The 42,387-nt window shown below is 45.8% G+C and carries 39 protein-coding genes, 1 pseudogene and 1 riboswitch; of the genes and pseudogenes, 11 read left to right on the top strand and 29 right to left on the bottom strand.

From position 1 onward, the window contains the following. Both EIZ39_RS24155 and EIZ39_RS24145 read right to left on the bottom strand, forming a co-directional pair. A partial coding sequence (locus tag EIZ39_RS24155) for a GLUG motif-containing protein (RefSeq protein WP_205668636.1) occupies positions 1-1,469 on the bottom strand: 1,469 nt, incomplete at its 3' end. Positions 1,470-2,625: 1,156 nt separating this feature from the next. Then, positions 2,626-2,835 (bottom strand): annotated as a pseudogene (locus EIZ39_RS24145) (IS5/IS1182 family transposase); the annotation flags it as partial. Positions 2,836-2,982: 147 nt separating this feature from the next. Continuing rightward, a riboswitch (cyclic di-GMP riboswitch) is annotated at positions 2,983-3,067 on the top strand. 88 nt (positions 3,068-3,155) lie between these two features. Between EIZ39_RS24145 and EIZ39_RS27150 the strand changes: the two are divergent. The 3 genes from EIZ39_RS27150 to EIZ39_RS24130 all read left to right on the top strand — a co-directional run bounded on the left by EIZ39_RS27150 (position 3,156) and on the right by EIZ39_RS24130 (position 7,034). Then, positions 3,156-4,487 (top strand): globin-coupled sensor protein, encoded by a 1,332-nt coding sequence (locus EIZ39_RS27150; protein ID WP_129203756.1) that lies wholly within the window; start codon positions 3,156-3,158, stop codon positions 4,485-4,487. A 96-nt stretch (positions 4,488-4,583) separates the two neighbouring features. Then, entirely contained in the window at positions 4,584-4,886 is a 303-nt protein-coding gene (locus EIZ39_RS24135; RefSeq protein WP_129203754.1) for an STAS domain-containing protein, read from the top strand. Between the two features lie 39 nt (positions 4,887-4,925). Beyond that, positions 4,926-7,034 carry a sensor domain-containing protein gene (locus tag EIZ39_RS24130; protein ID WP_129203752.1) on the top strand — a complete coding sequence of 703 codons (2,109 nt, stop codon included), beginning with the start codon at positions 4,926-4,928 and terminating at the stop codon, positions 7,032-7,034. Positions 7,035-7,480: 446 nt separating this feature from the next. On the opposite strand, the gene EIZ39_RS24125 is transcribed toward EIZ39_RS24130, so the two are convergent. The 3 genes from EIZ39_RS24125 to EIZ39_RS24120 all read right to left on the bottom strand — a co-directional run bounded on the left by EIZ39_RS24125 (position 7,481) and on the right by EIZ39_RS24120 (position 9,679). Further along, a complete protein-coding gene (locus EIZ39_RS24125; protein ID WP_129203750.1) occupies positions 7,481-8,785 on the bottom strand; it encodes an ATP-binding protein in 1,305 nt (434 codons plus the stop codon). A 12-nt stretch (positions 8,786-8,797) separates the two neighbouring features. Then, the gene (locus EIZ39_RS26915) at positions 8,798-8,953 is read right to left on the bottom strand and encodes a hypothetical protein (protein ID WP_164985294.1); all 156 of its coding nucleotides are present in this window, start codon (positions 8,951-8,953) and stop codon (positions 8,798-8,800) included. Positions 8,954-9,037: 84 nt separating this feature from the next. Then, on the bottom strand, positions 9,038-9,679 hold the full coding sequence (locus EIZ39_RS24120; RefSeq protein ID WP_129203748.1) for a glycoside hydrolase domain-containing protein: 642 nt from the start codon (positions 9,677-9,679) through the stop codon (positions 9,038-9,040). A gap of 134 nt (positions 9,680-9,813) precedes the next feature. Here EIZ39_RS24120 and brnQ point away from each other — a divergent pair, with 134 nt between their 5' ends. Beyond that, positions 9,814-11,145, top strand: a complete 1,332-nt coding sequence (brnQ, locus tag EIZ39_RS24115) for a branched-chain amino acid transport system II carrier protein (RefSeq protein WP_129203746.1) — start codon at positions 9,814-9,816, stop codon at positions 11,143-11,145. Between the two features lie 222 nt (positions 11,146-11,367). On the opposite strand, the gene EIZ39_RS24110 is transcribed toward brnQ, so the two are convergent. Further along, complete coding sequence (locus EIZ39_RS24110; RefSeq protein WP_129203744.1) at positions 11,368-11,568, bottom strand: hypothetical protein; 201 nt, start codon at positions 11,566-11,568, stop codon at positions 11,368-11,370. 140 nt (positions 11,569-11,708) lie between these two features. Between EIZ39_RS24110 and EIZ39_RS24105 the strand changes: the two genes are divergently transcribed. Next, positions 11,709-12,074 (top strand): helix-turn-helix domain-containing protein, encoded by a 366-nt coding sequence (locus EIZ39_RS24105; protein ID WP_129203742.1) that lies wholly within the window; start codon positions 11,709-11,711, stop codon positions 12,072-12,074. On the opposite strand, the gene EIZ39_RS24100 is transcribed toward EIZ39_RS24105, so the two are convergent. Further along, the gene (locus EIZ39_RS24100; protein WP_164985293.1) at positions 12,069-12,518 is read right to left on the bottom strand and encodes a PAS domain-containing protein; all 450 of its coding nucleotides are present in this window, start codon (positions 12,516-12,518) and stop codon (positions 12,069-12,071) included. The two genes, EIZ39_RS24105 and EIZ39_RS24100, sit on opposite strands and share 6 nt — an antisense overlap. A gap of 88 nt (positions 12,519-12,606) precedes the next feature. Then, positions 12,607-13,014 carry a DUF2512 family protein gene (locus EIZ39_RS24095; protein WP_129203738.1) on the bottom strand — a complete coding sequence of 136 codons (408 nt, stop codon included), beginning with the start codon at positions 13,012-13,014 and terminating at the stop codon, positions 12,607-12,609. A 114-nt stretch (positions 13,015-13,128) separates the two neighbouring features. Between EIZ39_RS24095 and EIZ39_RS27685 the strand changes: the two genes are divergently transcribed. Continuing rightward, entirely contained in the window at positions 13,129-14,145 is a 1,017-nt protein-coding gene (locus tag EIZ39_RS27685) for a L,D-transpeptidase (protein WP_129203736.1), read from the top strand. Between the two features lie 477 nt (positions 14,146-14,622). On the opposite strand, the gene EIZ39_RS26910 is transcribed toward EIZ39_RS27685, so the two are convergent. Both EIZ39_RS26910 and EIZ39_RS24085 read right to left on the bottom strand, forming a co-directional pair. Continuing rightward, positions 14,623-14,766: a hypothetical protein gene (locus EIZ39_RS26910; RefSeq protein WP_164985292.1), complete on the bottom strand. Its 144-nt coding sequence runs from the start codon at positions 14,764-14,766 to the stop codon at positions 14,623-14,625. 192 nt (positions 14,767-14,958) lie between these two features. Beyond that, positions 14,959-15,426 carry a DUF2062 domain-containing protein gene (locus tag EIZ39_RS24085; protein WP_129203734.1) on the bottom strand — a complete coding sequence of 156 codons (468 nt, stop codon included), beginning with the start codon at positions 15,424-15,426 and terminating at the stop codon, positions 14,959-14,961. Positions 15,427-15,510: 84 nt separating this feature from the next. Between EIZ39_RS24085 and EIZ39_RS24080 the strand changes: the two genes are divergently transcribed. Next, complete coding sequence (locus EIZ39_RS24080; RefSeq protein WP_129203732.1) at positions 15,511-15,771, top strand: hypothetical protein; 261 nt, start codon at positions 15,511-15,513, stop codon at positions 15,769-15,771. A gap of 14 nt (positions 15,772-15,785) precedes the next feature. On the opposite strand, the gene EIZ39_RS24075 is transcribed toward EIZ39_RS24080, so the two are convergent. Beyond that, complete coding sequence (locus EIZ39_RS24075; RefSeq protein ID WP_129203730.1) at positions 15,786-16,271, bottom strand: VanZ family protein; 486 nt, start codon at positions 16,269-16,271, stop codon at positions 15,786-15,788. 101 nt (positions 16,272-16,372) lie between these two features. Here EIZ39_RS24075 and EIZ39_RS24070 point away from each other — a divergent pair, with 101 nt between their 5' ends. Continuing rightward, positions 16,373-16,870 carry a hypothetical protein gene (locus EIZ39_RS24070; protein WP_129203728.1) on the top strand — a complete coding sequence of 166 codons (498 nt, stop codon included), beginning with the start codon at positions 16,373-16,375 and terminating at the stop codon, positions 16,868-16,870. 6 nt (positions 16,871-16,876) lie between these two features. On the opposite strand, the gene EIZ39_RS24065 is transcribed toward EIZ39_RS24070, so the two are convergent. The 5 genes from EIZ39_RS24065 to EIZ39_RS24050 all read right to left on the bottom strand — a co-directional run bounded on the left by EIZ39_RS24065 (position 16,877) and on the right by EIZ39_RS24050 (position 19,780). Then, on the bottom strand, positions 16,877-17,686 hold the full coding sequence (locus tag EIZ39_RS24065) for a VanZ family protein (protein ID WP_129203726.1): 810 nt from the start codon (positions 17,684-17,686) through the stop codon (positions 16,877-16,879). A 20-nt stretch (positions 17,687-17,706) separates the two neighbouring features. Next, positions 17,707-18,759, bottom strand: a complete 1,053-nt coding sequence (locus EIZ39_RS24060) for a phosphodiester glycosidase family protein (protein WP_129203724.1) — start codon at positions 18,757-18,759, stop codon at positions 17,707-17,709. Continuing rightward, positions 18,749-19,174 carry a hypothetical protein gene (locus EIZ39_RS24055; protein ID WP_129203721.1) on the bottom strand — a complete coding sequence of 142 codons (426 nt, stop codon included), beginning with the start codon at positions 19,172-19,174 and terminating at the stop codon, positions 18,749-18,751. The genes EIZ39_RS24060 and EIZ39_RS24055 overlap by 11 nt, the downstream gene beginning before the upstream one ends. An 83-nt stretch (positions 19,175-19,257) precedes the next feature. Continuing rightward, on the bottom strand, positions 19,258-19,392 hold the full coding sequence (locus tag EIZ39_RS27435; RefSeq protein WP_240675930.1) for an anti-repressor SinI family protein: 135 nt from the start codon (positions 19,390-19,392) through the stop codon (positions 19,258-19,260). A 112-nt stretch (positions 19,393-19,504) separates the two neighbouring features. Further along, positions 19,505-19,780: a hypothetical protein gene (locus tag EIZ39_RS24050; RefSeq protein ID WP_129203719.1), complete on the bottom strand. Its 276-nt coding sequence runs from the start codon at positions 19,778-19,780 to the stop codon at positions 19,505-19,507. Positions 19,781-19,922: 142 nt separating this feature from the next. Here EIZ39_RS24050 and EIZ39_RS24045 point away from each other — a divergent pair, with 142 nt between their 5' ends. Further along, a complete protein-coding gene (locus EIZ39_RS24045; RefSeq protein WP_129203717.1) occupies positions 19,923-20,261 on the top strand; it encodes a L,D-transpeptidase in 339 nt (112 codons plus the stop codon). On the opposite strand, the gene EIZ39_RS24040 is transcribed toward EIZ39_RS24045, so the two are convergent. Continuing rightward, positions 20,242-21,048 carry a sugar phosphate isomerase/epimerase family protein gene (locus EIZ39_RS24040; protein ID WP_129203715.1) on the bottom strand — a complete coding sequence of 269 codons (807 nt, stop codon included), beginning with the start codon at positions 21,046-21,048 and terminating at the stop codon, positions 20,242-20,244. The genes EIZ39_RS24045 and EIZ39_RS24040 overlap by 20 nt on opposite strands. 171 nt (positions 21,049-21,219) lie before the next feature. On the opposite strand from EIZ39_RS24040, the gene EIZ39_RS24035 reads away from it, so the two are divergent. Continuing rightward, complete coding sequence (locus EIZ39_RS24035; protein WP_129203713.1) at positions 21,220-21,936, top strand: hypothetical protein; 717 nt, start codon at positions 21,220-21,222, stop codon at positions 21,934-21,936. Positions 21,937-22,611: 675 nt separating this feature from the next. On the opposite strand, the gene EIZ39_RS26905 is transcribed toward EIZ39_RS24035, so the two are convergent. Then, complete coding sequence (locus EIZ39_RS26905; protein WP_164985291.1) at positions 22,612-22,761, bottom strand: hypothetical protein; 150 nt, start codon at positions 22,759-22,761, stop codon at positions 22,612-22,614. 193 nt (positions 22,762-22,954) lie between these two features. On the opposite strand from EIZ39_RS26905, the gene sleB reads away from it, so the two are divergent. Further along, a complete protein-coding gene (sleB, locus tag EIZ39_RS24030; protein WP_129203760.1) occupies positions 22,955-23,596 on the top strand; it encodes a spore cortex-lytic enzyme in 642 nt (213 codons plus the stop codon). A 40-nt stretch (positions 23,597-23,636) separates the two neighbouring features. Here the strand turns inward: sleB and EIZ39_RS24025 are convergent, their stop codons facing one another. The 11 genes from EIZ39_RS24025 to EIZ39_RS23975 all read right to left on the bottom strand — a co-directional run bounded on the left by EIZ39_RS24025 (position 23,637) and on the right by EIZ39_RS23975 (position 42,082). Beyond that, complete coding sequence (locus EIZ39_RS24025) at positions 23,637-26,825, bottom strand: fibronectin type III domain-containing protein (RefSeq protein WP_129203711.1); 3,189 nt, start codon at positions 26,823-26,825, stop codon at positions 23,637-23,639. Positions 26,826-26,978: 153 nt separating this feature from the next. After that, complete coding sequence (locus EIZ39_RS24020; RefSeq protein ID WP_129203709.1) at positions 26,979-30,587, bottom strand: S-layer homology domain-containing protein; 3,609 nt, start codon at positions 30,585-30,587, stop codon at positions 26,979-26,981. 4 nt (positions 30,588-30,591) lie between these two features. After that, positions 30,592-32,625, bottom strand: coding sequence for an S-layer homology domain-containing protein (locus EIZ39_RS24015; protein WP_483296072.1), 2,034 nt, complete (start codon positions 32,623-32,625; stop codon positions 30,592-30,594). A gap of 35 nt (positions 32,626-32,660) precedes the next feature. After that, positions 32,661-34,940, bottom strand: a complete 2,280-nt coding sequence (locus EIZ39_RS24010; RefSeq protein WP_129203705.1) for a cohesin domain-containing protein — start codon at positions 34,938-34,940, stop codon at positions 32,661-32,663. Between the two features lie 17 nt (positions 34,941-34,957). After that, entirely contained in the window at positions 34,958-35,263 is a 306-nt protein-coding gene (locus tag EIZ39_RS24005; RefSeq protein WP_129203703.1) for a hypothetical protein, read from the bottom strand. A gap of 904 nt (positions 35,264-36,167) precedes the next feature. After that, a complete protein-coding gene (locus EIZ39_RS24000) occupies positions 36,168-37,445 on the bottom strand; it encodes an AAA family ATPase (protein ID WP_129203701.1) in 1,278 nt (425 codons plus the stop codon). An 18-nt stretch (positions 37,446-37,463) separates the two neighbouring features. Next, positions 37,464-38,447: a DMT family transporter gene (locus tag EIZ39_RS23995; protein WP_129203699.1), complete on the bottom strand. Its 984-nt coding sequence runs from the start codon at positions 38,445-38,447 to the stop codon at positions 37,464-37,466. A gap of 81 nt (positions 38,448-38,528) precedes the next feature. Then, a complete protein-coding gene (locus EIZ39_RS23990; protein WP_129203697.1) occupies positions 38,529-39,287 on the bottom strand; it encodes a glucosaminidase domain-containing protein in 759 nt (252 codons plus the stop codon). A 205-nt stretch (positions 39,288-39,492) separates the two neighbouring features. Next, entirely contained in the window at positions 39,493-40,482 is a 990-nt protein-coding gene (galE, locus tag EIZ39_RS23985) for a UDP-glucose 4-epimerase GalE (protein WP_129203695.1), read from the bottom strand. Between the two features lie 18 nt (positions 40,483-40,500). After that, entirely contained in the window at positions 40,501-41,277 is a 777-nt protein-coding gene (locus tag EIZ39_RS23980) for an alpha/beta hydrolase family protein (RefSeq protein WP_129203693.1), read from the bottom strand. Next, complete coding sequence (locus EIZ39_RS23975; protein ID WP_129203691.1) at positions 41,270-42,082, bottom strand: uroporphyrinogen-III synthase; 813 nt, start codon at positions 42,080-42,082, stop codon at positions 41,270-41,272. Before EIZ39_RS23975 ends, EIZ39_RS23980 begins: the two co-directional genes overlap by 8 nt. Between the last annotated feature and the right edge of the window lie 305 nt (positions 42,083-42,387).

Raw genomic sequence — 42,387 nt, 5'->3', positions numbered from 1 at the left:
GTTTTCTTCGTGCCATCCTGAGCTGTTACCTGAACCGTTACGATATTCACTCCGACATTTAATGTTACTTTAGTGGCTTGTCCGCTAGTGGCCTCCGTTTCTTTAATCTGAATCGTCGCATTTGCATCTGCTACTGTCGCCGTGACATCCAGATCCTTGACGGCATTCCCTACGTTAACAGTATAGCTTACGTTATCGGGGGTAAAGCTTGGTGACAGTATTCCAGAATTCAGCGTCAGGTTGCTTAAATCCGCATTCGACGAAAGCACTGGTGCAGAGATAAATCCCTTTAATGTTGGATATTTACCCGATTGAATGTCCCAGATGGTTGTATCCCATCCTGCAAAAGTAGTTGGATCCATCATTTTACTAGTCGTTTTTCCAATAGGAGTTGAACTCAATGTCCCGGAATAATTTGTACCATATCTATTCGTTCCTGAACTTTCAATATCCCAATAAGAATGACTTAAGTAAGCTGTTCTTCCTGTACCAGGATTCGAAATTCCCAGAAAACCGCCGGTAGTAGCTCCAGATGTTCCAGTTACCTTGCCCGTTGAATAGAGGTACTTACTAGTAGTTCCACTGTAATAACCAATTAAACCACCAATTGCATTATCTATTCTATTAGACGTAGTACCTGATACATTTCCTGTTGCATAGCTGTTTTCTACTCCTCCTCCTATTCCAATTAAGCCACCAACCCAATTGTACCCGTGAACGTTTCCAGTAGCGAATGAATAACGGATAATTGAATTACCACCAGAATAGTTCTCGTTCCTCCCTACGAGTCCACCTGCTCCTTGGGAAGTGGAAGTCACACTAACAGCTGACATACTATGATCGATAATCCCCATGTTATGTCCGACAAGACCACCAACTTCTCCTATGCTATTATACGCGGCAGTTGACTTTACATAGCTTGTATCATCGAAGGGATCTACAGAACTATTAGTGATCGTTCCGTCATTTCCACCTGCAAGGCCACCAATGTTTGAATTGGCCTCTACCTTCTTTATTTTCACATTTACACGATCAATTGTACCTGAATTCCAGCCAACCAGAGCTCCATAGTATTGTCCACTTCCAGTTATACTGATGTTCTCCAGATTAAGATTTTTAACAATCCCATCCGGAGCAATATCGCCTAAAATTCCACCATACAAGCTAGAGTCATTGGTAATATAGGTCAAATTTCTGATTGTATGACCGGCTCCATCTAGAACACCCTGAAAATCTGAGCCAGGGTAATATCCAATGGGTATCCAGTTCGTTTCGTTACTAAGGTCAATATCTGCTCCAAGCTTATAGTAACCGGTAGGCTGTATATTCTTTAAATCTGTTACTGAATGAATAATATAGGGATCATCTTTCGTACCTGATCCCGCAGCAACAGCTGTAGCCTCAGGAAAGAACTGTACAAATAATGCGTATAGAATGGAAATTACAACTAACCGCCTAATGTAATTCATATTTTTTATCCCCATTCTGAAAAGATTCTATTAAATTAGGTTTTTCATTCGGTTCGATCACCCCACAGCTAAAATAGTATGATTATTATCTTTTAAATCTCCCAGATTGAGCATCCCTCCCCCGGTTCTGAGACAAATCCCCTTAAGACATGATTGGGTAGGGTGAAATGAATACCCCCCATCTTCTTAAATTAGAACAAGAGATTAGGGATTTTAGTGAGCGTTTCCCTAAAGTTTCTGACTCACAGTTTCCCGACGCCACTTCAAATAATGTAGGTACATTTACCCAATCCTCTACATTATATTACAATTTTCTTCATTCTGAATTGTTACTCAGTAAATTTAAGGAAAACTTAATGTTAACTTTCCAAAACAAAAAACCTGAGGGTTGAGAGTTAATCCCTACCCTCCGGCTCTTTTAAAAGAATGGGGTCTAACCCGTTCTTTCGCAGTTGTTGATCGTTCGCAGGCCTTGGCGGCGATTCTACCAATTAGGTCCCTGACCTGCTTTATAATCTTCGTCCGGTATTCTATAACGGATTCCATATTCAATTGAAACCATTGGGCAAGATGTTAAACATCTTGATTCTCACCCGAAAATCTATTACTTCCATTAGCCATACTGAACCACCGATAAAAAAGCATTGGAGAAAGTGTCAGTGTTTAAATGGATGTATTGAATGTTGGGCGCCATTGTAGCGATCTTCCACTCAAACTGAAGAGGATTCTTCTCTTTTTAATTCTTATCCTTACTCTGTTCCTTTAAGGCCTCCCGAAGAGATGAGTCAAAGATTTGAACTGAAATATTAGGCTTAGTTATCCGCTTATCCACGTATACGAATCGATGGCCTCCATAAGAACCTCTTAAGTCAATTGGGGTCAATCGCCCGAAACCCGAGGTAATACGGGGTCTGACCCCATTTTGCTCCACCGCCGGTAACATAAAAAGATAGAGGTGACGATAACCAAAGAGGTCAGACCCCACAAAAACCGTGGGAGTCATACCCCTTTGAGAGAGCCCTGCAAAAGTAACCCTTTTGAAAAAGACTTAGTGGGGTTAGTCAATTAAAACGAGTGAAATTATAAAAAAATGCAGTCAACCTCCCTAGGAGGCTGGCTGCATTTTGTCTATTAGCCTTATTATTCGTTTGACGTTTAGATGTTGTTTGTAACCAAAAAACGATTGAGTCGAGCTTTTCCATCCAAAGCGAGCATCCGGGTCAATAGCGGACATGACACCTTTATTTGCAAGTAACCGTTCATCTTCCACGATCTGCTTGGCTATACTTACTTTCTCGGAAATCGCTCCTTCGTGATCAGGGAGCAAGGTTTCAACCGTTTCACCCAATTCAGCTAAATAGTGAAGCCGAAACCGCGGTGGGAATGCCCAAACCTCTGGTACTATCCACCTAACACCTAATTGTTACAAATTTCAAAACTACTATATTCCTGTTTAGTATAGTGTTATACTGCAAACAGATAATGGAAACCAACTGTTTCATAATCCTAAAATACTACATAAAGGCAAACCTATTGAAAGGTGGGGACGCAAAGCCACAAGCCTAAGGGAGAAATTCTATGGCGGTTGGGTTGCCAAGAGGTTCGATAACGAATGCTAAGTTATTCCTTTTTGGAATAGCTTTTTATTTTTATTACCATTAAAACATACTAGGAGATCCGATCCAAATGAGCAAATGTCCTTTTTCGATGGCTTTTACGTTCCTCGGTATCGCGCGAAAGAAACCCAAAATGGATTCTTTGCTTGAACAAAGTAAACGGATTCATGGTAAGATGGTCATCGATGACAGAGAGATTAGTAGACAGTTAGACATCATCTCCTTATCTGAAGAAGACTTAAAATTAGTGAAGCTGATTCAACCCCTCATCATTCAGAAAATGGATGACATCGTTCAGCAGTTTTATGGAAATATCACGAAACAGTCCAATCTATTGGCTATTATCACACGGCATAGTACGGTAGAGAGATTACAAGGAACCCTAAAAACCCATATTCAAGAGTTATTCAATGGCGAGATTGACGAGGAATTTGTTAAGAAAAGAATTCGAATTGCCCATGCCCATGTCAAGGTTGGATTAGAGACCAAGTGGTACATGTGTGCTTTTCAGGATTTGTTTAGCTCGATCGTAGCCATCTTGGACAAGCATATTGAAAATCGCACGGATTTAATAGGTGCCATTATGGTGTGCAGCAAGCTGCTAAACTTTGAACAACAACTTGTATTAGAGGCTTACGAGCAGGAACATCAGCGAATCCGCCAGGTTCAAGAGGAAACGAAACAAAAAGTGAATACAGCTGTTCAACAGGCCGTCGAATCGTTGGCTGCAGTTTCGGAAGAAACGAGTGCCTCCGTACAAGAACTCTCCGCCCAGACAGATCATATTATGCATTTTGCAAAGAGAGGCAGCAATCTTGCCATCGCTTCCGAGGAGCGCTCCATCAAGGGGAAAGGATTAGTAGAGAATCAACAAGAGAGCATGGACTCCATCCGTGACAGGATGAATAAAATTCTGCAGGATTCTGAGGATTTACAGAATGTCTCAAAGAAGATTCAAGATATTGTCGGGATGATTACCTCTATTGCCGATCAAACGAACCTTCTTGCCCTGAATGCAGCCATTGAGGCGGCACGTGCAGGTGAGTATGGGAAAGGCTTCTCGGTCGTGGCGGGTGAAATTCGAAAGCTAGCCGATCAAACGAAGCAATCCATCTCCGGTGTTTCAGCCTTAGTAGCCCAAACGGATACCCAAGTCTCTCATGTCTCTCAGTCTGTTCAATCGATCCACAGCCTCATTGAAAGCGGGAATCAATATGTAAGCCAAACGGTGGAATGTTTTGATGAAATTCTAGAAGCTATGTGTCAAACGAAAGAACAAAATCAAGCCATTGAAAAGGAATTAGAGATGTTTGTGAAGACGCTCGCTGAAATTTCCGAAGCTTCATCCGAGATCGCCTATTCTACCGATTCATTAAATCAAACCACAAATGAATTGATGTAATAGGGAAAGCCTTTTGCTTCATGTAATAGTATGTGAAAAATTGAACATTTATAAGGTTAACACCTTATCTATAGTATAAATGGAGGTGTGGAAAACATGACAACCTTAGTGATGAAGCTAGATGCTTCCGATTATTCCCTAGAAGATGGACGAATGGATGAGAATGACGCCTTGGTCATCCGACAAAAGATCATTAATGAAATGAACGAAGGAACTCTAGAATTTGTACTTCTTGTAGAGAAAAACCCACGGATCGATAAATCAGCCCTTCTTGTTCTGGCTGGAGTTTGGAAGCTTCTATTTTTACAAGGCGGAAGGTTGCAAATCGTCGGGGTAGAACAAGAAACTCGTCAATTCATTGAGGAGATGGGCTTATCTCCCTTTCTATTAGAAACCTAGCTGTCTTTTTGGCAATTTTTAAGGAGGTCCTGATCTTTCATGAGGTTCCTAACATTAGAACAATCCATCAAAAGGTATAAGGAGATTGAGTTTGCTCTCAATGCGTCTACGATTCTAGCGATCACAGATGAGCGTGGCATGATAACGGACGTCAATGATGCCTTCTGCCGCATTTCTCAGTACTCCCGAGAAGAACTGGTTGGCCAAAGTCATCGTATCATCAATTCGGGGCATCATCCCCCTGTTTTTTTTCAGGCGTTATGGGAGACCATTCGGTCTGGTTCCCTTTGGGAAGGAGAGGTCAAAAACCGTGCAAAGGATGGCTCTTGTTACTGGGTGAAGACAACCATTGTCCCATTGCTCAATGAGGAGGGAAAACCTTACCAATACATCTCCATTCGAACGGACATTAGTGAACAGAAGAGAATGAAAGAACAATTGAGGGAGAGCGAGCAATCCCTATCCACTCTCATTGATGCTATACCAGACTTCGTATGCTTTAAAGATGGACGGGGAGCTTGGATTAAAGCGAATGAGTATGCCCAAACCCTCTATGAGTTGAAAGGTCTAGACTATCAAGGCAAAACTGATCTAGAGATTATGGGGCATGATCCTCTTAGGTCAGAACCAGCTTTACTCTGTATGGAATCTGATGAGGAGACCTGGAACCGAAGGGAGACTGTTCGGTCTGAGGAAGTCATCCCCCTGTCAACAGGGGAGAACCTGATCTTCGATGTGATTAAGGTGCCTGTTTTCCGTTCTAATGGAGATCGAAAAGGCCTCGTGGTTGTAGGAAGGGACATTACGGAAAGGAAAAAAGTCGAAAGGTTAAATGAGTATCTTGCCTATTCTGACCCCTTAACCCATGTACCCAACCGGAGGTTCTTTGAAGAGACACTTGATGAAATGCTGCAGGTTGCAGCGGATACCAACGAAGAATTCGCTGTCCTTTACCTTGACTTGGATCGGTTTAAATATGTGAACGACACGCTCGGTCATGCCATAGGCGATAAGCTTCTTCAATCTTTTTGTCATATCATTCTGCAATGCAAAAGAGAGGGAGACTTTATGGCCCGGATGGGCGGAGACGAATTCACTTTACTCGTCAAAGGGTATAAAGATCGTGTTGAGGTCAAAGCTCTGGCAGAAAAGCTGATCCATAGGATCAAGGAGCCTATCATTGTAGAGGAGTATGAGCTTTTTGTTACAACAAGCATTGGCATTTGCTTCTACCCCTCTGACGGAGAGGACGCGCAAAGCTTAATGAAGAACGCTGATGCGGCGCTTCATCAAGCAAAGGAAGAGGGAAAAAATAAATTTTGTATTTTTAATTCAGAAATTAACAAGAAGGCCAGGAAAACCTTCTCAGTAGAAAAGGAACTGCGAAGGGCGCTTAATCACAATGAGTTTCTTATCTATTATCAACCGCGAGTTAACATTCATTCAGGCAAGATCATCGGAGCTGAAGCTCTCATTCGATGGAACCATCCTGAATGGGGCATGGTTTCTCCTGGTGAGTTCATCCCTCTCAGTGAGGAAACCGGTCTCATTATCCCCATCGGGGAGTGGATTATCCGCGAGGTTTGCCGGCAGGTCAAGGATTGGAAAGCACAAGGTCTGCCCTTGATTCCCATCTCTATTAATATTTCAGCTAAACGATTTATGCAAAGAGATTTCATTACAGAAATCAAGCAACTATTGGACGATTATGATCTAGACGGACCTCAGCTCGAGTTGGAGGTAACGGAGACCTCTTTTATCAGCAATCCACTAGCCGCCCAAACGACGATGACAAAACTGGATGAGCTCGGAGTGAAAGTAGCCTTAGACGATTTTGGGACGGGGTATTCTTCGCTTTCTTATCTCACCCAGTTTAAGCTCCATACGCTAAAAATCGACCGCTCTTTTATTCAAGATTTATCTAAGGATGACAAAGTCAGAGTCATCACCACATCCATTATCCAAATTGCAAAAGGGCTCGGGATGGAAATTGTAGCCGAAGGGGTAGAAACCGAAGAGCAACTTGTCCTTTTGGAGCAATACGGATGCGAGCAAGTCCAAGGCTTTATCTATAGCAAGCCTGTCCCAGTAGACGAATTTGAGCAACTTATCACCGAGGGAAGGCTTCAGCCACTTGGAAGGAGCTGATCCCGTTCTTCCTATTCCTAGCAGGAAATAAGCGGAGAAATTTCTCCTATTTCTAAAAACGAGGTCATTGGGCGGCGAATAACGGGAAAGACTTCCGTTATTTGCCTAAATTACAAGGAAAAAGTGGATTTTCCACTTGTTAACGGAACATTCTCCGCCTAATTTGCCCTCCATTCCTTCAATTCAACAAATAGCGGAAATTTCTCCCCTTAACTCTGCAACTGGAAAAAGGGGTAGTCCCTCACTCCCTACTCTCCGGCTCTCTTGGAAGAATGAGGTCTGACCCCGTTCTTGGGTTTGCCCCAAATCTAGGGTGGATCCCGAACCGCTGGGATTTCTCGAATTCGGGTGGAATTTCTCGAGTATTTCTCGAGTTCCACTCAGAATTTCTCGAAACCGCGGCGGAATCTCTCGAAACCCGGCCCAACTCCCCCATCCCTCACTCCCTACTCTCCAAGCTCTCTTGGTAGCACCACCTCCACACTCGTCCCTTTCCCCACCTTACTCGTGATCCGGATGGTCCCTTTATGCGCCTCGATGATGCGGTAGCTCACCATCAGGCCAAGCCCCATGCCTTTTTCCTTCGTGGAGTAGAAGGGCTCACCCAACCGCGCCAGTCTCTCTTCGGGGATGCCGCCTCCCTCATCGGTGAACCGAAGAAGCACATGATCGGGATCTGGCTGGCTGACATCAATGGTTATGTCCCCACCCTTTGACATCGACTCTATCGAGTTCTTCATAATATTGATAAACACTTGCTTCAATTGGTTTTCTTCACAATAGATCGGGGGGAGTTCATCAGGAATGTTCGTTTTGATCTCTACATTGTTCATGATCGCCTGTGTATTGGCAAGCGTTACAACATGATGAAGGATGGTTGTAAGATCTTTCTTTTCAAAATGAAGCACCTGCGGCTTGGCGAGCATCATGAATTCACTGACGATAAAATTAATGCGATCCAGCTCGGAGAGCATGATCTCATAGTAATGCGTGTTTTCCTTCGCTTGTTCCTTCAGCAGCTGCACGAACCCCGTTAGGGTCGCCAACGGATTTCGGATTTCATGAGCCACCCCCGCGGCTAGCTGCCCCACGATGGAGAGTCGATCGGATTTTCGTAGCATGTCCTCCGCCTGTTTCCATTCGGTAATATTTCGTCCAATCACGATAAGGCCTTTTCGGGACCCATCCAGGAAAGAAGTCGGAACACGAAGCACATCGAAGGTCAGACGACCTCCGTCGGGTAAAGCGATCACTTCCTCTGCCCGAACCGGATGACTTGACTTCAGCGCCTCCTGATCGCAGCCATAGCAATAGAGGAAGGCTTCTTGGTAGTAACCGCCCAGCTCCGCGAGGTCCTTGTCCGTTTTTCCTTTATAAGCTACATTCTCTAGTTGAAAGAGTTGAATCGCGAAGGCATTCGCCTCGACCCAGCGGCCTTTCGCATCTTTATAGCAAACGAAATCGGGGATGGTATCTATAAGGTAGCGTAGCTGCTCTTCCCGCTCCTGCCATAGCTCCTTCGCTCTTCGCTCGGTTTTAATCTGACGATAGATTAAGAAATAAAGTAAACATACGGTAGTAATAACAAAGATGAGTTCCACAACACTATGGACTACTGAAAATCTCTCCGAATCATATCCATACTTTACCAACACTTTTCCCGAAAAAAAGATCCACCCCATCGAGATGATGAGGTAGAGAAGTGGAACTTTCAATGAGGTGACCGCCGGCTTGCTGTTTGTCTTATTCATGGGTCGTTCGCATTATTCATCGGGAGTACGATCGAGAAACAACTTGGTTACCGAGGTGTAGTCGCCTTCGGCTACCTCTTCGTCGGTTGCATCCTCTTCCAACTCATCGATATCAAGTCCCGGTGCAATGGTTGGCTCTGTATGTTGGTTTTTCGGGTCTTTTGGCATGATAGCATCCAGCTCCTTCTTTTTTGGATTAGTATGTTACCAAAATATGGTTTCTATACAAAAAAGGGCTGCCTGGCAATCGGCCTACCAGAGCCCTTCAAACACTCGCTTATCGATCAGGTTCGTATCCACGGGACAGGTTTCATGATCCCGACCGTACTGCCAAGCCCACACATTCGCAGAACAAGATGGGGCTGCCGGTTGGTATTTAGGTGCTTTCTTCGCTCCCAAGGTTCCCACTTCCGGTTCCGCGCTCCATAGCACGAGCTGAGCTTTGACCTTTTCGTCGTTCTTCACCGCCTCACAATAGGCTTCACTAAACATCCCCTTTACCGGATCATGATAAAGTCCCGGCTTATAGCCACTCGGATAGAATCGGTCTACCCAACCCCGGATCCAGGCTTCATCAATTTGGAAAAAGTGCTCGACATTCCCGAAGGCAAAAGACCCTTTTGGAAAACCTAGTCGCTCCAAGTGAAAAATCGTGTTTGCTGCCGCTACACGCCCCTCCCAGTAGCCAATGGCTTCTCGAAATACGTTATAGATCGGCATCACCTTGACCCCTTTCCGCTGCAAGAAGCTGATTTCTTCCGGTGTTAGACCGTCGCTTACATTAGGGACCGTCGTGAGGTACCTCCCCCAATATCGCGGATAGCCAAGATGCGTGACGACACACTTAAAGAGTTCTTCCCCTACGCGAACCGCCGAATCGACACCCCAAAGCATACATCCCCTCTCCCTTCCAATAAAATTCTACTATATGGTATGTAGGCCTATAGACAAATGTCTCTGATATGTTATGGTATAAAGGATTTATTCGCACAATAGAGATAGGACTTATTTGGAGGTTTTGGTTTCATATGCAACGTTTGTCAAATAAAGAAACTTTTATGATTGGTTCCATGCTGTTTGCCCTGTTCTTCGGCGCAGGAAATATGATTTTCCCCCCTGCCTTGGGACAAGCAGCCGGGACAAATATGAGCATCGCCATCCTTGGCTTTTTAGTGACGGGGGTTGGACTGCCTCTGTTGGCCGTGGCAGCCATTGCTCGCTTTGAGGGTAATCTGCAAATTCTCGCCAGCCGGGTCCATCCTTGGTTTGCTGTGGTGTTTACGTTGATGGTTTTTCTGGCGATCGGTCCGTTCTTAGGCATTCCGCGCACCGCGACCGTGGCCTTCGAGATGGGGGCATTGCCTTTCCTACCTGTAGGGACTAATCCACAAGGTGGGCTGTTATTCGTTTATACCCTTCTGTACTTTGGGCTAACCTTCTGGCTGTCTTTGAATCCTTCTAAATTAGTGGAGAGAATCGGGAAAGTGATCACCCCCGTGCTGCTCGTGGTCATTGGAATCCTTGTGGTGCGTACGATTTTTTCTCCATTAAATACTTTCGGTCCACCCGCGGATGCCTATGTGTCTTCTCCTTTTTTCACCGGATTCATTGAAGGCTACTTTACCTTGGACGCTCTCGGTGCTCTCGTATTTGGGATTGTGGTGATTACGGCCATTCGGGAACGAGGGCTAACAGATACTCGTGGGGTAACATCGGCTACGATAAAAGCTGGATTCATCGCCGCGACCGGGCTGAGCTTGGTCTATGTTGCCCTCGGGTATCTGGGAGCGGCTAGCCGAGAATTGCTCGGTCCGATGAGTAATGGAGGCGAGATTCTCTCGGGTGTCGTGGGACATTTACTGGGATGGGTAGGAATCGGATTGTTGGGGTTGGCGATCACCTTGGCATGCTTAACGACATCTGTCGGATTAGTGACAGCATGTGGGGAATACTTCGTCAAGTTGATGCCGCGGTCCTTTTCGTATCAGGCCTTGGTTGGAGGGCTCTGCTTATTTAGTATGGGACTCGCGAACCTCGGGTTAAACCAGATTCTCGCTTACTCGGTTCCACTCCTTATCGGACTTTACCCCTTGGCTATGGTATTGATCGTGTTGTCTTTCTTCGATCGATGGCTGGTTAAAACCTATGTGTATTCAGGGGCCATGATCGGCACGGGACTAGTAAGTATTGTAGATAGTTTGCAGAGAATGGTGTTGGATATATCCCAGGTGGTGTCGTGGTATGAGTGGCTGCCTCTCTATGAGCAAGGGTTGGGGTGGTTAGTTCCAGCGCTGATTGGGGGCTTACTGGGCTACTTCGTGCCCGTAAATAGGACTCGTGAGGAGAAGAAGGTGGCTTAGTGTTGAGAAATAAAATAACCGGAAAAATTCCGGTTATTTTTCGTTTTTGCTTTGAAAAGGGGAAAATAGGAGGAAATTTTTCCGTTATCTAACGTGAAGAGACCATTTTAGGTGATTTTCAGGTGGATAGGAGGAATGGGTGCCGTTATTTAGACCCGAAATACCCAAATTTATAAAAATAACAGGAATTTCTCCTGTTATTTTTAGGAAGAGGCCTGCCAGCTACAATAGTTTGCGTAGCAACGTTTTGCCCTTCTCGGTTATCCTTAGTCGGTTCGTCCCCACTCGCTTTATATCTTCCTGTTTCAAAAGCAACTCAATCCGACTACTCGTTCTGGGGTCATCCACTTCCATATAGAGATCGTGCTGGGTTAACTCGCCTTTTTGATCTAGCAACTCTAGTATCTTTCTAGCTATAATCATCGTATGAACACCTTTTATCTTTAGTTTCCATTGCCTTTCACAGCACAGATACGTATGATGGAACTTAGGTAGTAAGCTTAATCATAAGGGATATTCGCTTGCTTTTGCAAGCGTCAATTATACATTCGAGGAGGGAGAACATGCACGCGCGAGCTTTTGGCGACTTTTTACGAGAGTCTAGACTTCAGCAAAAATTATCGATTCGAAAACTTGAACGTCTTAGCGGCGTGTCCAATGCCTATATCTCCCAGATTGAAAACGGGAACCGTGGCATCCCTTCCCCCGAGATCCTCCGTAAAATAGCAGAGCCTCTTGGCCTTTCTTATGAAGAGTTATTGGAAAAAGCGGGATACGTGGATACCCCCACATCTGATTCTATGGACTTAGAAGAGGTCTTTAAAAATATTTCGATCACCTTCAAGGGCAGGGAATTAAATGATCATCAAAAGAATTCGATGTTGAATTTTGTGAAAACGCTTATCGAAATGTCCGAGGAAGATTCATAGAGGCTTTCCCTCTATCATCTGTTCAAGCAAGGTAGAGATAGCCTCAAACAGCTGCGGATATTGTTTGGCGCGTTCCGCACGCTGAATAATACTGATTACACCGATTGAGCGACCTTCGGAAATGACAACGAACGTCTTACAATGAAGGGTAACTGGCTCCCCTTTTTTCGTCCAGGATCGATATTGGAATTCTACACTCCTCTTCGTCTCGAGAAATTCCTCATAATGATGAAATACAGTCTGCTGGGTTCCTTCATCCATAAGCCGGAACGCTTGGGTTCCGATAATCTCCTCTGGATTATATCCTAGTACATTCTGAATGCCAAAAGAAACGTAGCGTGTCTTCCCTGAGCGATCAACCAGACAGATAAACTCATCTAGTCGATTATCCCAAAATTCAACCCAATCCCCAGATATTGTACTAATGACTTTTGCAATTTCCAAGATAAGCCCCCTCCCTCCCATTGCGCGAAATGCCCAATCTATTTTTCTTTGTGTATAATTTACCATTTTTTTATATTTTTGTCGTTATCTAGCTGTGAGTTTGATGCAACCTTCTCTGTTTTACTATCCACCCATGCATCGCATATTCGATGATGCCAAGGCTTATACCAATTGCCGCTGCTCCTGGCAGAGTGATTACATTCCCTGGATGGATAAAGGGCAACATCCACGTGGTCGCAGTCATAAACAAGCTTCCTTGGATCGTCGCTAGCTCATTCCCAAACAGGGGAAGAATCGTTTCATCCGCTACCACTCCAATGAAGATAAAGAGCGTGCTAAGCACTGCCGCAGGAACCCATGACGAATATTGAAGTTGTGTGGGAAGAATCTGCTCTGCACCATAGATCACACTTGGAAATAATAGGATCTTATATAATAGGTTAATAGTCACTCTTTTTCTTAGGTCCATAGACTCACCCTCTTTATATTCTCTCATTCTCGACAAACTCCCTTCTTTTCATGCGAAAGTTGTTGATCGATATTCATTTACCTGCCAAATATTTCTAATTTATAATAAACTTTGTTACTTAATGGGAAGGAGTCCTCTGTAATGAAAAGAATACTGTCCCTTATCGTTATTTTGTGCTTACTGGCTGGCGTTGACTCCGCATGGGCTGCGGAAAAGAGTGATCAGCTTATTATTATCAATAAAGCAACAAACAAACTAGCGTTTTACGAAGATGGGAAACTCCTGAAGACCTTACCTGTCGCAACAGGGAAGAAACAAACGTATACGCCTGAGGGAACCTTTCAGATCGTGAATAAGATTAAAAACCGACCTTATTATACAGGAAAGATCGCAGGAGGAGACCCGAAGAACCCGCTCGGCGACCGCTGGATGGGCTTGAACGCTCGTGGTACGAAGGGCGATACGTATGGCATCCATGGCAATAACAACGAAAAATCCATTGGCAGCTATGTCTCTTTAGGCTGTGTCCGCATGCATAACAAGGATGTACGCTGGCTGTTTGATCAAGTAAAAGTCGGGACGAGCGTGGTTATCGCCAATTCGAAGCTTTCTTTTGCTGATATAGCCAAGTCCAAGAACTTCACGGTGGAAGCAGACCCGGTACATCCACCTGTACAACCTGTCATCACTGCTCCTTTGGAAAAAGTGGACGTCCGTCTCACCCTGACTAAAGACGCCAAACTCTACAAGAAACCTGCTACTGAGCCAACGCCCTATACCCTCTCCCCACAACCCGTTCAAGCGGTGGAGAAGCAAGCGGATTGGTACCGAGTCAAAACCTGGACCGGAGAATTATGGCTGAAAGCGGATCAAGCTATCATGGGGGAGATCGTAGCCGTGGAGAAGAAAATCCGAATGGAGAAGGTAGTGCCAATTCTTGAGCACCCCTTTGCGAACAGCACCAAGAAAGGTACTCTTTCTCCCCAAGACGTGGTCGCTTTTGAAGAGTGGAATGGCTGGTACCGCATCCATAGCTGGGTTGGTGATGTCTGGTTTGATGGGAAGACGGGTGTGACCGTCTTGGAGGAACTAAAGGTGGAAGAAGCAGCCGTGGAGGAAGCCCTTGTGGAGGCTCCGGAAGAATTGGTGGTTGATTAATCTTTTTTGGAAATGAAGAGGTTTGGAGCCTGGTTTTTAGAAAAACAAACCCGATCCAAGGTTGGATCGGGTTGTTTGGTGCCTAGGGATGATTATTTTTCTTGGTAAGACTCCTACTTTTCTCCTTAAACGTCAATCGAGCCCCGCCAGAACGCCTCCCACATAGCGATGATCACGAATTTTTCATTATACTCACGAATCGGCTGCTTTTTGTCACGATTTATCGTTCCAAACTCACAAGCCTGTACCCATTACAAATAACTTGCACTTAAACTCACGAAATTCGGCCTAAAACTCACGTACCAACAACCATTTCAAATAAAAGCAGCCCTTCCCTGCCCCAAGTGACTTCATAAGTAAACATTCTCACGAAAACCGCCACATTCTCACGAACAATCGTTACTAAGTCACGAACCCGTTAGGATTACAAATTAAAAAACGGGGCCAGATCCGCTTCATCTGACCCCGTTTGTATCATTAAACCTTTTTCGTATCACCAAAATAGACTTCTACGACCATCGGCTGGGTTTTTCTCGTTTCACAGATGTTACACACGTGCAGAGTCTCGCTTATGTATTCGTTTAATTCACGTCCGCAATCAATACAGTATTGGCTTTTCATGGCTATCCCTCCGCGTTGTCATGTTATTGTCTTAAAGTATTTGCAAAAAGGATGCCAAACAACCCAGCCAACCGAACCCCCCTTTCCGTTCTAAATAATGCAACATATGAGTGAATTCTGACTAATATTGGTACCTTCACCAAACAATAAGTGCCCAATTTCCAGCGTTACGCTGAATATTGGGCACACAATTTATTGCACCTGCCGCTGTAAACGACGGATTTCTTTTCTTTTTCGGTACATCACGAGACCTGCGTATACTAAACCATAACATACGATGGCCATTCCAAGTCCATCTAGAGCACTGCCGGTTAGAAAGACGAGTCCATGTTCCTTGATCGAATCCAGCGTGAAGAAGGACTCCATCATCAACGCTCCTTGCTGGTTGAACAACATCGCCCCCACCTTGTAGTTTAGGACGAGAAAAAAAGGGACGATTAATTTTCCCAATGTGAAGCCGATCAAGGATACCGGGAAAGAACCCCTAAACCACTTGATTAACGGAAATAGCATTAAAAAAGCTAGTCCCATCGTAGGTAGGGTGATGAATTCGATAAACAGGCCAATGGCGAAGCTCCGAGCAATAAGCGAAGTGGCCCCTTGGGCTCGGATGAGCTTGAGGTATTGTAGTCTAATGATTCTGGTTAGTTTTCTAATCATACTTGCCTCCACTCGCTCTTATGAAATGGGAAAAATGGGGAAACCTATAATTATGGAACTTGATGCGAATGAGGTGATTCTTACATGGTAAGATGGAAAATGGCTAGCTTAGTCCTACTTCTCGGTGTCCTACTGTTCACCGGCTGCACAGCTCAAACGACTCCTCAAGATCATTCATTTATTGTCAATCAACTGTCTGGCACAACGGGAACATCCTTTAACGGGGAAATGATTCGCACCCGCAGCTATGATGGCGTCCGCAACTATATGGATGACAATGTAACCATCTTCGTCACTGACGAACGTGGCCAAACGATCATGCTAAACAGCAATCCCCCCCGATAAGAGGGGGATTAACTCTACTTTAGCATTCCCCAAATCTTACGGATGGCCACAGCAAAAAGCAGGCCAAACACGATGCCCACCGCATCGATCCCGACATCGGCCCACTTCGCCGTTCTCTCTGGATTAAACGATTGGTGCCATTCATCCAGCATAGCATAAATCAACGAGACTATGAACGCGATCCAGAAATTGTATTTCTCCGTTCGCCAAGTCAAGGTAAGAGCCCAATAGACTAAAAAGGCCAAAACAGCAAACACGAAAATATGCGCTCCTTTTCGAATAAAGAATTCTAAAAATCCCTGTACGCCTTTCGTTTGAATGCTAATTTCGCTTCCATTGTAATTTACTCTTACATGCTGGAGCCGCTCTTTAAGCGCCGCTTCTGGTACATTCTGTTTTAGCCAGGGACGCAAGTCCTGATTGGAATACGGTTCAGAAGAAAACCAAAAGATGATCGCCATCCACAGCACGACCGGAATCCAAACCAACCTGTTCCCCATCGTAACGCCTCGCTTTTTTCCTTTTCCTTATTATAACAGATAATTAACCGCCCCCTTGCATATACATGGCAAAAGACAGGCTTTTTCGGAGGTGGACCCTTATGTTTAGGCCTAATCGCCGCAAGCAGCAGCTTCAACAGATTGGTTGGTTGAGTCTAGCGGCGCTTCTCGTTGCCACGCTTATCACGTTTTATCTGTTTCCCAGCTCCTCCCCTAGTTCAACAGGCGAGTCCCTAACCCCACAACAAGTGGTAGAGCAATTTTATCAGTACGAACAAACCGGCGACTTCGGCAGTTCCTGGGAGCTTTTTCACCCCTTAATGAAAGAGAAGTTTTCTAAAGAAAGCTACATTCAGCAACGAGCACATGTGTTCATGCAGCACTTTGATGTAACGACTTTTGATTATCAATTGGGTGATCCCGTTTTGGTTCAGGAATGGAAAATGGGCACGGCCTCACCAGCCCTGCCCCAAGTTTATAAAGTGCCTGTCACCTTGTTTTATCCCAGCGGGATCTTCGGCGACTTTTCCATTCAGCAAGATGTCTTTCTAGCCCTTGAGGAAACCGAGTACCGCATTCTTTGGCCCTATAGTCAATAAATCCACTTACCCTGCCCGCTGATCCAGTATCGCTTGTTTAAGCAACTTGGCTCGCTGGGCTTTTTTTCTTAGCATGAACTCTTGTCTCACCTGGTTGGTGAGGCTCGGGTTCAGCCCGCTTTGCTGTGCGCTTCTTTTCATAGCTAGCTGGATCTGGTCAAATTGCGCATCAACCGCTCCCTCCAGCTTATACATCAACCATAAGTGGTAAAGAGCGTGTTCTCGTTCGAAGGAATAGGTGATAAGCTCACGCATTTCACGCGTGTATTCCTTTTCGATATAGAGAAGCTGAGGGACATATTTCTCTTGAAGCGATTGATACGCAATTCGTTGCGGACTGGAAACGATGCTTCCTACCTTGACGCTAATTCCACCGGCTTGAGTGGTTCCTTGCGAGAAAAAAGGGGTGGGTGGAGGTTTGGATGTGAAATAGGTTAAGCTGTAAAAAAGCGGGACTAGAACCAAAACGGCTAACGTCATCGCCTTCCAATTGAGCTTGGTGTTTTTTCGAAAATGGGAAAGAGAGATGACAGCAGGAACGCTAAGTCCTGCTGCAATCCCTAGAAGATTAGCCACGGCATCAAGGAACTCCGTATCCCGATGACGGTCAAAAAATTGACGGTACTCATCCAGCACTCCCATAAATAATAAAATAAGGGCAATCCCAAACAGCCTAGGCAAGCTCTGACTTCGCGGAGAGAGCTTGCAAGCTATACTTCCTAGAATACATGCCATCGTTCCATAGAAGAAAAAATGATAGATTTTATCGATCCCGATCATGGCGTAGAACTCACCTCTTGTGATCAGTATAGCCAAGGGGACCTGTTTCCTATCCTCTACGGAAGGATCACGATATTCGTCGAGACCGGTCGTTCTTTCCCATCCGAAGGTCGATTGCGAATCTTTCCATCATAGTAAAATGCACTCGATCCCCCGCCATCGAGGTTATAGGCATCTCGCACTTTAAACTCCAGCAGCTTTTGTTGCGCCTCTTCTAAGGTAACTCCTTCACTCCAGCCTTTTCTCCGTCCATCAATGACGATCATCAGCAAGTCCCCATTCGAAAAGTGACCAATCAGCGTTCGTGGATGCTTCTTGTTGGCCCAGTCCTTCGGAATCGGCACCTTGCGGCCCCCTTCTAGAAGAGTAGGGAGAAAGCTCGCCCCCTGCAGGATGCCCATCTTTTCCAACTGCTCACGGGATTGAATTTTACCCCCAACCAGTCTTCCTTGCTGGTTAAACCCGACAAAACTTAGCGTATTGGAGGTTGAAAAGGTTTTGATCTGGCCATCCACCACCGTGATTCCAAGGGGCACGGACGCGCCTTGGGCATTCTTCATGAATCCCCCCGCATTAACCGCGAGTACGGCCTGTTTTCTCTTCGCCGCCTGGCTGGTGGTCTCTCCTTTACTGGTTAAAGAATCCTTCGCCAGAACCATCTTCAAGGCATGCGGGTCATGCAGCTTCACTTTGGCCATGAAGCCCTTATACCCTGACTCCTCGAGGGAAAACACTTTGATCGTCGCCCGTTTGCCGAAGGTTTGTCCGATTGGTTTTCCCAACATACTACTGAGAATCTGATCGAGGACATCCTCACTTCTCTTGACTTGAGATTGACTTGCAGCCAATAGTTGATCGAGTTGCTGCTGTTGCTCCTCCATCTCCTTCTTCTCCAACTCAGCTCCCGTTTGGATCTTCGTGATCAGTTCTTGGGATCCTTTAATCTGTTCATAGACGTAGTCCATTTGTTCTGTTAAAGGGTCACTTGGGAACGCAAGGGCGGTTGTTGCGTTGTCTAGGATAAAAGGATTCTCTTCCTGAAACGCAAACAAAAAGCCCAGCAAGGGAGCGATCAAAAGCAAAAAGAACCAGTGAATCTTAGTGTGCACGGGCCGCTTCCTCCAATTGCTTCAAGGACGTCTTCAATTGATTCAACTGCGTATCTAACACCGTCATTCGTTCCTGCAGCGCTTTTTTCGTTTGATTCGACCCATTCAGCGTTTCATCCGCAAAAGCCAGCTCCTCCTTGATCGCCCCAAGCTCTTCCTGTACCTTAAGCAGCTCCGTTTGGATCAGCGCCACCTGCTGTTGATTCAGTTGCTTAATCTCACTTAACTGCTGATCGACATAGCTGCGAGTTTCCTGAATATATTGATTCGCTAAGTAATATCCTCCGTAAAGTAAACCTCCCCACAGCGATAAGGCTACAATCGAGAGGATGGCTTGTCCAATCCAATTCTTCTTTTTTCTTCTCCGCACGGACGATTCGATTGTTGTTTCTGTAGTTTCCGTTGTCGCTTCCATGTTTCCCCACATCCTATTGTTTTAAAAATTTCCAGAATCAAGTATACCATATCCATGAAAAAAAACGCCCTCTTGGACGTTTTCTACTGTTTCTTTTTATCCGCTTCCTCTTTCTTCTTCTCTAGAAACTGACGAAACTCTTCTTTGCTTTTTTCAGAGGCCATTGCTTCCTTCACTAGCCTATAAGTTTCGAGATCCATGTTGTTTTTCGGTTTCACGTATAGGCTCGCTCCTTTGTCACTGAAATGGGCATTCTTAGTTAACAATTATACCACGAAATGAAAAGAGAGATCTACTTCTTCTCAAGTAGATCTCCCCCTATGGCTGTATTCAGTGCAAGACAGGGTCATCTAAATAATCATAAAGGATGTCCCATCCTGCGTTGGGCTCAAAATAAAACGTCGTCGTCGTTGGATGCTCGATGAATTCCACTCCACGATCCATCATCTTTACCATAGCTAGCAGCCCTTGGGCCTTCTTCCGATAACGAATTTCCCCTGTTTCATCATACTTTCTCATGTTCTCACGATACATTCTCATTAAATCCACTTTAGGAGTACCACCATAATGACAAACGAATGCGGCCATGTTCTCAAAGGTTAACATCTGCACTCACTCCTCTTCTATTTGGATCTACTTCTATTATAACTTAGAATTCGACCCAAAAGGCTGAATGCGCTTACTGTTCACAAAACGTTACCAAAGAACACTCTACGCCCCATCGAATAGAATAGGATGAGGTGATCAAATGGCCTATTCTATCATTGTCTCTTTGAAGAAACGCCAGCTTTATCTGCTTCGAGACGACATCGTGATTCGTGGTTTTCCTGTTGGCATCGGTAAAATGCTGACCCCCACCCCGCAAGGGGAGTTTAAGATCATCAATAAAGCCCCAAACCCTGGCGGTCCCTACGGTGCCATGTGGATGGGGCTAGATCGTCCTGGCTATGGCATTCATGGAACCAATGCCCCTTGGAGCATTGGCAGGCAGGTATCCAAAGGATGCGTCCGCATGTACAACGAGGACGTCTTGGAGCTGTCGAAGATTGTTCCTATTGGAACGAAAGTCATGATCCGTGAAAACTAGTAAGAGTGGCTGCTCGCAGCTGATTTAAGTATTTTGCGCTTTGAACCATTTCTGTGCAATCCAGCACATTTTCCAATCCAATTTCAAAAATATAATCTCTTCCTTCGAGAAACGGAAGAACACCCGCCCACTCCACCTTGCCCTTCCCTAAAGGAAGCGAGTCATGGCCGGCCCCCATACTATCTACCACATGATAATACTGGATAAAAGGAGAAGCTTCAGCTAACCGTTGCTGGAGCTTTTCGTTGTCTCCTTCAAGGGAAATAAAGGAGTGGCTAATATCAAGGCAAAGAGGCAGCTCCAATGGTTTCACCAGCTCTTGAATAAAGGAAGGATTCTCACCTGAAAACAAGCCCTTCGTCGTATTTTCCCATAAAAACCAGTCCCCCGCTTCCTCCCGAATCCTCTCGATTCTCTTTCGAAGCTTTTTCCCCAGCCAAAAGAACCCCGGTCTAGAGCACTCCGTGTTCGCATAATGGGCATGGACCACGCATTTTACCTGCTCCTTCTTGCACAATTCCGCAAGAATCGAACAAGACCAGTCATAGAAATCACGTCTCTTAGGATCCTCACTTAAGATGTCGAGATATCGCCCCCTCCATCTCATCGGATGATGCAAATACACGCGAATTCCTCTCTTCTTTAACATCCGGATCACACGGATGATGCGTTCTGGACGATACATATCATTTTCAAACAGCTGAATCTCAACAATCTCAGGCTGATATCGCAAACGATCGACAAGCTGTCGGGGCTCGAGGGCACACTTCAATCGAACAAGGTTCACCTTTCCACCACCTTATTTAAAAGCCTATGTTAAACCTATTCCATGATCCCCCAAAATATTTATTGTTCTTTTGTAAAGGGTTCGTAAAGGAATTTTCTAAATATTTCATTGACACACGCTTCACATAGGTGTAAATTACACATAGGAATATACTTGCAGGGAGGAACCCCCATGGTAACCAAAAGGAAAAGGAAGATGGATAAGATGAACGAAAACCAGCAGCTCGTCGAAACTATAACCGCTGTTGCGGAGGTGGACATCTCCGAAGAAGCAGCACAGCAAATCGAGAAGCAATTAGCGGTGGAGACCAAGGAAATCAACGAAGCAAGTCTTGAGCAGAGCGTTGCTAAGGTCCCAACGGAAGATCAGCTGGAAGTGCAGTCGGAAGATCGATTGGAAGATCAATTGGAAGTTCATGCAGAAACCCAAACAGAATCTCAAACAGAACCCACCCAAGAATCCCACACCACGTCGCCCGACTCCGAGAGCGAGCCTGTCCTAGAAGACTCCGAGAACAATCCATTGCTCACAGCATGGACCCAAACCTACCACTCAGCAAACCTCATACAACAAGAATTAGAGAACTGGAGTCTGCAGCTCCTCGAACAGCAAAAAGTCCTTTCACAGCAAGTCATTCAGCAGTCTGAACAACCATGGAATCAACTCATCAGCAGCATGAGCACCTTTTTCCCTCAGAACGCTGATGTGCTGACAGAAGCAGGCAAGGGATACATTAACTTATGGATGAATACACAGGATCAATATGAATACATGACGAAAGCATCAATTGAACAAAATAAACTAGCCCGCGACACCATGCAATCTTGGGTGGAAAGCTCCGTCGTTCAGTTGCAACAGATGAGTAAATCGTTATATCCCAATAAATAATGGAAAGGCTGAGCCTACAGGTGTTGGGTTCAGCCTTTCTTTATGTCCTCCCACCCGCAAGCCCCAGAGGGTCAAAAAACAGGAGCTCCGAGATAACCGGACATTTTTCCCTTATTTTTAAAAAGTAGCCAAAAACACCCTAAATAGCGGTACAAATTCCGCCTATTGGCCCCGAAACCCCTAAGATCAGCTACTTTCGAGCAAATAACGGAAAATTCTCCTCCTATATCCCCCTTTTCAGGGTTGAATCTTGAATTAGAGGAAAAAACTCCGCCTATTTTTCTAGAATGTTATGAGGGAGCTCAGATCATCTGGTTACCCCCTACCTCCTCCGGGTTCCCCGAGGGCTCGAACTCCGAGATAACCGGACGTTTTTCCGTTATTTTCAAAAAGTAGCCAAAAACACCCTAAATAGTGGAACAAATTCCGCCTATCGGCCTCGAAAACCCTAAGATCAGCTACTTATGAGCAAATAACGGAAAATCTTCCTGCTATATTCCCCTTTTCAGAAGTGAATCTTGGATTAGAGGAAAAAACTCCGTCTATTTTTCTAGAATGTCCCGAGGGAGCCCCCGAGCTACCAGTTAGGACCCAAGGCTTAAGCCCAAAAGTTCAGCTTACTTCTAGGCCAGCCCGTCTAAATCCATCCCTCCCCTTTCTGTCTATGTAGTCTCTCTACTGTTCTAATAACGCTTCCAATTGATCGACCATGTCATCAATAATCTGTTTGGCATCTGTTGATTGTTCTTCTTGGACCTTATGGTAGATACGTGTGAGGATCTCTAAAATGTTTTGGGGTTCTAAGTTTCCGAAGGATCTGTTCATCTTGGATAACTCCTTATCACTGGTTGCTAATTCATTATATGTGAGAGGACTCCAAAGGGTTAGGCGCTAGCCATTACGGGATACATGGAATTTTGTTTCAGCCACTTCATGGTTGACCTGCCAGAATGCGTGGGTTGAAGCCCTTTCTTGAACACCTGTATAATGGCACAGGAAAGGGGGAGGAACAATGATGATGAGAAAAAGCTTGTTGTTCACATTCTTCGTTCTGGCCGCGTTGTTTATGACGTTGCCGATGGAAAAAGCGGAGGCAGCACCAACGTTAAAGGTCGGCAGTACAGTTGGAGATGTATGGGACTTACAGTTCCGTTTGAATATTTTAGGATATTATCAACAAAAACCGGACGGAGTATACGGCCTACGTACCTCGGATGCGGTGCGTAGATTCCAAACGTCCTATGGACTTCCTCCTGATGGGGTTACAGGTCCTAAGACATGGAGAGTATTAAAACGAATCTCCGTCAATCAAAAAGAACTAGATATCATGGCTAAGATTATCCATGGTGAGGCTCGCGGTGAATCTTACAAGGGTCAAGTCGCCGTTGGGGCAGTGGTCATGAACCGAGTGAAATCGCCGCTCTTCCCGAATAATGTAACTGCAGTCGTTTTCGAACCACGTGCATTTACAGCTGTAGATGATGGCCAGTACTGGCTCACTCCCAACTCCACTTCGTATCGAGCAGCGATCGATGCCATTCGTGGATGGGACCCAAGCGGCGGGGCATTATACTACTTTAATCCGGATACCGCCACATCCGCCTGGATCTGGAGCCGTCCCCAACTCTTGAAGATCGGTAAGCATATTTTTTGTTCATAAAAGTCAAAAAGATGAAGGTGAAATCCACCTTCATCTTTTTTTACTTGCCCACGATCATATTTGCCATCTTAACCAGATCAATGACATTAATTTTATCATCTTGGTCAAAATTAAGATTAGCTACTAGACTCTGGGATGGAGTAGGAATCTTCCTAGACAATACAAACCCCACTACTTCTAACCAGTCTGTAACATTCAATTCCTGGTTGAAGTCTACATCACCCATAGGATAAAGATAGATTCGCTCTTCATTTCCTGCGTCATCTTTGGCGTACAAGGTATAAGGAACGTTCATATCAATGAAGAATTGATGGTTCTCCACCGTGGTGCCCGCACTGTGGAAATAGGTGAGCTCCTGCACTCCTTGAGCATACTTTACATCCTGAATGCCGCTTCCGGTCCCTAGCGCGGATACACTTACGTTTACTCGTGGGTATGCGGTATCGCCAACCCAAGTCGTCGTAATCGTTGGCGGTTCGCGGTCTATATTGGTAATCTTAATTTTTTCAACTACCTCCTGACCTTCCCCATCCTGCACGTAAACACTATACCAGCCATTCTCCTCGACATGAAAAGAGCTGCCCTCAATATCATGAGTAAAGTAGACACTATCTGTTACCGACAGTTCACCTCGAGCCCATTTTTTGCTCAAAAATTCGCCTCGTGCATTTTCAATCGTGACTTCAATCTCGTTTCCTTGGCTGGGTATTTTTACAACCTCTGCTAATGTAATACTTAGCCCTGGAAGCGCTGGTAAAGTCCGCGCCGCAACAGCGTCACTCCTTGCCGATTCGAAACCATTACCGTTTAGCGCCGTGACTTCGAACGAATAATCCGTATCCTCACGAAGTCCATTCATTTGCGCTGTTGTTCCTGAGGTCACCACCATCAGGGGAGTCGTCTCACCGACTACATAGATTTTATAACTCACTGCCCCTGTAGATCCCTGCCACTGGAGTGTAATGGAAGTTGGCGTAGAATCTTGAACTAGAAGGCTAGATGGAGGAAGCGGAACCGTAATGATTTGCTCCACATTGCTGTCCGCTGATTCGATTTCACCCTTCAAGGCTCGAACGGCAAAGGTATAAGGCGTTCCCGGCTCAAGACCAGTAATTTCGGCAGAAACAGCCTCAGGACCTACATTTTTATTCAATTGACCATTCACATATATCACATAGCCCGTGGCTTCCGGAACTCCCTGCCAGGAAAGATTCGCCGTTGTGGTGCCAAACTCATCTATGGCTAAATCAGCAGGTGCTTCGGGAAACGTCGTAATCGTAACCGGCTCACTAGGATCTGATTCCACATTCGCGTTTATCGAGCGAATCGTAAAAGTATAGGTGGTACCTGGACTGAGATTTTCCATTGTCGTACTCGTCTCCGTGCTGCTTAGCGACTTCACCACAACATCCCCGTGATATATGAGATATCCGCTCACTTCCGGAACTGCTGTCCAGGATAGCTCGGCACTTGTTGTAGACTTGCTGACACCCTGAAGATCTGTAGGCGCAAGAGGCTTCATTGAAAGAGGAATGGCACTAATCTCTTGCGAAAAACCACTTACTCCTGAAGCGTTAACTGCTTTTATTTTAAAATAATACGTTGTTCCATCAGTCAATCCTGTAACCGTGTAGAAAGGATGAGTCTTGACTAGTGAAGAATCGACCTCTACAAAACCTGCCCCTGATGTTGTGCTCATATAGACCTTATAACCTGATGCCCCACTGACTGAACTCCAAGTTAGAGAAACGGCTCCGGATAATGGCAGAGCTGATAGATTAACCGGTGACAAAGGGAGTGTTGCGACCATTAAAGGATCACTAGCCAATGTTTCATTGCCTGAAACTATCGCTGTCACTCGAAACGTATACGTGTGGCCAGGCTGCAGCCCAGAAACATCATAGGAGAGACTGCTTAAAGGTCTTGAATTAAGGAGGATGCCATCCTGGTAAAGATTGTACCCCGTGGCTTCTGTTACTCCGATCCATGATAAATGGGTTGTCGTTTCTGTCGTTTGGCTAGCAAGAAGTCCTGTAGGCCTCGCCGTTCCAGCTGGAATGGTTACTTGTGCCGTTTCTCCGGTTTCTATAGCCGAGGTGGACGTATTGACTGTAGCTGAAACGGAACTGAAAAATTTCCCTGTCGAAGAGCTCGGTGGCTTGGCATCGAACTCAATGAGAAGAGATTCATGAGACGCCAGGGTCGATGTGGAGAAATTCCCCCAATTTAGAGTACCTGTCGCCCCAACGCTTGGACCAGTAAAAGTAAGCTCGCTTCTCGAACCGTCAGCCCGGATGACTGTTCCTTTTTCCAGACCTCCCTGGTACGTGAATCCCGCGGGAAGCGTCCAGGCAAGCTGACTCACCCCTAAGGTTTTATTATCCGCATTATCCCCTACATTCGTTACAATCGCTTGGTAAGTAGCCATATCGTTGTTCGAAATAACAGGAGTGGTTGAAACGCCTTGTATAGACGGAATAGGACCTGTTCCGACAGGAGTATAAGTTCCGTCACTAAAATCCCAATCCAGGTAACCAGAGTCAGGTACCGTATCTTTAATCTTCGAGTTAAAAGCCTGAGAGGAAAACGTCATCGCCCAAAGAGGCACTACACTCGCTGCTGTTATCGGACTGCTTACAAGCTTCGTAAAACTATAGCTTTTGTCAGCTGTATAACTGCCCCCGTTCAAGGCGGCGAAAGGAATAGCCGCTTCAATGGAGCTTACTTTATTTACGCCATTCCCCGTTACAACTTGCTGTACATTCACATGATTGCTCAATACGTTTACGGTCTTGCTATCGGTCGCGCTCTCAACGTGAATGAGAGGAACATCTGAGCTAACTTGAACAAATACCGTTGCTTCATGTGTAGGAGCGGTTGTTCCAGACTGAGGTCTTGCCGTGGTCAAGCGCAATCCAAACAATTGGTTTCCTACCGTGTTCGAACCGGAAGGAAGTATCACATCCCACCTAACAAACAAATGATTGGCATCACTTGCCATCAACACCCTCATCAAATCGGTTGTCTGACCTTTCCCCCCTCCGTCACCTAAGGAGTCTGAAAAAACCGTCGTAATTCCTGACCAATCCGCGATCGATTGATCCTTTACATCTATCGTTCTAAGGGCTGCCTCTGCATCTTGCCTAACGCCGAACTGAGCGTAAGAGAAAATGAAGGTGAATATAAGTAAAATCTTTAACCCATTTGATAAGCTCAGCCTTTTCATCATAAAAATTTATCCACCCTTTCTAAGATGAGAAATTCCTTTGGATCACTCGCAGTAGATACCTGCCTCCACATCAAACCTCCATATTCTGGAACGTTGATGTCAATCCAGGTATGCTTATAAAGAGGGGATTCCAAAAATCGGAACCCCTCAGCTCTATGGTAAAAACTCTTGTACAACTTCACTGGTTGAAGCAGCCTCAATCTGTTCATAAGCCCAATGCTGCTGTCCTACATCCTTGTAGGAAGACTGCTCCGGCTTCTTACTCAATCTTCTTCCAAGGAGCTTATTGAATACCGTAACGGCTTCTGCTCGTGTTATCGAACGATTCGGTCGGAACAATCCGTCCGTATAGCCAATCATGTACTCAGCCTCGTAAGCTGTAGAAATCACCTTATTCGCCCAATGCTTAGCCGCATCCGGGAAATTAGTGGATTGATCTCCTTCTTGCAGCTTCTTTAGCTTTAATGCTATAGTCGCCATCTCCGCACGAGTCACTTCCTTCTGAGGCTGGAAGCTTCCATCTGGATAACCGATCATGAGCTGATGTTCTTCAACGAAGGCAATTGATCCTGACGCCCAGAAATCCAATCCTACATCAGGGAACACTTGTCGCTTCGGCAATTCTTTCTCCCCTAATGAAACCTTCGTCAGAATGGCTGCCATCTCCGCTCTCGTTAGGGACTTCTGAGGCATAAAGATCTCACCTGGATACCCAAAGATATAAGGAGCCGGTTTTTTCACCGGAGTGATAACCGGAAGCTTCTCCACTACGGGCGGCGTGCTCCCTCCCGAAGAGCTATCACTTCCAGAATCTCCACCTGGAGACGCGATCGGCTGCATCGTGAGATCATATTCTACAATACTATCTCCCACATGAATGATCCCATCGCGAATATAGCTCGTAGGACCTTGTTGCTCGTTGCGAGTGTCTTCACGGCTGTCGAAGGTGATATATCCTTCCTTTTCACCGACTAGATAATAGTCTCCGTCCGGGAATACCATCCACGCATATTCTCCTTCCTCCGTTGTCCATTGAGGAACACGGTTTTGATTCGGAGGAAAATCATCAAGCACTGGCAATGGCACAAGTGTATGTGGAACTCTTCCTGACTTACGGTTCAAGTCCGTATCCGACCAGTAAAGAGACATTTTCACACCAACAATCGGCTTGCCTGTTACTCGGTCACTTACGATGCCGTACGGGTCAACTAATTCAACCTGAATGCCTAACTCCCCATCCACTTGTTCGTCTCCCACCGATACGTTGATTGCTTTTGCCGCTAGCTTTTCTCCAGTTGGAGCCACTACTTGAAATAGAATCTTGTATTCTCCCGGAGGAACATCTTCGAGTTGAAAACGGCCATCCTCATCAAGGGTAAGCCCTGGAACTTCTTGGCCAGAAGCATCGGTCACCTTCGTTTCGATTTGCTCTCCATCGGACAATACCTTTTGAATTTCTTTGACCTGTCCGTCTTTCTTATCCGTCATAAGCAACAATCCGCTTACATTCTTATTCGCGGGCACCATCTTATCTGGGCCTATCTCGTTTAAATCTCCAACGTTGGCCGTTTGCTTCACTTCTACAGGGAAGGTTTGTCCCGGTGCCACTTCTTTATTGAATTTAATAATCGGCGTGTATTTCCAGTTTCCTTGGGGTACATAGATTTTATAGCTTCCGTCTTCACCCGTCGTTACACTGGTCACAAAATCAGGAATTCCATCTCCATTAAAGTCTTCTTTCAGCTCTACCGTCGCACCCTTTACTGCTTTTCCGGTTGTATGGTCGATAACCACCCCTTTTACGGAAGCTGGAAGGTAATGGACGATGATACTGTTTTCCTGTAGGAAGTTCCCATCTAGATCCCTTACCCGTGCTCGAATCAGAGATTTCATAGGAAGGACGCCCTCAAGCTTAGGCGCAGTTAAGGTAATGGAAGCTACACCATCCGCTCCAGTTACCTCTTCGGCCTCCCTGACACTTCCTGCATCCAACTCAAATCGAATCCGCACATCTCGAATAGGAGCTCCTGCATCGGTCTTCAGCGTCGCCCTTATCGTAAACTGTGACTTGCCGTCTCCTTCAACTTCCGATGGGAATGCTTCAAGCACCAAGCGTGTGGTCGTATCCACCGTAAATTTCACTGGAGGATTGGATACTTTGCTATTCCCAAAGTTGTCAACAGTAACGGCATAAGCCTCATGAATGCCACTGGATAACAGGCGGTTCGAGACGAGAGACCATCTTCCATCCGGACCTGTCCAAGCGGTTCCCACCGATCTCTGATCGACATAAACCTCCACCTTGCTTCCCGGCTCCGATCTTCCTGTAATCCTTGGAGCTTCGTAGATAATCGTGGAGCCATTCTGCGGGTAAAGGATGGCTGTTTCATCAAATTGCTTTGTCACTCTTTTAACTTCTAGTGTGTATAGTGATTTCTTAATTCCATTCTCTGCCGTAACTTCAATCTGGATTATCGTAATCCCCTCAGGTAAATCAACCGCTACCGTGCTACCACTTGCAATGGTAGTTCCGTTTACTTTCAGCGTTGAATTTGGATGCTTCACCGTGGGCCTTATCGTAATTTTATTTACGATATTCTGAACGCTAATCTTATAGTTGGCCTTGCTTGAGGAGAAGGCGGGGCTTAACGTTCCGCTGCTTAAAGCAATATCAAGCAGCTCCGCTTCAGCAGACAACGTCTTCGCTAGAATTTCTACATTCGCGTTTACGGTCATTCCTCCGTAGGTAACGGTCAAAAACGTAGTACCCTTTTTCAATCCGGTAATAAAGCCATCGGTACTAACCCTCGCAAGGGAGGCATTCGCGATTTTGTACGTGATCCCTGTTGAAACTGTAGCCGTTGATCCGTTTGAGTATTTCGCCCGAACAACAACCTGCTGACTTTGCCCTTCTTCTAGCCGGTATTGATAGAGATCCAGTACAATTCCAGCCAACTTCACGCTGCGGTCAATGGTAAATCTTACACTAGCCTCTACCCCATTCTGATTCGTAACAAGGAGTAGATAATTTCCTGCCTCATTAAGCTCTGTACCGAGCGCATAATTGAGCACTTGTTGCCCATTACGAAACAGAGTAACCGTCTTCACGTTTGCAGGCTTTACCACATTCGGTTTGACCATTTCCCCTTCTCCGTAGGTCATCCCTTCCTTTACCCCGACAAAGATAGGGCCTTCTAGAGCCTTCACTGTCACCGAACCGCTCTGAAACGTCGTCGATGAAACGATATTTCCGGCATGAACGTCGCCAATCACGGGATTGTCCATCCTTACCGTTGTATTCACAGCTGTTGATGTAGTGCGAACATCAAAATCAAGGTAAGCTATGATTTTTTCTGTTCCCTGTGGCAGGGAGCCTTTCCCTGCAATCATCACTTTTCTTTTAGACTCATTGGCCATGACGCTAAGCCCTTTAATATCGCCCTCCCTGACTCGCACCAGAGTCAGGAGGTCATCGTTGAAGGTTAGATCAAATTGGATGGCTTGTACTTGACCATCGCTGGTCAAATAGACGGGCAAGGAAATTCTTTCTCCTCTCAATACTTCTTTACTGCCGATCTTGAGCTCTAACGGGCTCTGAGCCTGTGTGCTAGGAATGCCCATAATCGGTTGAACCAAAAGCATGAGGACTAAAAAAAGAAGAAGTGGCTTCGTGAAAGTCCGCAAAGTCCTATTATTTTTTCGTTTTGCCATCATCATTCCTCTTTTCTTCTGCACTGCAGCGCATTGCCTTGATTGAACCATGCGACTACTTCTGACTCCAAATCTGATACATCATGACGGTGGCTTGAGCACGCGTAGCCAAATCCTTAGGCTTGAACTCATCCACTTTGACTCCCGTCATCCACTGTAATTGAACACTAGAGGCTACTGCTTCCTTCGCCCAGTCGGCAATCGCGGCTTTATCGTCAAAGCGTTGAATCGCAGCATCGGTGTTTGGCTTCAGTTTGCCTTTGACCGATGGATCAAGGGTTTTAGAAATAATTGTCGCCATTTGCTCACGGGTAATGGGGTCGTTTGGACGGAATTGATTGCCACCGAAGCCAGCTATAATGCCTGAATTACTTGCCGCACTAATCTCGTCATAGTAAGGATGCTCCATTGAAACATCGCCAAAGGCCGCCTTGGCTTGCCCATCTCCTAAACCTAGCGCTCGGACTATAATCTGCACAAACTCCCCACGGGTAATTGGCTTGCTTGGATCAAAGGTTAACGCATTGCGGCCATCTATGAAGCCATGGCCTGACATAACTTCGATTGGATTTTGAGCCCAAGAAGCAACAGGTCCTAGATCTTTATAGGTTGATGCTATCTCTTGAATGGCAAATGGGGCATCTGTCTTCACTTGGAACTGAAGAGTCGAGTCAGTTGCATTCCATTTGGCCCCTGTTGGCATCCACTTGTTTTGCTTCCATTGATAGGAGGTTAGACGATCTGCTGATTGGCCCTGCTTTAACCAGTTCGTAATATCCACGCTAACGAGAGCAGCCTGCGGTCCTGTTACCTGGAAAGAAGGAAACTTAAAGCTTCCTGCCGGCGGCCCGGTTGTTCCCACTTCTTTCACTTGAAGAACGAAGTTCTGATCCTTCTTTGCTAGAATTTCTTTCGTCTTGACTTGAACCATCATCTTGTCTTCTAAGTGAATATGAAGAGCATCAATGGATTGAAGCTGTTGTTTCAATTCCTTCGGAATCTGAATCTCAACCGTTCCGTTCAGCTTATCCTTCGGAAAAACGAGCTGAACGCTTGGATTTAAAGCTTGCGTGATTCCTTTGGCTTTTAGAGACTGTTCTAACTCGGTTTTCTTTTTGGCCATTTTGCCAATAGCACTTTCTAAGGTCTTCGCATCAAGAACAGCCGTCGCAACTCCATCCTTCACTTGAACCTGATTCGTTAAAGTCTCGGAAGAAGTCAAAGCTAAAAGTTGTTCAGCAGATTGTTTAAGGACTTCTTCCTGTTTCAGTTGACTTTTGACATCCAGAGAAGCAGAAGGTTCAGTCAGCATCTGTTTGAATAAATTCTCCATTTCAATAGCTCCTCGTGGTTCCGGAACCTTCACTGGTGCAGGTGCTCCTCCTCCTGGAGCTGGCGTTGGTGCAGGTGCTCCTCCACCCGGTGCACCCCCANCTCCTCGTGGTTCCGGAACCTTCACTGGTGCAGGTGCTCCTCCTCCTGGAGCTGGCGTTGGTGCAGGTGCTCCTCCACCCGGTGCACCCCCACCTGGAGCTGGCGTTGGTGCAGGTGCTCCTCCACCCGGTGCGCCCCCACCTGGAGCTGGCGTTGGTGTTGGGCGGGGGGAAGGGGTCGATCCTCCCTCAGCAGGCGCAATGACAGCCGTTCCTCCATTCAGAAGGTTGATGCTCACCTCTTTACCCGTTCCGTCAGACACAAGAATTCTCGTAAGCTGCACAGTGGCTCCCGAGCTTCCTAATTCCTTATTCACCTTAAATTGAAGATCAGCTATCTTCCCTTCACCAGAAGGAAGGTTCCGATTGAAACTAGCAATAACGACTCTACTATTTTCCGGGTTACCTTCTACAAAAAAATTCTCAGAAAGCGGGCCGCTGCTGGAACGAAGAAACGTCAACTCGGATTTATCATAGTTTAGATCAAATTGTATCCCACGTATGTTCCCATCACTATTTAACTTCAAAGAAAGCGTCACCGTATCTCCTGTTATACTTCCTGATTCTAGCTCGAGACTCGGTTCGGTTGCAGCAAAACTAAGACTTGACCAGCAGAGACAAAAGATAATAAAAAGAATGGGCAGCTTCCTGCCCATATTAGATGTTTTTTTCACGCTGTCTTTCTCCTTTACTAATTCTGTTCACTGAAGCGTAGCACTTCCCCGGTTATCAAGATCCAGTCAAGCACATTAATCGCATCGTCCCCATTGGCATCAGCCATAAACTGTTGAAGTGGGGTTGGCCCGTCTAAATCCACAATGAATCTGCCTATGAAATCCAAATCAAAGATATTAACGGTATGATCTTGATTCACATCCCCAACCACAAGAACAAAAATCGATTTTACGGCTTCGTTGCCTGCTGCATCCTTCACGTAAATGGTATAGTAACCATTACCCATTTCTCTCGTCACTAGTAAGCTAGATCCTGACATAGCCGTTCCATTCGTTTGGAAGAATGCTAGATCCTGCTCCCCTTTAGCCCACTTCTTGTTTACGGTTAACGGTTTTACCATTTCTACATCTGCAGTAATAACAATACCTTTTTGGGTAAGATCAACAGGAGACTTCTTTAAATCAAGCGTTAAATTGTTGTTCTTATAAATATTATCAATTTCGATTTCCTTGACTGTAATATTCCCTACATTATCAACTACGTAGACTGTATATGTTCCATTATCATCGGCTACAAACTGTTTATCCACGGTGATATCCTCACCATTATCGTCGAAGTGTTCCTTTGGGTGTTTTCCCTTTGCCCACTTGATAAGCTTAACTCCTGATGATACTGTCCCTTCATCCGTCGATTCCACCTGTACAATGACATCACCGTTGGTTGGTGTAGAAGGAGTTGGGTTTAATAGGACCGTCGGTGCTGTTGCATCCACGCAGAACTGGATGGTTGAGCTATTTGCAGCACTATCTGTGATTACCAAAGTATAACAACCTGTTTCTAGGATCGGGGTGCCTGGAAGGTACTCCTCTTCTGGGTAACCATCACGTTTTAGCTTCGCTCTGGTCGGTGTATCATCTTCCCAGACAACTCCATCCTCAATCGGACCATATGTTTTCCCATCTTCAATATCTTTAATTACAGGTTTATTCCTATCGATATTGCTGATCATAATTTCTTTAACCGTTACGTTACCTGCATGATCTTCTACATAAACCGTATAAGGTCCCGCTACATCGGCAACGAACTGCTTACTTTCGGTGATTTCTTCACCATTACCTTCAAAGTATTCCTTTCCGTTGCTACCCTTTGCCCATTTGATGCGCTTAACCCCTGTTGTTACTTCACCTTCGTCTATAGCCTCCACCGTTACGATTACATTCCCTTCCGTTGGAGTTGAAGGATTAGGAATTAAGTTCACATTAGGCGCTGATGCATCTACACAGAAATTAACAGTTGTGGTATTTCCAGCACCATCTGTAATAACAAGAGTATAGCAACCGGTTTCTAGAATGGGGGTACCCGGAAGATAATCCACTTCGGAATGACCATTACGCTTTAACTTTGCTGTCGTTGGGTTTTCATCTTCCCAAGTTACTCCACCACCAATAGGCCCATAAGTTTCTTCATCTACAATCCCGATAACTGAAGGTGCGTCCTTGTCAATGTTTTTAATTTCAAAGGATCTCACAGTCTTATTCCCTAATTCATCCTCCGCATAGACCGTATACCAACCTGGTTCCGATACAGGGAACGTAGGGTTATCTAATGGAATCGGGTTTCCGTTTGTTGCAAAATATTCTATATTTTGAACACCAGAGTCCCATTTCAGCTTAACAATCTGACTCCCAGTTCCATTAGCATCGACTTGAATAGTCACATTCCCGTTCGTGGGACCGTTCGGATTCAGCGTCAGACCAAGAGTTGGTGGAGTTTTGTCATCGAGTGCAATCTCCCCATCATTAAGCACGAATTGCGTTGTAATATTTTTCGGTATCGCGTTGGAAATAACCACTCCTGAAAGTTTCAACGAGGTTTTCACAGGACCTTGGTCTTCCATATTAAAAACGAGCTTCGCAACCTCGGCGTTGTCATTTGGAGTGATGTCCTTAGACATGCTGGCGATAAAAACACGAATGGTCTTCTTGTTTCCGCTCGTTCTTAATGAAGGGTTATATTGAAAATCGAAATTAAGGGCTAGGTCATTTCCTCTTACTACATCTTGTAGATTGACTACAGAAGTATCAAACTCCAGGTCAAACTGCAAGCCTCGTACTTCTCCTGCACTTGTCAAGTGTATCGGCACAACCACCTCCGCTCCACGTTGGCCTACTACCTTCGCAACGGTGAGATCCTTCAAGGTAGCAGCCTCTAAGTGAAGGCTAGAACCAAAGGGTGTGAATAATAGCATGAAGGAGGAAAGCAATTGAATAATTACTCGAAAATTCTTACGATTCATCAGTTCACTCCCCCACTCTACTGGACAATTTCGTCAGCTATTTGATTTAATACTTCTTTCGAATCAACTTGATTCGCCGCTTCAATCCAATCGAGGATATCCACTAACCCATCCCCATTCACGTCTGTTCCCCATTGATCCGGAGAAACTTGGGAAATTGGCTCGATTGTTGGTTCGACTGTTGGTTCGTATGTAGCTTCCACTACAGTCTTAGCTTCTACTTCCGTCTTGGCTTCATCTGATTGAACCTCTGCCCATGAGAGAGCAGGAACAATCAGGCAAATCAAGCAGGCAATTGTTAAGATTTGAAACTTTGATTTCATAATTTACCTCCTCGAAAAAAATAAAAATAATTCCATAAGACTACTGCTAGATAAAAGGATTAAAACTAGTAAATTAGTAACGTATGATTGTGCTTGGTTCTAGGACTGGCAACCTAGACGTCTTAAATTATAAGCCTTAAAGTTGTCGAATTAAATACATTTTAAGAAAATTTAATTAAAACTTAAGAAAACTTACCAAATAGAAAAGGCACCAGATTCTACCTGGTGCCTTTTCTTTGTTATTCGTATGAATAGTTGTAATATCCGCTTTAAAATTATTCTTTACTTTTCTCCTGCTTCCCTTCCACTTGCTCTCTCTGCTTCTGATTCGTATCCTTCTTGATCCGAGCATAAGGGTGCTTGGTCATATGTTCATTGATATTCAAGGGTAAACACCTCTTTTTTTAAAAGGTAGTATTCCCCTCTAGACTAGGATACTACTCTAACAGGTTGTGATAAGCGGAGAATGTTCCGCTATTCTTCCAGCTAGCTTAAAAACAACAAAAATAAGCGGAAAAACTTCCGCTATTGCCCTCAAAATGCTAATTTTCATCCGATTTTGACCAGATAAGCGGAATTCGTTCGGCTATTTCCCCCCCAAACCCACCAATTCCAAAAATAAGCGGGATTCGTTCCGTTATCCCAGCCGACCCACCGACCCCTTCCTACCCCAACCACCCTCCAAAAAACACTTCAAGCTGGAGGAACGGATCCTCCAGCTTGACTTTTTTACAGGCTCTCTCTTATCTTGTTTCTATCTCTTTTTTTATCTCTCCACTCACTAACTAGGAATGTGATGTTTGATCTAATTATACACAAAATTTTAAGTTTATTTTAAAAAATGGCGCAAATGGTCGTTTTTTAGGAGTAAATGGTATTTTCTAGGATACGTTTGGTTGGACGTCTAATAAAATCCTAATCGCCCTGCCTCATCATCCGAATCCCATTGCTGCTTCTGGAGTTTACGGATATCGGTTTGCATCTCCTCCAAGAGCTTTTCTAGGTTGACGCTCTTTTCATAATGCCATTCCAGAGCCGCTGTGATATACAACTCATTCAACTGAGCAATGGATGAACCTTCTAGAGCTTCCGCCAATTTCTCCATTTCTTGCTCCTTCAAGAATCGAGCAAAACCAAGCTTCTTCAGATAACGCAAACGCATCTCTCGATTAGGCAGCTTAATTTCATAGGCCCGGTCGAATCGACCCGCTCGGTTAATCAACGCAGGATCGATCTTTTCCGGATAGTTAGTGGTGCCAATTAGAAAAATCCCTTCCTTCGACGTCACGCCATCCAACGTGTTGAGGAACACAGAACGGACACTTTCCGGCATCGAATCGATATCTTCGATAACGAGCACCATCGGTGCCATCTTCAAAGCCGTCTCGAACACCTGCTTGATCGAATAACTATTCGTGTACTCGGTAATCTGCCAGTAAGCCACAGGGGCGGTAATGGTGTTAGCAATGGATTTAACTAGTGTGGTTTTTCCGTTGCCGGGCTTCCCGTAAAGAAGAATCCCTCGTTTATAAGGAATGTTGTAGGTTCGGAAGAACTCCCCGCTGTCATGGAAGAATTCATCAATGGAACGATAAATCTGCCGCTTCAGATCTTCCTCTAGGAGCACATCTTCTCTCTGAACGAGATGCGTGATGTTCACCTTTTTGCGCTCGAGCCCATCATCCGTATCCGTAAACACTGCGACATTGCGACGGTCATGTTCCCTTTGCCTTCTTTGAATATATGCAATAAACTCTAGCAAATTGGCGTCCTCGTCCGTCAAGATAAAGTGGTGGTGATAAGGACCCGAGCTGTGAAACACCGTTGCCCGGGCCAAGGCCACTCGAAAACGAGGGTAATAGTACATGGCATTATCTAAAAACGGAGAAACCGTAAACTCGACCCCATGAGTTTGGGGAAGGGGGGTTACCATATGGGTTTCAATCCCATCCATCACGTAGGCGACAAACTCTAGATCTTCGCGTTTGGCTTCTACATCCTCCGCTAACACATTCCAAATTTCTTGCTGGTTTTCATTATCCATATACATGTTCACGGACAGACCATACTTTTCAAATAAAGTTTCCTTAATCCGCTGAATGACGTAGGCATAATCATAATAATGGGGCAAATTGACTTGGCTGACCTCATTGAATCGGACCACAAATGGAGTATCACTCATGTTCTTTTCGTTTCTCCCCTAATTTCTATTTTGAGAACTATTGTAAAACTCTCCATGTGACGAATCAATGTCAAGATTATGGGTAACCTTGCGCCGAGCCCATTTCCCCCGATTCGCTTCATACCAGCCGCTGCCTAAGAGAACGCCCCCGACAATCAGAACAAAGCCAATCATATGCGCGATTCCAATGGATTCCCCGAGAAACAAGGCTGATCCGACCAAGCCATAAAACGGGGTCATATTAATGAACACGGCCGTCTGTCCCGGCCCAAGCTCACGAATACCTCGGTTCCAAATCCAACCTCCTAACGCCGTCGCAATCATCGCCGAGGTAAACAGCAACAGCCACATCCCTGGAGTAAGCATCCCGAATACAGCCAGCGGAGAAACAGCTTCCACTCCATACCCCGTCAGGAACAAGAGTCCACCCCCCATGAGGAAGGAATACGAAGTGACTTGATTCACCGAAACCGTAGCGAGTATCTTACGTATCGCAAGGAAGCTCACCGATTGACTGAGCATGCCTAAAAAGACGAGGACATCCCCAAGATGAACCGATGGCAGACCAGAATCAGCTCCTCGTAGCACGATCGTTAACACACCAGCAAAACCGAGGGCGACACCGATGCTGCGAAGACGGGTTAATCGCTCCCCTAAAAATAAGTAAGCTAACACGACCGTAGTCAACGGGTTCAAGGAAAGAATCAAAGACCCGTTTGATCCGGTGGTTTCTTTTAGGCCGAAAGCCAAGAATATATGATGGCCAAAGACCCCAGTTAAGGCCGCCAGGAATAGATAGAACCATTCCTGACGGTTCATGTTCCGGAAGCCCTCGGCCCACCAGGTATATAAAAGAACACAAAGTCCCGCAATCGTTACCCTTATGGCCGTAATCGTTAAAGAGGGGTAGGCGGTTACTAGGACTTTAACAGCAATGACATTGAGCCCCCAAAAAAGCATAGCAACGGAAAGCGCAGCATAAATCCCTTTTCCGTTCATCATGGCATCCTTCTTTCTTCTCTGCGAAATAGATTATGTCTGCTATTGTAACGCCAAAAAGCCTAGGAAGCCATGAACAATCGTTCAACTAAGTCTTTCCATCATTCGCCTTAAGACGACAGCTTCTGCCCATAGAGGGAGCGGCTCTTCGATTCGCTGCTTCCAAGAGGAATCGGTTAGCAGTCCCTGCTCATACATCCAATCTACTGCTTCTTGCTTCCATAAAGCCGTATTCGGAGGATAACCTCCTGGTGCAGGAGTTGGTGCAGGAGTAGGCTCAGGTGCTGGGGCAACTGGAGCAGTCGTCTGCAGCAGGCTTCGGAACAAGCTCATGATCTGTTGACCATACGATTCCCCTGCCTCGAGGGCTTGCTGCAAGCTGGAGAATCGGTTGCGATCATAGCCCGGTACGGCCCATTTCCCAGCTAAATCCTCCCAATAAGGGGCACTTCCCCGTTGAACCAGGTTAAATCGTGGATCTACCAAGGCTTCTCCCTGAGGTAAGGGAGATGTCGTCGCATAGGCAAACAAGTGCTGAATCTGAGCAGTCACCCCAGCTTCAATGCTTGGAAACTGATTCCCAGGCACCCCTCCCGTCGCTCCTATCCCGGCAAAATTATTTTGATCCGCTCTGACATCGCCCCCATAGCGAAACCAGTTCGTTTCGTGTATCGACTGGCAAAAAGCCACATCCCCGCGTACGCCATACCTTGCGCCAATGGGCAGGAAGGCTCGAGCAATCGCAGGGTTAAAGTTCGGATTTACCCTTTGAACAAAGGCAATCATCTGGTTAACACTAGCCTGACTTGAACCCATGATCGGATTTTTCTGGATGGTTGCCATCTTTGTCCCTCCTTGCATCGAAAAGGTAGTTGGTCAAGGTCTATTATTTCATGTTATGCAAAAATGAGCTCATCTGTTCTGGACAAAAAAAGCCACCTACATGAAAGCAGGAGGCGATTGTTGGGAATATACAGATTAGGAGAAACCTAATCTAGTTCTATTATACTACAACACTTTCGTTTTATCACCAAAATTTAGGATAATCTTACGCCTTTGGGTAACCTGTTGGGTTACTTTTGTGCCAGATCCATGCATGCTCCACAATCGTACCGAGGTCCGGGTATGCAGGCTCCCACCCCAGCTCACGTCTCGCTTTATCCGAAGAAGCAATGAGGACCGCCGGATCCCCCGCACGGCGTGGCGCGATCATCGCCGAAATATCGGCGCCTGTCACCTGTCGACATGTGTCAATGACTTGTTTGACGGAAAAGCCGGTTCCATTCCCCAAATTATAGATCCCGCTTTCCTTTTTCTCGCGCAACCGCTGCAGCGCAAGATAATGGGCCTGAGCCAAGTCCATAACATGAATATAATCTCGGATGCACGTTCCATCTTCCGTCGGGTAATCGTCTCCGAATACACTCACCTCAGCGCGTTGGCCTAGGGCACACTGTAATACGATCGGAATCAGGTGAGTTTCGGGTGTATGATCCTCCCCAATCTGTCCCTCTGGATCTGCCCCCGCGGCGTTAAAGTAACGAAGGCAAACCGACTTCAACCCATAAGCTTGATCCGCCCATTTCAGCATCCTCTCGATCGCAAGCTTCGTCTCTCCATACGGATTGGTCGGCACGGTTGGATCTTCTTCTTCAATCGGCACCTTCACCGGTTCTCCATACGTTGCTGCCGTGGAGGAGAAGACGATTGCTTTCACCTCATGCTGAATCAACTTCTGCACTAAGTGATAGGACCCGATCACATTGTTATGATAATAAGACATCGGATCCTGCACACTTTCTCCCACCAAAGAATTCGCGGCAAAGTGAATCACAGCCTCAATCGAGTGCTTCGTGAAGATCTCGTCCAACAATTCCACATTATGAAGATCACCTTGATAAAAAGAATCCCCAAGGATAGCTTGTTGATGCCCTTTTTGCAGATTATCAAAGACGATGACTTCTTCCCCTAACTGCTTCAATAACAAAACGGTGTGGCTGCCAATATAGCCTGCTCCACCTGTAACAAGTATAGCCATGCTTTCCCCCACTTTCTTCTATAAACTCTTTTGCTCTTCCATCCAGGAAAACATCGATACAACGGCTCTTTCACGTTCTTCTGGTGGAAAAAGATGACCGAGTCCTTCGTAAATTCTCATCGTATATTGAATTCCTGCCTTATGTAACGCCGAAGACAGACGATGCGCATGCTCTACGCCAACCAACCGATCCTCTGCCCCATGGACAATCAAGACCGGAGCCTTCAATTCCTCCACCCGATAGAGGGGAGAGCGATACCGATACTCCTCAGGCTTCTTCCATGGCGGACCCCCGATAACGCGCTTAAGCATTCTCCTCAGGTCCACGCGCTCCTCATACGTAAGAACCATATCCGAGACTCCTCCCCACACGACCACACTCCGGAAGCAATCATACTCCATGGCCGCATACAGGGCAGGCAGGGACCCCCGAGAAAAGCCGAAGATATGCATGCGCTTGGCATCCACCAAAGGATGCTCCATAAGCCAAGGAATGGTTTCCAACACATCATACCGGTCTTCCCCGCCGAAGTCCTCACGCCCCTCTCCTCCACGGTTCCCGCGATAAAAGGGAGCGAAGACGATAAAGCCTTGCTCGACAAATCGACTCACCCAAGCCAGCTTGGTCATGCCGACATTCTTGATCCCTCCTCGACAATAGACCAAAAGAGGAAAAGGACCATTCCCTCGTGGGATCGCAAGATAACCTTTCACGATCAAACCCTGGGAAACATAGCTGATGAGATAAAGCTTAGCCTGCAGGTGAAATCCGGGCACAATGCGCTGATCAATCATGGGCCTCGTAATACTGGGCTAACTCAATAATCATCGCTCCCATCCGCTCATTCTCTGGGGCTAGGATACGGGTAACCCCAACTTCCCGAAGCGCCTCCGCACAGATCTTCCCTACCGCAACCGCGAGCACCTTGTTTTCAAAAGCATCCAGCACGCTCTCTCGAAGTCCATTCTCCCGAGCATACTGAAACAAGAATCGAACTTGTATCGCCGCCGTAAAGCAAACCGCATCCAACTCTCCCGCGGTGAGCTCCCTGCAGAACTGCTCGACCGTCTCTTTCTCTGGCGCCACATGCTGATACGGCAAAAGCTCGGACACCTTGCCCCCTCGTTCTTCTAAGAACTGAATCAAGCGCGGGGCTGGATCTCCATGAAGTTGCACCACCACACGTTGTCCGGCAAAGTCAAAAGGCTCCAAAGCTCGTATCAACCCTTGAGTCGTTCCGTCGTCATCTTTAGCTGTAGGTGAGATGTCCAGCTTTTTGAGTACGGAATACGTCTTATACCCTCGCGCCGCCATCTTAGCCCCTTGCAGCACAGAGAGGAAACGCTCCTTCTCTCCCATATTTTCTGCTATATGAATCAGGACTTCCGTCCCAATCCCTGTCGTTAAAATTACCCAATCCGCTCCCTCGTCCATCAGACGGCGAAGATCCGGTTCCACTGCTTGATCCGCGAGAAAAACCGTCCCTTGAAGGGATCTGACCAGAGGGACTCCGCCTTGCTTTTCTATTAGCGTGCTCATTTCCTCGGTCTTCCGCGAGCCCGCAATCACGACGCGCTTGCCTTCTAACCCTTTAGCCACAGGTACCCGTCCTCCTTTTATTCCCTATTTTCTCCCTATGATAAAGCTTCCTCTTGGCAACCTCAAGAATTTCTTATTAAATGTAGGGAAATCATAAAAACAGGTCCTGCCTTACCTTAACTCAAGTAGTTGGAAAATCTCCAACTAAATTCAAAACCTAACTAGTTAAAGACCATTTAATGGGAGAATCGTCAACTAATTTGGTTCCAGCCCATCAATTTGGGCTTTCGACAGCCATTAGTGGATTTAATCCCTAATCTGCCCCCGATAAATCAAAGAGAGTAGGGGTGGTCATCACTGATCCA

The organism is Ammoniphilus sp. CFH 90114 (assembly GCF_004123195.1).
Classification (GTDB): Bacteria; Bacillota; Bacilli; order Aneurinibacillales; family RAOX-1; genus YIM-78166.
This window is presented reverse-complemented; position numbering and strand designations above follow the sequence as displayed.

What these genes read in the sequence shown, in the direction of transcription:
- EIZ39_RS27150 (WP_129203756.1), top strand. Translation starts at nt 3,156, where the DNA reads ATGAGCAAATGTCCTTTTTCGATGGCTTTTACGTTCCTCGGTATCGCG.
- EIZ39_RS24135 (WP_129203754.1), top strand. Translation starts at nt 4,584, where the DNA reads ATGACAACCTTAGTGATGAAGCTAGATGCTTCCGATTATTCCCTAGAA.
- EIZ39_RS24130 (WP_129203752.1), top strand. Translation starts at nt 4,926, where the DNA reads ATGAGGTTCCTAACATTAGAACAATCCATCAAAAGGTATAAGGAGATT.
- EIZ39_RS24125 (WP_129203750.1), bottom strand. Translation starts at nt 8,785, where the DNA reads ATGAATAAGACAAACAGCAAGCCGGCGGTCACCTCATTGAAAGTTCCA.
- EIZ39_RS26915 (WP_164985294.1), bottom strand. Translation starts at nt 8,953, where the DNA reads ATGCCAAAAGACCCGAAAAACCAACATACAGAGCCAACCATTGCACCG.
- EIZ39_RS24120 (WP_129203748.1), bottom strand. Translation starts at nt 9,679, where the DNA reads ATGCTTTGGGGTGTCGATTCGGCGGTTCGCGTAGGGGAAGAACTCTTT.
- brnQ (WP_129203746.1), top strand. Translation starts at nt 9,814, where the DNA reads ATGCAACGTTTGTCAAATAAAGAAACTTTTATGATTGGTTCCATGCTG.
- EIZ39_RS24110 (WP_129203744.1), bottom strand. Translation starts at nt 11,568, where the DNA reads ATGATTATAGCTAGAAAGATACTAGAGTTGCTAGATCAAAAAGGCGAG.
- EIZ39_RS24105 (WP_129203742.1), top strand. Translation starts at nt 11,709, where the DNA reads ATGCACGCGCGAGCTTTTGGCGACTTTTTACGAGAGTCTAGACTTCAG.
- EIZ39_RS24095 (WP_129203738.1), bottom strand. Translation starts at nt 13,014, where the DNA reads ATGAGAGAATATAAAGAGGGTGAGTCTATGGACCTAAGAAAAAGAGTG.
- EIZ39_RS27685 (WP_129203736.1), top strand. Translation starts at nt 13,129, where the DNA reads ATGAAAAGAATACTGTCCCTTATCGTTATTTTGTGCTTACTGGCTGGC.
- EIZ39_RS26910 (WP_164985292.1), bottom strand. Translation starts at nt 14,766, where the DNA reads ATGAAAAGCCAATACTGTATTGATTGCGGACGTGAATTAAACGAATAC.
- EIZ39_RS24085 (WP_129203734.1), bottom strand. Translation starts at nt 15,426, where the DNA reads ATGATTAGAAAACTAACCAGAATCATTAGACTACAATACCTCAAGCTC.
- EIZ39_RS24080 (WP_129203732.1), top strand. Translation starts at nt 15,511, where the DNA reads ATGGTAAGATGGAAAATGGCTAGCTTAGTCCTACTTCTCGGTGTCCTA.
- EIZ39_RS24075 (WP_129203730.1), bottom strand. Translation starts at nt 16,271, where the DNA reads ATGGGGAACAGGTTGGTTTGGATTCCGGTCGTGCTGTGGATGGCGATC.
- EIZ39_RS24070 (WP_129203728.1), top strand. Translation starts at nt 16,373, where the DNA reads ATGTTTAGGCCTAATCGCCGCAAGCAGCAGCTTCAACAGATTGGTTGG.
- EIZ39_RS24055 (WP_129203721.1), bottom strand. Translation starts at nt 19,174, where the DNA reads ATGGAAGCGACAACGGAAACTACAGAAACAACAATCGAATCGTCCGTG.
- EIZ39_RS24050 (WP_129203719.1), bottom strand. Translation starts at nt 19,780, where the DNA reads ATGTTAACCTTTGAGAACATGGCCGCATTCGTTTGTCATTATGGTGGT.
- EIZ39_RS24045 (WP_129203717.1), top strand. Translation starts at nt 19,923, where the DNA reads ATGGCCTATTCTATCATTGTCTCTTTGAAGAAACGCCAGCTTTATCTG.
- EIZ39_RS24035 (WP_129203713.1), top strand. Translation starts at nt 21,220, where the DNA reads ATGGTAACCAAAAGGAAAAGGAAGATGGATAAGATGAACGAAAACCAG.
- EIZ39_RS26905 (WP_164985291.1), bottom strand. Translation starts at nt 22,761, where the DNA reads ATGAACAGATCCTTCGGAAACTTAGAACCCCAAAACATTTTAGAGATC.
- sleB (WP_129203760.1), top strand. Translation starts at nt 22,955, where the DNA reads ATGAGAAAAAGCTTGTTGTTCACATTCTTCGTTCTGGCCGCGTTGTTT.
- EIZ39_RS24025 (WP_129203711.1), bottom strand. Translation starts at nt 26,825, where the DNA reads ATGATGAAAAGGCTGAGCTTATCAAATGGGTTAAAGATTTTACTTATA.
- EIZ39_RS24020 (WP_129203709.1), bottom strand. Translation starts at nt 30,587, where the DNA reads ATGGTTCAATCAAGGCAATGCGCTGCAGTGCAGAAGAAAAGAGGAATG.
- EIZ39_RS24010 (WP_129203705.1), bottom strand. Translation starts at nt 34,940, where the DNA reads ATGAATCGTAAGAATTTTCGAGTAATTATTCAATTGCTTTCCTCCTTC.
- EIZ39_RS24005 (WP_129203703.1), bottom strand. Translation starts at nt 35,263, where the DNA reads ATGAAATCAAAGTTTCAAATCTTAACAATTGCCTGCTTGATTTGCCTG.
- EIZ39_RS24000 (WP_129203701.1), bottom strand. Translation starts at nt 37,445, where the DNA reads ATGAGTGATACTCCATTTGTGGTCCGATTCAATGAGGTCAGCCAAGTC.
- EIZ39_RS23995 (WP_129203699.1), bottom strand. Translation starts at nt 38,447, where the DNA reads ATGATGAACGGAAAAGGGATTTATGCTGCGCTTTCCGTTGCTATGCTT.
- EIZ39_RS23990 (WP_129203697.1), bottom strand. Translation starts at nt 39,287, where the DNA reads ATGGCAACCATCCAGAAAAATCCGATCATGGGTTCAAGTCAGGCTAGT.
- galE (WP_129203695.1), bottom strand. Translation starts at nt 40,482, where the DNA reads ATGGCTATACTTGTTACAGGTGGAGCAGGCTATATTGGCAGCCACACC.
- EIZ39_RS23980 (WP_129203693.1), bottom strand. Translation starts at nt 41,277, where the DNA reads ATGATTGATCAGCGCATTGTGCCCGGATTTCACCTGCAGGCTAAGCTT.